Origin of the sequence: Bifidobacterium sp. ESL0798 (assembly GCF_029395415.1) — a bacterium.
GTDB lineage: Bacteria > Actinomycetota > Actinomycetes > Actinomycetales > Bifidobacteriaceae > Bifidobacterium.
In genome coordinates this window covers 1-57,671 of the sequence record NZ_CP113914.1, presented here as the reverse complement: position 1 = coordinate 57,671, position 57,671 = coordinate 1, and the positions used below count along the sequence as shown (strand labels likewise).

39 protein-coding genes, 2 tRNA genes and 2 pseudogenes are annotated in these 57,671 nt (G+C 55.3%); 18 read left to right on the top strand and 25 right to left on the bottom strand.

Annotation, left to right across the window (positions count from 1 at the left end; genetic code table 11):
- Positions 1-27: 27 nt before the first annotated feature.
- The 3 genes and pseudogenes from OZX74_RS00215 (at position 28) to OZX74_RS00205 (ending at position 2,121) form a co-directional block, all read left to right on the top strand.
- On the top strand, positions 28-744 hold the full coding sequence (locus OZX74_RS00215; protein WP_277157489.1) for a carbonic anhydrase: 717 nt from the start codon (positions 28-30) through the stop codon (positions 742-744).
- A gap of 362 nt (positions 745-1,106) precedes the next feature.
- Positions 1,107-1,424 (top strand): annotated as a pseudogene (locus tag OZX74_RS00210) (alcohol dehydrogenase catalytic domain-containing protein); the annotation flags it as partial.
- A gap of 94 nt (positions 1,425-1,518) precedes the next feature.
- Positions 1,519-2,121 carry a zinc-binding dehydrogenase gene (locus OZX74_RS00205; protein ID WP_277156612.1) on the top strand — a complete coding sequence of 201 codons (603 nt, stop codon included), beginning with the start codon at positions 1,519-1,521 and terminating at the stop codon, positions 2,119-2,121.
- 108 nt (positions 2,122-2,229) lie between these two features.
- Here OZX74_RS00205 and OZX74_RS00200 read toward each other — a convergent pair whose 3' ends face one another.
- Positions 2,230-4,920: a leucine-rich repeat domain-containing protein gene (locus OZX74_RS00200; protein ID WP_277156611.1), complete on the bottom strand. Its 2,691-nt coding sequence runs from the start codon at positions 4,918-4,920 to the stop codon at positions 2,230-2,232.
- A 332-nt stretch (positions 4,921-5,252) separates the two neighbouring features.
- On the opposite strand from OZX74_RS00200, the gene OZX74_RS00195 reads away from it, so the two are divergent.
- Positions 5,253-6,605, top strand: coding sequence for a hemolysin family protein (locus OZX74_RS00195; protein ID WP_277156610.1), 1,353 nt, complete (start codon positions 5,253-5,255; stop codon positions 6,603-6,605).
- 171 nt (positions 6,606-6,776) lie between these two features.
- Here OZX74_RS00195 and OZX74_RS00190 read toward each other — a convergent pair whose 3' ends face one another.
- On the bottom strand, positions 6,777-8,084 hold the full coding sequence (locus OZX74_RS00190) for a DUF4143 domain-containing protein (protein WP_277156609.1): 1,308 nt from the start codon (positions 8,082-8,084) through the stop codon (positions 6,777-6,779).
- Positions 8,085-8,462: 378 nt separating this feature from the next.
- Here OZX74_RS00190 and OZX74_RS00185 point away from each other — a divergent pair, with 378 nt between their 5' ends.
- Together OZX74_RS00185 and OZX74_RS00180 are read left to right on the top strand one after the other, a co-directional pair.
- Complete coding sequence (locus OZX74_RS00185) at positions 8,463-9,986, top strand: PadR family transcriptional regulator (RefSeq protein WP_277156608.1); 1,524 nt, start codon at positions 8,463-8,465, stop codon at positions 9,984-9,986.
- 430 nt (positions 9,987-10,416) lie between these two features.
- Entirely contained in the window at positions 10,417-10,914 is a 498-nt protein-coding gene (locus OZX74_RS00180) for a DNA starvation/stationary phase protection protein (protein WP_277156607.1), read from the top strand.
- Positions 10,915-11,234: 320 nt separating this feature from the next.
- Here OZX74_RS00180 and OZX74_RS00175 read toward each other — a convergent pair whose 3' ends face one another.
- A complete protein-coding gene (locus tag OZX74_RS00175) occupies positions 11,235-11,936 on the bottom strand; it encodes an SDR family oxidoreductase (protein WP_277156606.1) in 702 nt (233 codons plus the stop codon).
- A gap of 174 nt (positions 11,937-12,110) precedes the next feature.
- A complete protein-coding gene (locus OZX74_RS00170) occupies positions 12,111-12,707 on the bottom strand; it encodes a SprT-like domain-containing protein (protein ID WP_277157488.1) in 597 nt (198 codons plus the stop codon).
- 201 nt (positions 12,708-12,908) lie between these two features.
- Here OZX74_RS00170 and OZX74_RS00165 point away from each other — a divergent pair.
- The 3 genes from OZX74_RS00165 to OZX74_RS00155 all read left to right on the top strand — a co-directional run bounded on the left by OZX74_RS00165 (position 12,909) and on the right by OZX74_RS00155 (position 14,552).
- A tRNA-Ile gene (locus OZX74_RS00165) sits at positions 12,909-12,982 on the top strand.
- Positions 12,983-13,040: 58 nt separating this feature from the next.
- Positions 13,041-13,113, top strand: a tRNA-Ala gene (locus OZX74_RS00160).
- A gap of 161 nt (positions 13,114-13,274) precedes the next feature.
- Positions 13,275-14,552 carry a tyrosine-type recombinase/integrase gene (locus tag OZX74_RS00155; RefSeq protein WP_277156605.1) on the top strand — a complete coding sequence of 426 codons (1,278 nt, stop codon included), beginning with the start codon at positions 13,275-13,277 and terminating at the stop codon, positions 14,550-14,552.
- A 231-nt stretch (positions 14,553-14,783) separates the two neighbouring features.
- Here the strand turns inward: OZX74_RS00155 and OZX74_RS00150 are convergent, their stop codons facing one another.
- From OZX74_RS00150 to OZX74_RS00140, 3 genes are all read right to left on the bottom strand, one after another.
- Positions 14,784-15,698, bottom strand: a complete 915-nt coding sequence (locus OZX74_RS00150) for a hypothetical protein (RefSeq protein WP_277156604.1) — start codon at positions 15,696-15,698, stop codon at positions 14,784-14,786.
- A 112-nt stretch (positions 15,699-15,810) separates the two neighbouring features.
- Positions 15,811-16,602 (bottom strand): FtsK/SpoIIIE domain-containing protein, encoded by a 792-nt coding sequence (locus OZX74_RS00145; protein WP_277156603.1) that lies wholly within the window; start codon positions 16,600-16,602, stop codon positions 15,811-15,813.
- A gap of 1 nt (position 16,603) precedes the next feature.
- The gene (locus OZX74_RS00140) at positions 16,604-16,954 is read right to left on the bottom strand and encodes a hypothetical protein (RefSeq protein WP_277156602.1); all 351 of its coding nucleotides are present in this window, start codon (positions 16,952-16,954) and stop codon (positions 16,604-16,606) included.
- Positions 16,955-17,415: 461 nt separating this feature from the next.
- Between OZX74_RS00140 and OZX74_RS00135 the strand changes: the two genes are divergently transcribed.
- The gene (locus OZX74_RS00135) at positions 17,416-18,720 is read left to right on the top strand and encodes a helix-turn-helix transcriptional regulator (protein WP_277156601.1); all 1,305 of its coding nucleotides are present in this window, start codon (positions 17,416-17,418) and stop codon (positions 18,718-18,720) included.
- A gap of 154 nt (positions 18,721-18,874) precedes the next feature.
- On the top strand, positions 18,875-19,324 hold the full coding sequence (locus OZX74_RS00130) for a hypothetical protein (protein ID WP_277156600.1): 450 nt from the start codon (positions 18,875-18,877) through the stop codon (positions 19,322-19,324).
- A 50-nt stretch (positions 19,325-19,374) separates the two neighbouring features.
- Here the strand turns inward: OZX74_RS00130 and OZX74_RS00125 are convergent, their stop codons facing one another.
- On the bottom strand, positions 19,375-20,370 hold the full coding sequence (locus tag OZX74_RS00125) for a class I SAM-dependent methyltransferase (protein ID WP_277156599.1): 996 nt from the start codon (positions 20,368-20,370) through the stop codon (positions 19,375-19,377).
- A 138-nt stretch (positions 20,371-20,508) separates the two neighbouring features.
- Between OZX74_RS00125 and OZX74_RS00120 the strand changes: the two genes are divergently transcribed.
- From OZX74_RS00120 to OZX74_RS00105, 4 genes are all read left to right on the top strand, one after another.
- Positions 20,509-20,769 carry a ferrous iron transport protein A gene (locus OZX74_RS00120; protein WP_277156598.1) on the top strand — a complete coding sequence of 87 codons (261 nt, stop codon included), beginning with the start codon at positions 20,509-20,511 and terminating at the stop codon, positions 20,767-20,769.
- 42 nt (positions 20,770-20,811) lie between these two features.
- Positions 20,812-21,009 (top strand): hypothetical protein, encoded by a 198-nt coding sequence (locus OZX74_RS00115; protein WP_277156597.1) that lies wholly within the window; start codon positions 20,812-20,814, stop codon positions 21,007-21,009.
- Entirely contained in the window at positions 21,009-23,753 is a 2,745-nt protein-coding gene (gene feoB / locus OZX74_RS00110) for a ferrous iron transport protein B (RefSeq protein ID WP_348519551.1), read from the top strand. The genes OZX74_RS00115 and feoB overlap by 1 nt, the downstream gene beginning before the upstream one ends.
- Positions 23,754-23,965: 212 nt before the next feature.
- Complete coding sequence (locus tag OZX74_RS00105) at positions 23,966-24,199, top strand: hypothetical protein (protein ID WP_277156596.1); 234 nt, start codon at positions 23,966-23,968, stop codon at positions 24,197-24,199.
- A 96-nt stretch (positions 24,200-24,295) separates the two neighbouring features.
- Here the strand turns inward: OZX74_RS00105 and OZX74_RS00100 are convergent, their stop codons facing one another.
- The 7 genes from OZX74_RS00100 to mscL all read right to left on the bottom strand — a co-directional run bounded on the left by OZX74_RS00100 (position 24,296) and on the right by mscL (position 38,717).
- Complete coding sequence (locus OZX74_RS00100; RefSeq protein ID WP_277156595.1) at positions 24,296-24,541, bottom strand: hypothetical protein; 246 nt, start codon at positions 24,539-24,541, stop codon at positions 24,296-24,298.
- A 182-nt stretch (positions 24,542-24,723) separates the two neighbouring features.
- Positions 24,724-28,242 carry a CshA/CshB family fibrillar adhesin-related protein gene (locus tag OZX74_RS00095; RefSeq protein ID WP_277156594.1) on the bottom strand — a complete coding sequence of 1,173 codons (3,519 nt, stop codon included), beginning with the start codon at positions 28,240-28,242 and terminating at the stop codon, positions 24,724-24,726.
- Positions 28,243-28,668: 426 nt separating this feature from the next.
- Entirely contained in the window at positions 28,669-32,172 is a 3,504-nt protein-coding gene (locus OZX74_RS00090; RefSeq protein ID WP_277156593.1) for a CshA/CshB family fibrillar adhesin-related protein, read from the bottom strand.
- A gap of 551 nt (positions 32,173-32,723) precedes the next feature.
- Positions 32,724-36,698: a CshA/CshB family fibrillar adhesin-related protein gene (locus OZX74_RS00085; protein ID WP_277156592.1), complete on the bottom strand. Its 3,975-nt coding sequence runs from the start codon at positions 36,696-36,698 to the stop codon at positions 32,724-32,726.
- A 423-nt stretch (positions 36,699-37,121) separates the two neighbouring features.
- The gene (locus OZX74_RS00080) at positions 37,122-37,889 is read right to left on the bottom strand and encodes a helix-turn-helix domain-containing protein (RefSeq protein WP_277156591.1); all 768 of its coding nucleotides are present in this window, start codon (positions 37,887-37,889) and stop codon (positions 37,122-37,124) included.
- Positions 37,886-38,113: a hypothetical protein gene (locus OZX74_RS00075; protein WP_277156590.1), complete on the bottom strand. Its 228-nt coding sequence runs from the start codon at positions 38,111-38,113 to the stop codon at positions 37,886-37,888. Before OZX74_RS00075 ends, OZX74_RS00080 begins: the two co-directional genes overlap by 4 nt.
- A 130-nt stretch (positions 38,114-38,243) precedes the next feature.
- Positions 38,244-38,717, bottom strand: coding sequence for a large conductance mechanosensitive channel protein MscL (gene mscL, locus OZX74_RS00070; RefSeq protein ID WP_277156589.1), 474 nt, complete (start codon positions 38,715-38,717; stop codon positions 38,244-38,246).
- 319 nt (positions 38,718-39,036) lie between these two features.
- Between mscL and gdhA the strand changes: the two genes are divergently transcribed.
- Positions 39,037-40,383, top strand: a complete 1,347-nt coding sequence (gdhA, locus tag OZX74_RS00065; RefSeq protein ID WP_277156588.1) for an NADP-specific glutamate dehydrogenase — start codon at positions 39,037-39,039, stop codon at positions 40,381-40,383.
- Positions 40,384-40,824: 441 nt separating this feature from the next.
- Here gdhA and OZX74_RS00060 read toward each other — a convergent pair whose 3' ends face one another.
- On the bottom strand, positions 40,825-41,283 hold the full coding sequence (locus OZX74_RS00060) for a hypothetical protein (RefSeq protein WP_277156587.1): 459 nt from the start codon (positions 41,281-41,283) through the stop codon (positions 40,825-40,827).
- A gap of 289 nt (positions 41,284-41,572) precedes the next feature.
- On the opposite strand from OZX74_RS00060, the gene OZX74_RS00055 reads away from it, so the two are divergent.
- Positions 41,573-42,244, top strand: a complete 672-nt coding sequence (locus tag OZX74_RS00055) for a hypothetical protein (protein ID WP_277156586.1) — start codon at positions 41,573-41,575, stop codon at positions 42,242-42,244.
- A 544-nt stretch (positions 42,245-42,788) separates the two neighbouring features.
- On the top strand, positions 42,789-43,493 hold the full coding sequence (locus tag OZX74_RS00050; protein WP_277156585.1) for a hypothetical protein: 705 nt from the start codon (positions 42,789-42,791) through the stop codon (positions 43,491-43,493).
- 76 nt (positions 43,494-43,569) lie between these two features.
- Here OZX74_RS00050 and OZX74_RS00045 read toward each other — a convergent pair whose 3' ends face one another.
- The 9 genes and pseudogenes from OZX74_RS00045 to dnaA all read right to left on the bottom strand — a co-directional run.
- Entirely contained in the window at positions 43,570-44,667 is a 1,098-nt protein-coding gene (locus tag OZX74_RS00045; RefSeq protein ID WP_277156584.1) for a VanZ family protein, read from the bottom strand.
- Positions 44,668-44,709: 42 nt separating this feature from the next.
- Positions 44,710-45,321 (bottom strand): signal peptidase I, encoded by a 612-nt coding sequence (lepB, locus tag OZX74_RS00040; RefSeq protein WP_277156583.1) that lies wholly within the window; start codon positions 45,319-45,321, stop codon positions 44,710-44,712.
- 144 nt (positions 45,322-45,465) lie between these two features.
- Complete coding sequence (locus tag OZX74_RS00035; RefSeq protein ID WP_277156582.1) at positions 45,466-46,020, bottom strand: DUF3566 domain-containing protein; 555 nt, start codon at positions 46,018-46,020, stop codon at positions 45,466-45,468.
- 491 nt (positions 46,021-46,511) lie between these two features.
- Positions 46,512-49,238, bottom strand: a complete 2,727-nt coding sequence (gyrA, locus tag OZX74_RS00030) for a DNA gyrase subunit A (RefSeq protein ID WP_277156581.1) — start codon at positions 49,236-49,238, stop codon at positions 46,512-46,514.
- 187 nt (positions 49,239-49,425) lie between these two features.
- On the bottom strand, positions 49,426-51,531 hold the full coding sequence (gene gyrB / locus OZX74_RS00025) for a DNA topoisomerase (ATP-hydrolyzing) subunit B (protein ID WP_277157486.1): 2,106 nt from the start codon (positions 51,529-51,531) through the stop codon (positions 49,426-49,428).
- Positions 51,532-51,937: 406 nt separating this feature from the next.
- On the bottom strand, positions 51,938-52,441 hold the full coding sequence (locus OZX74_RS00020) for a DUF721 domain-containing protein (RefSeq protein ID WP_277156580.1): 504 nt from the start codon (positions 52,439-52,441) through the stop codon (positions 51,938-51,940).
- A complete protein-coding gene (gene recF / locus OZX74_RS00015) occupies positions 52,438-53,649 on the bottom strand; it encodes a DNA replication and repair protein RecF (protein ID WP_277156579.1) in 1,212 nt (403 codons plus the stop codon). The genes OZX74_RS00020 and recF overlap by 4 nt, the downstream gene beginning before the upstream one ends.
- A 111-nt stretch (positions 53,650-53,760) precedes the next feature.
- Positions 53,761-54,882 (bottom strand): DNA polymerase III subunit beta, encoded by a 1,122-nt coding sequence (gene dnaN / locus OZX74_RS00010; protein ID WP_277156578.1) that lies wholly within the window; start codon positions 54,880-54,882, stop codon positions 53,761-53,763.
- 715 nt (positions 54,883-55,597) lie between these two features.
- Positions 55,598-56,650: pseudogene (gene dnaA / locus OZX74_RS00005) on the bottom strand (chromosomal replication initiator protein DnaA); the annotation flags it as partial.
- Positions 56,651-57,671 lie beyond the last annotated feature (1,021 nt).

The following is a 57,671-nucleotide window of genomic DNA, read 5'->3' as shown; positions in this document are numbered from 1 at the left end:
TCCACTGCCAACGCCACTTGGAGCCGCATGCTGCAAGGCAATTCCCGTTTCGCTTCCGGGCAGGCCGAGCATCCTTGGCAAGATCGTGAAACCCGTGAATCGCTCATCGACGAGCAGCATCCGGATGCGGCCGTGCTGTCCTGCTCGGATTCGCGCGTGCCGCCGGAAATCATTTTCGACCAGGGCTTGGGCGATATGTTCACCGTGCGCACCGCCGGACAGACGCTGGACGATGCCGTCATCGCCTCGCTGGAATACGCCGTGACCCATCTGGGAGTAAGCGTTCTGGTGGTGCTCGGGCACCAGCATTGCGGGGCCGTGGCGAGTGCCGTCGCGGAACTTGACGGGCTCGCTGCCGGAGCGGGGATCGATCTGGGCGCAGCCTTCGCTGCAGAGGTGACGGATTCCGAAATGGTTGATCCGGCCGCCAATGATGCCGACGATGCCGGAGATTCACAGGCACGCACAGGCATCGATTCCGATGACGTCTTCGACAAGATGGAGGAGCTGGTCGCGGCCTCACAATCCGTGCTCGTGCGCTCGGTCGGCGCCTCCATTCTGGCCGCACAGGAAGCCGCATTGAACGATACCGACGATTTCGAGCGCGTTCACATCGCCCGCACCATCGAGGCTTTGGTCGACAGCTCGCCGGTCATCCAGCAAGCGCTGGCCGCGCAACGCCTCTCCATCGTCGGCGCCCGCTATCAGCTCGACACCGGCAAGGTCGAGGTGCTTTCGTTTTAAGACAGTCTTTGAAAAGACTCGCCATATAAAAACAAGCAGAAAATGACAAAGTAGGCCTTTTCTAGACAGTCTTTACGACACCAATGCCTTAATCGACTGACAGTTTTCCTTTTTTAGTGCAATCGTTTTCATATATTTTTAATCATTCAATATTGCCGGAAATTGATATTTTCCTGCCGCTATAACGATTTGCAAACAATAACGCTTTCATATAAAATAATAAAACGTATACTTTCCGGATAATGGCCGTTGTTTTACTCGAAAAGTTCTTGCTACTTTTAGTCAGTTGATATTGGTCAAGAATATAACGAATATCAGCGGAAAGGCACAACAATGAAGGCTGTGGTCCTTGAGAAAAAGGTATCATCAACGTCCGTGACGTTCCGGATACAGGTAAACCGGGGCCTAGCGAGCTGAAAATCGCCCCGCATAGCGTCGGCATCTGCGGCTCCGATGTCCATTACTACACGCACGGGCGCGTGGGCAAATACATCGTCGAGAAGCCAATGATCCTCGGGCACGAGGCCTCCGGCACCGTGCTGGAAGTCGGTCCCGGCGTCAAAGGCTTCAAGCCCGGCGACCGCATTGCGATGGAACCCGGCATCCCCGACATGAACTCGCGCGCCACCAAACTCGGCCTCTACAACATCGACCCGAGCGTCCGTTTCTTCGCCACTCCGCCGGTCGACGGTTGCCTGTGCGACGAGGTCATCCACCCGGCCGCCTTCACCTACAAGCTGCCCGACAACATGAGTTACGAAGAGGGCGCCCTGCTTGAAACCGCTCTCGGTAGGGCTCTGGGCCGCGACGAAAGCCGCCATCAAACCGGGAGACATCGGTGTGGTCACCGGCGCCGGCACCGTCGGCATGCTCACCGCGGCTTGTGCGCTTGCCGGAGGTTGCTCAAAGGTGCTGATTTCCGACACTTCCGCCGTCAAGCTCGATATCGCATCCAAGATTCCGGGGATTATTCCCGTCGACATCACCAAGGAGGACCTGCTTGAGCGCGTCAAGAAGGAGACCGACGGCTGGGGCGCGGACCGAGCATTTGAGGCGTCCGGCAACGTGCGTTCGTATGACAACTTCTGGAAGCTCGGAGCGCCGGGAAACACGTCCGTGATCATCGGCATTCCGGCCGACGGCCAGGTTCCGATGGACATCACCGAAGCGCAGGCCCGCGAGACGCGAATCGAAAACGTGTTCCGTTATGCCAATGTCTATCAGAAGGCGATCGACCTGGTCTCGGCCGGCAAGATCAACCTCAAGCCCTTCATCTCCAAGGTCTACCCGATGGATGAGGCGAAGGACGCGTTCGATCGCGTTGTCGAAGCCCATCCCGAGGACGTCAAGATCCAGATCCAGGTGCCTCAAAAGTAACCTTTCCGGCATTCTCGAGCATCTTTATAAGAAGGAAGCGTGCATTCGGTATTTCCGTTTGCACGCTTTCTGGTTACCGTCGAAAAATAACGGAGCGGAACATCAACCTCACCGTTGAGAAACCCGTCTTTTCATTGATCCACTGACCAAAACTAAACCAAAGGCGATGACGGCAAGCCCGGTACGCCACAAATCACTTCGGTATGAAGCACCGGTAAACGGAAGCGCTGCGGCCATGGCAATCCAACCCGCATGCAGCGTCGCGCCCTTGGTCACCGGCGTATTCGTGAAATCGAACGTGCTGCCAACCCCCGATCCCGACGGATTCACCTGAACGTACCAACCGGCGAAACGGTATCCAGCACGCGTCGGAGCAGCAGTCGGAGCCGCGATCTTGTAGCCGCTATGCACCTGTACTGACGACGGTTGCCCGGATGGCAAAGTGCCCGCGCCAGGATCGAACGTGACCGTGTGCCACGCGACTTTGTACGGCTCGGTGATGGTACCCGAAAAGTTTCCGATGGTGTTGGGCAATTGCGCGTCAGAGTCGAACGTCTGGGTCAGGTCTTTCGTCGAATCGTCATTGTTGTACTGCATCGGGCCGTCCCACGTCAACTGCCGGTGTTCGGCATCGAATCGGGCGCCAGGGGTGGTGGAGTGGATGGATGTCGAATCGACGGACGCGCCGGCAATCGATCCGTCGGCTGCTTTCTTCAGCGTCACCGCCGTCGACATCGACAGCCCCGGATCAGCGATTCCTTCCGGTAAGGTCACGCTCTGGTTGTCGGCACAGAAGCTGGAATTACCGACATTGCAACTGTTGCTGGTGCCGCCACTTAAGCCTGCCAGATTCTTCAGCGGCGAAATATCGAGGATATTATTGCTACCGATATAAAGCATGGTCAGATTCGTCAGCCCCGCCAACGGCGACACGTCCGAAATCTTATTATAATGCAACCACAATTTCGTGAGGGTGGTCATATCACGCAAAGAACTGACGTCACTGACCTGGTTGTTGGATAATCCGAGCACACCCAACCATTGAAAATTCGCATGATTGATGACGCTGATATCGCTAATCTGATTGTTGTCCAGATACAGCGCATATATTCCCGTAAATGACGTCCATGAATCAATGGACCGAATCCTGTTGTGCTGAAGCTGCAACTTATTCAAGGCGGTCAGATGCGCCAAAGCCGAAACATCGCCGAGCTTATCGTTGTTCAGAGACAGCCATTGAAGACTGGTCAACCCTACAGTGGGGGATGAAATCAGGCTTGAGAGATCGGGAATCGTGCTGCCGCGCGCGTTGTCGTCCAGATTCAGAGTCTGCAGCTTCGTCAACCCGGAAAGACCGGCCAAATTAGAAACATTGTTGTGGTTCAGGTTCAAGGTCTGCAAACTCGACAAACCGGAAAGTGCACTCACATCGGAAACGTTATTGTCGTCCAAATACAAGGTCTGCAAACTCGACAAACCGGAAAGTGCACTCACATCGGTTATCCCGTCGCCGTTCGCGAAGAAGTCGTTCATTTTGTCCAGATATTTCAGCTGGTGCAAATCACGGCTGTGCGCATTAAGCGTGTGTCCGTCAACATTGCTGATATGCAATTGCCCCAGACCCGTGAGCGTCTGCAAACCGTCCAGCTCACTGACACGCAGCGGAGTATCTTCCGTCTCGTTTCCTGAATTATAATTCAGACTTCCAAAGCTTAATGCGGCACTCAGCGACCACACATCCGTGACGTTATGGACGATGTTCGCCGGCTGCGCACCACCCACCAGCGGCGGGGGCGAACTGGCTACTTTCTGCGCCAACGTTGGGTCAGGGAAGCAAGTGGCAACCGTATCAATACCCAAGACGCACTTGTGGCCGGCCGCAGTGTCTTCATAACCCCACAACGTCCACACCGTCTCATTAGCAGTGATTGGCGCCGACTCATCGAACCAAGTCATCTTGCCTTCGCCATTACCAATACCATCTGCCGGAACGCCCCAACCCATGAACTTGATGCCCGGGTTATAGGAGGCCGGCGGTGAAGGTATCGAAGACGCGGGCAACGTAGCGCCAGGGGTCACCGTCACCGTCGTCAAAGCCGGTACTTCGGCAGCGATTCCAGCGGAATTCATCTGGGTTTTGAACGTCACCGTATAAGAAGTTGGGGTTTCCCCGTCCCTCACCCATACGGCATACACCGTTTGGGCATCTTTCGGCATGGTCAACATATCTACGACGTGGGCCTGAGCTTCCGAAAGCGAGTCGAACGGAGGTAGTTTCACTGTCGACCAGCCCACGAACTCCATACCGTCTCGGGTTGGGTCACTGCTCCGACAATCATCCGCGGCACTTGTCGGTAACGTAACCATCTCGCCGGGAATATGTTGGGACGGGCAAGTCGCGACCTCACGCGTGGCTTTAGCGCCGGTCGGCGATGCCTCCGTGCCGCCGTTCGTATCGTACGTCAACAGATAATCGGGGTTGAAACCGGTGCCATTGACGACATGGCCCTTAAGGCTGACGTCGCCGAACGGGGTGTGATTCCTTGTCCTTGTCCTCGTCCTCGTCCGAGGTGCCGGAACCCCGGAACGCCGGATATATGTCGCCAAAGAATCAGTCCCGAAGATGCCCTTGCTTTTCGGGGAGAACAGAACAGATGACGCATCCCCCGCAGCCGCAGCACCCGCATAACCATCGAAAGCGGCTTTCGGCCGAAAAACACTGATGAATACGCCAAAGCACAAAGCCAGCAACAACGCTCCCATGACGATCCACAGCCATATACGCATCCACGTCCGCACAATATCCCCCTTTCGGCGGCCTTGACGCATCGCGCCCCCAACCGTGTCCACTCGAACACGCGCTATACTCGCGATGTGGGCAATAGCTAAAATTACGAAATCATAAAATCGTTCTCAGCAAATAATCCCCCAATGGCAAATTATTGTAATATCTATCGACGCAATATTCAACATTCTTGTCTATTTTAAATAGAAAACTTATCATAAATTACTTGAATATCTCGTAATCAGTGCATGACATTCCTGTCCCAGGCGCTTTACTTTGAGCGTAATGCGGCACCCGGCCACCCAAGGACGCATCAATGACCCGCCGACCTTCTAGACTGATAGGCATGTCATTGGCACTGGATATCGTCTTCGTTTTCGTCTTCCTCGTTATCGGCGGTGTGTTTGCGTGCACCGAACTCGCGCTGGTGAGCCTGCGTGGCTCGCAGCTCGACGAAATGGAGCAAGAGGACGCACGCGGGGCGAAAGTGGCACGGATCGGGCGCGACCCGAACACGTTCCTTTCCACCGTGCAGATCGGCGTGACACTTTCGGGCTTCTTCTCGGCATCGTTCGGCGAATCCGCCATCGCGCCCTGGGTCGAGCCGGTCGTGGAAAGCTGGGGCGTTCCGCACCATATCGCCTCTCCAGGTACGACCATCGTATTGACACTAATCATCTCCTTCTGCGACATCGTCATCGCCGAAATGGTGCCGAAGCGCATCGCCATGCAGCGCACCGAGCAGATCGCGCGCGCCGCGGTGCCCGCCATCGATATCTTCGCGAAAATCTGCAAGCCGATCATCTGGCTCATCGCCAAAAGCACCAACGGACTCGTGCGGTTGCTGGGCTTCGACCCGAGCCAGACCGAAAGCGAGGTCAGCGATAAGGAGTTGCGCGTGTTGGTCAATTCCAACTCCAACCTGAGCAAGGACGAACGCACGATTTTGGACGACGTGTTCGACGCCTCGGAAACCATTGTGGCGGAAGTGATGCGGCCGCGCGCCGACGTGGTCTTTTTGGAGGGTTCGCAGCCGATTGAGGAGGCCGCGAAATACGTGCGCGATATGCCGTATTCCCGCTACCCGGTCACCGGACGCGATTTCGATGACGTGCTCGGCTTCGTCCACGTCCGCGATCTGCTCGACGTGCGCAATCCGAACGCCAAGACCGTCGCCGACGTCACCCGCGAGGGCATTTCGCTGCCCGGTACGTCGAAAATCCTGCCCAGCCTGGCCTTGCTGCGCAAACGCGGGATTCACTTGGCCGTCGTCATCGACGAATACGGCGGCACCGACGGCATCGTCACCCTTGAGGACATGACCGAGGAGCTGATCGGCGACATTCGCGACGAATACGACCTTCCTGACGACAAGAACGGCGCTGGCGCGGCCAACGGCGTAGGCGACGGGCGCAACGGTGAATCCGCGTTCGTCGACGGCGTGGCCACGGTCGACGGTGGCATGACCATCGAGGACTTCGCCGACTTGACGGGCATCGAGCTGGAAGATGGCCCCTACGAGACGGTCGCCGGCTACTTCCTCGCGCATACCGGCCGCATGGGCGAAGTGGGCGAGACCCTGCACTCCGACGACGGCTACGACATGGTGGTCACCAAGGTCGACGGTCGCCGCATCGAGACAATCGAGGTACGCAAAAGCGGTCTTGACGATGCTGCCTCAGCCGAAGAGAGCAAGTAGCTGAGAATTTAACTACCGCTTAATTACCTTTCCTGTGCAATTGTGCGTCGAATAGAGTTGGGTATTTTTTACCATTTTTAATGCCCTGCCTATCTTTTTCTGCCTCATTTCTATGAAAAGTGAGGCAGAAAACTCAAAATGAGGCAGTAAATGATGCAGATAATTCTCCGTTCACGGACGTAACGTCGCCAAAGGCACTACACGAACACCATCGGGACGATTGTAGGCGCGATTGAATGTGCCTACAATCACGCACTTGCAGCGCGGAGGTTCCTGACCGCCGGCGACCATTTTCGCTTCGACAGCATTCAGCGAAGCGGCTGCGGCATCAATCTTATCTGCGCTCAACTTCACCTCAAAGGCGCCCCAACCGCCATCCGGCAATTCGACAATTTCGTCGCATTCAAGGTCGGAATTGTCGATATAGTGCATAACGCGAGCATCAAAACTTGAAGCGTAAACGTCAAGGTCGTGATAAGTAAGCGATTCAAAAAGCAGTCCAAGTGTTTTGAAATCTAACTTGAGGCTACGTGGCGTCGCTCCGAGGGCAGCAGCCGCCAGCGAGGGATCGGTTAAATGAATCTTGGCAGCTCTCCGCAAGCGAACCGGCGAACGTAAGGCTGGAGCCCACGCAGGCTGCTCATCTACAAGATAAAGCCGACGCAAAATTCCGTAATAGCGCTCAAGTGTTCTATATGAAGTCTCAACACTGGCTTTTCCTGACGGACGATACGTTTCATCAGTGTCCTGTATCAGCGTCACCTTACGTACCGGTGACGCGACACTTCGCGCAATCGCGTTAAGCAGCGCACGCATACGATCAGGATCGAACCGCTCATCTGTAATTTCAGCATCCTCATCCGGAAGATTACAGACTTGATTGATGTATTCTCTCGGCGTGAGCACCGCTTTGTCGAAGGAACGTGAATGAATCGTCCCCGGCCAACCTCCACGGCATATCAAATCGACGAGATCATTGAGATTCGCCCCCTGAACTGCCGTACCAGACGCTCTATCACCGTTCATCAACCCTTGCAATGAGACCGTTGCCGACGAAACACCCATCTCAAAAAGCGTCATCGTGCGCATTTTAAGCCGTGCGATACGGCCAACACCACTATGCAACGCCTTCTTTTTCGGCCCAGCCGAACCGCACAGCAAGAATTTTCCCCGCGCTCCGGTTTCATCAACATCACGGCGCACCGCATCCCAGATTCCAGGAACAACCTGCCATTCATCCAATAAAATGGGTGGCGTTCCATCGAACAACTGGTAGGGGTCTAAACGCGCCAAGGCACGAATGGCATAATTGCCTTCAGGATCAGAAACCTCTACGCTCGTCCCCGCCTGGCTAAGGCAAGTCGTGGTCTTCCCGCACCATTTCGGTCCCTCCACCGACACTGCCCCGAAGGCCTGAAGATATTGATTCAATTGCCGGTCGATGACTCGGTCAAGATATCTAGACGCATCAAATCGCATCGACCCCTCCTAGGCCTTCTATCGGTTGTTATTACAATGAATCCTATACCTTATGTTCAAAAAAGCAAATGATTAACTACCAGGTTTGCAAATGCTTGATGTTCAAAAAAGCAAACGACCTACGTCTAAGTTTGCAAATACCGAACACTTAAAAAGCAAATGCAAAACTAGCAACCTGCGAATAATCATCCTTCGAGTCTGCACATCGTAACGGACCGAAACAGGCGTGGAACATGTCGAATCGTCTCCAAAAAGAAGAACCGGACTCCATATTAGGGACATCGACACTGATCGGTTTTGACATATAAAGACAACACGATACTATTTACTCTCAGTAAGAGTACTAATAGTTAGAGTAAATTAGAGTAGAGGTGCATCATGGCGCTGCCTTCCATCGAACTCATGACGCTCGGAGCGTTAAAAGATCATCCAATGAGCGCTTATGACATCAATAAATTCCTCGCCTTGCGCGGCGTGAGCAACTGGGTTCAGGTCAGCGAGCAATCCGTCTATCGAATCGCAATCAAGCTTTGCGATGACGGCTATACCTCAATTGATACAACCGATTCCGCAACTTCCTCGCAAAAGCGCATCTACTCCATAACGCCAAAAGGCGCGCAGCATTTCGACGAGCTCATGGATGAAATCGCCTCGGCACCACCCCATATCACCTTCGACTTCGTTGCAATGGTTACCAACCTCTATCAAACCGACGAAACAACCGGTCGTCGGCTGCTCACGACCCTCGAAACCAACCATCGCAGCGTGGCCGAGTGGATGCGCAGTTCCGTGGCTGACCTGCCGTTCAGTGAAGCGAGCGAAACCGTGCTGCTTTGCGCCGATACTTACGCTCTCATCGCACGCTGGGCGCATCATTTTCAAGAGAATTTCTATCATGACTCGGAATCTGCCGATACCAGCGAGCCTGATGACGAGAACGACAGCACTACGGAAAACACGAATTCCCAAAACGACTCAACCGATTTCGTCATCGTCAATTCGCAGCAAGCACAGTCCCAGAATGATTCGACAAGAGAAGAAACTGAAATATCGGGAGAAAACGAGCCGGCCAAAGAACCTAACAAAGCAACGACTTCCAGCCACAAACTCAATAATGACAAATCAGAAACAAACAACGGCTCAATCGCTTCGACGACTTCAGAGGCCTCGGCCAACCAAGCATCCAGCCAAGATCGGCCATACACTGGCGCAAGCGAAAACACCACACAAAACAGTCCAACCGTCATTGTGAAGAACCAGCGGTTTACTGGCTCACTGCCGATTACGAAACTAGATTTCCATTTGCACTCCATGGCCGGCCAGATCACTACCAAGCCAAGTAATTCCGGTGCGTTTGAAATCAAATTCCATCATTGCAAGGCCTCGGACTTCCAGATCGCAAACACCGCCGGGACATTACACATCGCCAATACCGGCACACCCTGGGACCATATGTCGTTGAAAGACATCTTCAATCCAGCTCAATGGAACGCATACGTCGAAGTCATTATCCCAGCCTCGCAACCATTGACGCAAACCAGTGCAGTCATCGAAAGCTCGGGCTTTGTCATCGCTGGGCTGGACAGCCGAAACCTCGACCTCAACCTGCACAGCAGCGGTGTCAAAATCTATGACATTTCCGTTGCTGACGCTTTCCTGACAACCCATAGCGGAAGCGTGAAATGGAATGGGACCGTACGCAATAGCCTTAATATCGAGTCTCACAGCAGTGGCTCTCGTATCATCGGCCTGCCGCGAACCTTCGGTTATTCCGCAGAAATCCACAGTGGCTCTCTTACAATCGACGGTCAGCCAATCACCGCAAACAAGCATTTTGCCAGCCCACCTGGAACGCCGATGGTGAATGTCAATTTGCATTCCGGCAGCATTTCGCTCGATTGATGGGGAGTAATAGTCATCGACACGATTATTCGACGAAATCAGGATGAAGTTATGCTGGAATGATTTTCAGCTGAACTGATGATAGTTATAAAGCAAAATAAAATCCTGTAACACATTCGACATAATCAGGTTGCAAAACCGCGCCGCGAGACCTTTCCTGCCATTCAGCGCAAACGAAAACCACTAAACGCAACGTAAATCTCGACGTTCGTCGATGTTTTGTCAGACAAAATTGCAGATGACGTGGCGAACCTTTCAATACACGCAAACTTTGGGTTCGATAACCGGCGGTAACCCTACTTTAATACTTCGAAAACCGCTACATTTCAAGGGTTTTAACAAGATTGGGCTAAAGACGAACCCCTGAGACGCACACCACAATTCACTAGAATAGTAATTAGCAATATTCACCAAAGGAAGGAAAATTACCATGGCAGATGAATTTTTGAGCCCTGGCATCGATCAGGCAGCATCCGACAAGGTCGTCTCGATCCTGCAGAACCGTTTGGCGCAGGAAGAAGAGGCCTCGCTGATCTTGAAGCACGCGCACTGGAACGTCGCGGGACCGAGCTTCATCGGCGTGCACGAAATGATTGATCCCGAGGTTGACGCCGTGCGCAACATGGCCGACGAGACCGCAGAACGTATCGCTACCCTCGGTGGCAGCGCCGAAGGCACCCCGGAGTCCATCATCAGCAACCGCACCTGGAGCGAATTCAAGCTCATGGGCCGCCAGAACACCCAGGATTATCTGAAGGCACTGGTCGACTACTACAGCGACTTCATTATCGCCGAGCGCAAGGCCTACGAGGAGCTCGACGATATTGACGTCATCAGCTCCAACATCATGCAGGACCATGTGCAGGAACTCGAGCACTTCAACTGGTTCATGAACAGCCACCTGATCGAAGAGACTCCGCACGCCTGAGCTCTAGGGCTGTTTGGTTTGAGACGAATCGATTCGTGAGTTCGCCTGAAACCACAAATCATCAATCAATGCTTTGCCATTCACTCTCATCCTGAATGGCAAAGCATTTTGCGTTGTACAGCACAACAAACATTGTGCCTTCACCCACTAATCTGGATGAAGGCACAATAGGTATCTGCGAAATTTTCGGAAAACTCAGCTTTCGCGATAGACCCGCTGGGCCGAGGCCTCCGCGCGTGGACGAACCACAAGCGAATCGATGTTGATATCGTCGGGAAGATCAAGCGCCCACTCGATGCACTCAGCGATATCGTCGGCGTTCAGGGGTTTGGCACACCTTTATACACGGCTTCCGCCTTGGCCTGGTCGCCGTGGAAGCGGTTAAGCGAGAATTCCTTGGTCTCAACCATGCCGGGGGAGACGTCGATGACGCGCAACGGCTGGCCGACCTGCTCGAAGCGCAACGTCTGGGCCAAAACCCGCTCGGCCGACTTCACGCCGCAATATCCGCCGCCACCCTCGTAAGGTTCGATGCCCGCAGTCGAGGAAACAACGACAACCGTGCCGCCGCCCGGGGCCTTCTTCAGCGCAGGAAGCAGCTTCTGGGTGATGCGCAACGTACCGAGCACATTGACGTCGTACATTTTGCGCCAGTCTTCGACGTTACAGCTCTCGATCGGATCCTGCCCGATGGCCCCACCGGCGCAGTTGACCAACGCCTTCACCGGCCCACCGCGCAAAATCCTCGCAACCGCGGCCTGCGTCGAAGCCTCGTCGGTGACATCGCACACCACGTATTCGCAGGCGTCGCCGAGCTGGTCGGAAAGCTCGATGAGCTTGTCCCGCCGCCGCGCGAGCGCCACCACCTTCCAGCCGGCCGAAGCCAGTTGCATCGCGGTCGCACGTCCGATCCCGCTGGAAGCGCCCGTAACCACCGCCCGCTTTGATGTGACCGTATTGCCTAGCCGAATCTCAGATTTTCCTTCATTTTCTGCTGTGTTGCCAGCCAACGTTCCCGTCATCGAAACCTCCTCGCCGCTCTTTCGAGCGCATTTCCATCGCGTCGCCCGCGTTGGCGATGCGGCGATAATTCATTACTAACGCTACCCCAAATTACGTCGCTTATCCCTCAGCAAGACATGCAAAAATGCACAGATACTACGAAAAAATCCCCTATTATCCACCCGTGATTCCGATCACCACACCATTTCGCGGTTCAAATCGCGCCGCAAGACCCGCCAATTCGGCAGATAAACATCCATCCGCCGCTGAAATTCGGCTCCGTGGCCGCTTGCCCACAGATGCGTCATCTCGTGGACCAACACATACTCCAAAAACCGCGAATCCATCAGCCCGAGCTGCAGATTGAGCCGAATGCGCCCCGTCGCCGGCGTGCAGGACCCCCAACGCGAGGTCATCAGACGCAGGGTGATATGCGTCGGCGTGCGCCCTATAACCGGCCCCCAGCGCTCCAACAGGGCCGGTAGCTGCGCGTTGATGCCGGCTTGCGCTGATTGTTTGCGTTCATCCGTCCACTCGAATGAAGGAGAAACGGCTTTCTCAACCATCGCTTTCCGCTGCCGTTCGATCCAGTCCCGACGTTCCCTGACGAACGCCGCGATTTTCGCATCACTCATTCTTGCCGGCGCGCTCACTTCGATTTTGCCGGTCGGCGGCTTGATGCGCAGGTACATATTACGCATGGTTTTGCGGGTCACACTGACATCGAGGCCGTCGACGCGCAACGTAGTGTTTGAAACGATTCTGGCTTTCGAACGGCGGCGATAAGGCATGTCTGCATTGTCTCGCGCCCGATTGACCGAAATCGCTTGGTGGAACTGCACATTGCGGCACGGGGTATCTTTGGCACGCAGCATACGAAATTTCTATCGTGCAATATCTTCAACAAACGTTCACGACACGCATGATTATCGGGTTGACTCTGAGCACTTGGATGGTAAACTGTTTCCTTGTACGTCTTAAACGTATTGATTGGGCCCGTAGCTCAGCTGGTTAGAGCGCATCCCTGATAAGGATGAGGTCGGAGGTTCAAGTCCTCCCGGGCCCACGCAAGATTCTCAAGTTCAAATCCCCAAAGGTTTCGGCTCAAGAATCGTTGTGTTTCTGGGGCTATGGCGCAGCTGGTAGCGCATCTGCTTTGCAAGCAGAGGGTCGCCGGTTCGAACCCGGCTAGCTCCACTTTGGTGTTTTTCCAGTCTTTAAAAATCATTTTAATTATTCGTAAACGTTGATATAAAGCCAAATACAGCGATTTTGCTCCAACTCTTAGTTGAGCAAAAGTTGGCAACCATTTCCTACTTATACGGGCAAGAATACGGGCACGCTTCTATACTGAGTTTATGGCAAGAACAGCAAATACTTGGGGAACGGTCCGTAAGAAAAGCTATAAGACCAAGAAGGGGACGCGGACGTTTTATCGTGCTGCATATCAGAATCCCAAAGCAACTCCCGGCCACGAAGTAAGCAAATCTTTCTCTATCAGACGCGACGCAGAAAGCTGGCTAAGCAGAGAACACGATTTAGTTCAACTTTACTGGAGAGGGCAAGCAGATTGGATTCCGCCACAAGATCGAGAAAAAGCCAGAAGAGCCGAGGCCGCTCGTAAGAAACTCTCTTTCGCGGAATACGCCAATAACTTTGTCGAAAATTATCGCACCAAAGATGGTCGCACGCTTGTACCTGACAGCAAGCGTAAGAAGGATGAAGCACTTGCCCATCTTCTAGACGGAAATCTGGCCGATAAACCCTTAGCCGATATTACTACGGAAGATGTAAACATATGGCTTAATACCCACAGCACCATAGGACAGCACGCCCTTAAACGCGCTTATCAGCTCTGCAAGACAATAATGACAAAAGCAGTAAATGAGGGAAAAATACTTAGAAATCCAGTGACTATGGCACCGCCAAAACTTCCGCCAAGCCGGCAGGCAATGATACCTACCGCGAAACCAGAAGAATTCAAAAAACTTGTAGAAGCGATGCCAGAGCGGACTCAAATCGCAATCTATCTTGCTACAGGTTGCGGCTTACGAATTAGTGAAGTCTGTGCATTACAGCGTAAAGATATCGATCTTACCAACAAAACTATCTTCATCCGTCATGGCATTATGCGTGGCGAAGGTGACGTGGGTTCTCTACGCCTTAAAGCCCCTAAGACGCCGACAAGTTACCGCACAATCGACATTCCCGACGTCTTTGTACCGGTTATCGCGTCCCATCTCAGAACACGCCCTAAAACACCTGAAACAACTGTCATAGAGGCAGTACATGGCGGAATCATGAACCCGAATACATTACGGGCGCAATTTGAACGTGCCCGAGTAAAAGCGGGACGGCCAGACCTGCACTTTCACACCCTCCGAGCAACCTTCAATAACGGCATCATCCACCAAGGCAATTCGACGCTCAAAGAGACCATGGAGCTTACCGGCCATACAAGCGCAACCGTCAACGCACTTTATCAGCGGGCAGACGAGCACAGGAAAAGAGAAGCCGTCAATCTATACGGTGATTATCTGGCAAACAAGCGGACTCGCGAGCAAGTAGAATACGAGATTAAACAAACAGAGGAGAAGCTAAACCAGCTCAGAAAAGAACTGCTGCGATTCAAATAGATGGGTTATACATTTACCGGTTTGAGAAGGCTTTCCACATCCTCTGCATAGATCAAAACCTTATAGGGTGTCGGACGTGCGTAGCGTAATCTGCCTATGTCGCAAAGATGGTTCACACTCTTACGGCTCATGTGAAGTAGTTTCATCACCTCCTTCACCGTCAATGTTTCGGGAATGACAATCATTATTTTTCCTTTACACTCGTGGATTTGTTGCACATCACGTTGCCCTTTAGACAACGACGTTGGATTGACGGCTAATAATCTTTCCGTTTTCTACCATGTGAAGAGATTCCGCAATACGTCTTGTTAAAGCTTTGCGGCGCTCTCCATGAACTGCGATGTATTGTTCGTCAAGCGGAAGATTACTGAGTAGCCAGACCGTTCTATAGCAGGCTTGACGGTTATGGTAGCGGGCAGGTAACATAAGCGGGTAACGGTCCAGATATACCAGCAGTTTCTCCCATTCGAATTGCGAATCGTATTCGTCAAGAACCAGAATCTTCTGACGCTCATACTCATCAAACGGATGACGATAATCCGTCACCCGATAGATATCACCAATCGGATAGCGTTCATACACATATCGTGTTTTCCCAACCCCAGGAGCACCCCACAGATAATGAACATCAACATCACGCATTTTCTGCCCATATTCACGCTGGTCACGGGCAGCAGCGAGTTCATTCAACCACTTGGTATATCTCGCCGCCTTGGAGCTTTCATCGTCCAATAGAACATCATTGACCGATTTCCCGGCAAGAACTTGCGCGCGCAAATCGCTGAGATCAGTCCGTTCACCTTGATGGTCGTTCATCTTGATATCACCGATATAGACAGGCTCATCCACACTAGTCTCATCTTTGGTACAGTAATTCACACAATCCGCCACAGAAGCAGCTCTAGGCTCGATATGTGCGTCATCATAACCAGCCTTCTTGAGATGACTTTTAAGCGTTGCCCATCTCATAGGTGACTCCAACTGCAAAAAGCACTGATAGTGAAGATAGCCAGTCTTTCCGCCTTCTTCTTTTTGGAAAACCGCGCCTTTACCGATTTCCTTGAAGAACTTCGCTAACTCATCCTTGCGATGCTCTTTCGCGGGAATAGTCAGCATCCAATCGCGGCTCTGCTTATTCTTGTCCATCAGAATCGCTTTCTGCTACAGAGGTGGGCTGTAACACTCAGCCCACCTTTAACGATCATTCTTATCTGCCGCCGCTACGCAACGGCAGGCGGTCTCATACGCTACGCTGAAGCTACGCGTCCGAGACCGCAGTCAATGCACGAAGCTCATCATCACTGATCCAGTCAGTCCGGAATAACTGGGCCTTCTTCGTGTCGGAATTCCAGAACCAGCCAGCACCAGGCGATGAAGCCGATATGGCCCACGGAGCGGCACCAGCACGGAGAGCAGCACTTGGAAGCATCAGCTTCGCCTCTGTCTCACCCATGCGAAGCGCAATCATCTGTCCGTTGAAGTCGTCCCTCACCGGCAACGACTCTTTTCGCGGGTTCTGAGAAAATCCCCACACGATGTTTCCGGTCGCGCGCCCCATACTCAGAAGAGATGTTAGGTTCTGCTGAAAATGTTTGGAGATCTTGCTGTCCTGTCTGAACAACTCCGCAAGCTCATCCACGATGATTACCCTTCGAGGGGAGGATACGCTTGGAACATGTTCTCTAGCTGTACCGGCAAGTTCACGTGCACGTTTCAACATGTCTTCACGCAAGGTGTCTGTCAAAGCCAACGCCGACTCAGCATCTGTCGCAACTGCATGGAAAACATTCTTACTCATGGAAAATTCCATTGCTTTCAAGTCAATGCCATATAGTTCAACCAACCCTTGTTGTACGAAAGGTTCTACTTCGCACAACAAGTTCGCAATTGTGTTGCTTTTTCCTGAGCCAGATTCACCGATACACAGCAAGCTGTGTGAACGCCAGTCGATGAAGACTGGCCAATCGGTTGTGTCGAGCGCGAGACAAACGCTGTTGAGACTAGAAGAGGGAAGATTGCCCCACCAGCGTCCTAAAAATCGTGTACCCATGTCATAGCCTCCTTGACCGTTGAATCCAACGTGAGTGCCGTTTTGAGTCAATCGGTTCAGCAGTCTCTTCCGGCCACAGCTCCATGACGGTTTTTGCGCCACGGTCTGCCGCCTGCTCCATGTCTGTCCATGTTGTAGGCCATGAAATCCAATGGTGGCCGAAACAGCCCCCGTAGCGTACTTGCTTAATGTCATCTGGAGTAACGTCCTGCTTGTTCTTGACCCGAGCGGCTATCACGCGCAGCTTGTTACGCCTACCCGTCGCTATCACGCCTATGGCAACTAGAGCAACGAGCACGACCACAATGGTGAGCCATACCGTCACCGGAATCGTCGCAATGAGGCCACTCATTCTTCTACCTCCTGCGAGCTTTCCGCCACTTCCTCGATGCTGTCGGCGATGAGCGAATACGCGATCCGAGGCCCTGCCTCCCCTTTCGTCGATCCATGGCGTCACGGTAGCTGATCCGACTGGCCTGATCATCCTTCCGCGTGAGATTTCGTACTGTGGTGGCTTGCGCACCCATACGTTTACTGTGGTGTCCCAGTCCGAACCAGTCTGATTAGCCAACACTCGGACGCGTATCAGTGGGTGGCCTTGTGCATCCGTCTTGCTGATAGTCCCGTCGCGGCCTGTACTTGGCTCAGCATCGCCGCTGATCGTCCTCGTTAGCTGCAGCTCGAACGCATCTTGGGGGAGAGGGAACTGTATCATGATTTTGCCTTTCTGTACTGTGTTTTTTGTTGACGAGCCAGTGATAACACATTGAGAAATGCATTGTCATTTATTTACAAACTTGATAAAATGAACGTATGGAAGTGAAAAAACGGAAAAGAAAAAGCTTAAAAGACCTTCCATATGAGGCCGTGCGTCTTCGTCTGCTACTTAAGGACAGTGGCATGACCCATGAACAGCTTTCCCAACGAACCGGAATCAAGCTGACTAGAATTGATACCTTGACTAGGGGAACCGCGCCCATGCAGTTCTCTGAAGCGGTGCAGCTAGCATCTGTATTCGGTCGTTCGCCTTATGTTTTTATAAAAGGCAAAAATAGCTTTTTCACTCAAATAAAGCTCTATGCAAATGTGCATAAGAGTGAAGTGGAGCTCTTTTCGCAGATCGTGCAAGCTTGTAATATGCTGTGGCGTAGTTTCCGCAAGAATCCATACAACGAGAGGGACTTTTCGGAACTTCCGAAAGATATATATGCTGATGGTACCGTAACGAATCACTCGGGAGATACCTCAATAAGCATGCTTGCAGCTACCGAGCTGAGGCTGTCAACGGTGGTCTTTGACAAAGTTGCTGAACTCCAATCGCGAAACAGCATCATGTTGGCTGGCGACACGGCTATTCCAGTATCTGCAGAACAGCACCCCACGATTCTCCAGATTATGACGGAATACATGCGACGTTGGTGGGATAGCCGAATCGCTCCGGTTCGAAAAGATCAGGCCTATTTCAAAGACGAAGAAGGTGAGCTGGAGAAAGAGAGACAGATAATCCGGTTGCGAGCTGAATTTAACAGTTATGAGTGTTTTGATTCTGAAAGCTGGAACCCTTATGCAAAAGAGCTGCGGAACATGTTGGAAGAATACGGCTGGGCCGATAAAATTCACACTGGACGAGAAGCGGCGAATTCTCATTACGAGATATTGACTAGGCTTAAAAAATATGAGTATTTTCATTTCTGTGGTTCGCTTCAAGATTTGAGTAAGAAAACGAATACTATTCTCGGCGATTCGGTCGCGCGGAGGATTCAATTGCTGAAAGAAATTAATGCGGCTGATTTTGATAACCTTTCTTTCAGCGAACAGGCTTTTGATGTCTGCCCTGTCGTTGCGGGGTACGCAGCGACATACGGCAAACCGACTGGTACGGAATTAGCTCGGATGCTCGTCGAAAATATGAAACTACCTTTCTTTTTCAAGTACTCCGGCGAGATTATTGACGCAACGACTTCACGTGAAATCGCCTCATCAATTCAAGACTTGACCTCCAAAATGGTGCAACTCGGATATTTTGCCAGCAGCGGACCAAGCTCCTTTGCCGGTTTTAACCCTCAGAGAATCCCTAATGACAAGGCTCAGATAATTCGACAGCTAATGGGATGTTGAGATATCGAGAAGAATCTTTCACGGGCAAAAATACGGTTAATTTCTTTTAACTATTTATGAGAATTCTTAAATAGCAACGGAAAAATACCTAATATATCGAACCCGGCTAGCTCCACTTCAGTCAGCAGCATTCGTAAATAGCAAAGAAGTTATTATGCACAACTGGGACAAAGTTACAACTACCGGAATTTTCACACTGCCAGCGCTTGATACGTTTGCCGGCACAACACAACGGGAATGCATAGAAAAATTAATTAAAGGTGGAGTTACAACGGGCTGGCCTATTTGGCCACAACAGCAAAATATTTCAACATATAACGTTAAATTTACTGTGCCTCAATCAATCAAACCGGAAGAGATTGTGTTCTTCACTGAGAGGAATCCCAATTCATGCGATTATTCCATCGCGGATTACACCTACTTCATAGAATATGACGTGCACAATAAATGGCCGCGCAATATCAATAATATTGGTCAAAGGCGCTATATTTTCTCTAAAGAAAATAAGAAAAATGACAATAACACCCCGCGTTACTTCCGAGGCTTATACGCAATCGTCGGTGTATCTCAAGACGGCAAAGTAACGATCTGGAAGCGGCAATAAGACCTCCTGCATTGAATTGTTCTCTTTTCGACGAATAATTCTTCAGCTGTTCAGCCCCTTGGCTTGCGGGCGACCAACGAGAAGGTGAGGGGGACACGCGGGTAGCCTTGCGGCATGTGCCACGACTGCGTCGCCTCGTCCAGCACCAGCATCGGCAGCGACTGCCAATCCGATTCGTCGTATTCGCCGAGCTGCTCGATCGCGAGCCCCGCGTCCAGCAGCACCTGCGTCATCTCACTGAAATCGTGGGCCCAGTTGTGATTATGGGTATGGGTGATATGCGGCTTCCCGGGCACGGAAGTCGCTTTCGATGGCTCAACGGGAGCAGCGGAATCAGGCAATTCCGCAGAGCCGGCGGCATTAGCCACATCCGCACTAACTGCCGCCCCCGCGCCGACTTCCAAATGATACGTTTGGTCGGTGTCGTAGGAGTCCTCGGTGCCGGAGAAATAGTCGTTGCCGAGCGTCAGCCCGGAGTCGTCGAGCGCGAAATGCAGCGGGTGGTCGTCGCGAATCATGAACACCCCGCCCGGGGCCAGCAAAGCGGCGATGGACCGCGCCCACTCATCCAATTTCGGCAGCCACGTCACGGTGCCGGCGCTGGTGACGATCACGTCGAACTGCTTGCCCGGCAACGCCTCCGCAGCCTTGCGCGCATCACCCTCGACATACGTGATGTGCTGACCGGCCCGCGCGGCGATGTCGCGAGCGTGCCGCAGGGAGACGGCTGAAAAATCGAGCCCGCACACGTCTTCGGCACCGAGCCGCGCCCAGCAGAGGGTATCCGTGCCGATATGGCATTGCAGGTGCAGCAGCCGTTGGCCCGCCAGCGAACCGTTCGGCAGGAACGGTTTCAGCACGCGCAGATCGCGCCTGACCACCGGCGTCAGGGCGCGCGGGTCGGCAATCAGCGCGTCGATGTCGCCATAGGCGCCGTTGAAATGCACCTCCGCACGGTCGTCCCAGTTCGCGCGGTTATCTTCGATGTCGGAATCGCCGGCCGCGCTTGCCGCGTTCGCCGCATTGTTACCAGTCTGTTCAGTCATAAGATTCAATCTTCTCGTCGTCGTTAACGTTTTTATTTATTATCAGCACGACTATGGTATCAAAAGCGCGACGAATCGCTTTCATGTATTTGTGAAAAATGCTTTACTCACAGCGGTGGGATGAGCTATTGTCCAAGTATGGCTGAAACGTTGCGAACCTGCCCACTCGGTGTTGAGGTGGAGATATGCAGGATGGATTTCGAGGCCCGCAGCCGCTTTAGGCTGAACGAGCTTGGGTTCCGCGTGCACGAACCGGTTCGCGTTATCCAAAAGGCGATGTTCGGCGGATGCGTGGTTGCCCACGGCGGTGAACGCATCGCCATCGACGGAGCCACTGCACGCCATATTTTCGTATCCCCTCGCACGCAGACACAGAAACCTACCGCAAATATCGGCTAGCTGGCAACAAGCAACAAAATAACTCCAATGAAACCGTGCAAAATGGCAATGACCAATATGCTTACATTTTTCACGGCGTTATCAGCCCGACCGGTCGATGCATCAGCGAGAAAATATCAAATTCATCCAGTCGGTTCATTTTCATTAATCTCGAAATTCATTACGTTGCTTGCAACGATTGCTGATCGTAACGCTATAGTGGTGAATGGTTTTATTCGCATGATTCGGCGGGCAGATTGATGAACAAAACGAATATGGGTGCATCACCCGCTCAGACTTCAAAGTTCGGCGACATATCGGCATCCGGAGAAACCACCGATGACCAGCAGGTCAAAGACCCCAACGACCCCGATCTGATGCCCGAACCGGCGGATTCCTGCGGCGCAAGCGGTTCCGTCAGCAGCCCCGAAGGCGGAAATGGCGCAGCTGACGGAAACGACGAGTGCCACGCAGGGCATGGCGGCCACGGCGGGCACCATCATCGTCGCGGACTCGCGGTGCTGCTACCTCAACGCCATGGTCACCAGCATCACAGCGTCGAAACCCACGATATAAGCGGCATGGAATCGACGGACAGCGGCACTGGCAAGCCCCAGCACACCAGCCCACGCATCGTTTTCGTCGGCAATCCGAACGTCGGCAAATCAACGCTGTTCAACGCGGTGCTCGGCGCCAGCGCGACCGTTATGAACGCACCCGGTACCACGGTTTTGGTGGAATCCGGCAGTTTGGAACGCAATGGCGAGCACTGGGATTTCATCGACACCCCCGGCACGGCCTCGCTCGATGCCTACAGTCCGGACGAACAGGTCGCGGGGGAAGCGGCGATGGGCCGTCGCAGCTATGCGAAGCCCGACATCATTGTCTTTACGTTCAACGCGGCTTCACCTTCAAAATCGTATTATCTTTTGAGCCAGCTGATGGACCTGGGATTCCCCATCATCATTGCGGTGACTATGCTCGATCTGGCGGAAAAGCAGGATTCTCCGATCACCCTGCAACGTCTCAAACGCACCCTTCCAGGTATTCCGATGATCCGTGTCGACGGCCGCACCGGCATCGGCAAGGCCGAGTTATTAGACACCCTCTCAGCGACTTTGACCGAAATCAAGGCGCAGGAGGCAGAACGAAGTTCAGAGCGCGCTGATTCATCGGAGAACCCTGTAGCCAACACAAATACAGACAACAATGGGAAATTACCGCAAAGTTCAGTGACAATAGAAGGTTCTCAGCGCAATCCTATTGAGACGAATCCAGACAATAATGCTCAAGCAGACTTGACCGGAACCGCGGATGTGCAAAAAGGCAGCGCGAAGAAACCAGACATTGCCCAGAATACACACCGTGTTGCCAATGAATCCGTCTCGCAAACCCTACCGGAAACAGCCAAAGAAGCAGTGAATGAGGCCGCTCACAAAGCCTCGGAAGCCGTGGAGACCGCTCTAGCCAAGGCGGATAATGCGGCATTTCTTCTGGACGATGGCGGAGCGGATGTTTCCCGCGAGATTCACGTCCAGCTGGCGCCGACGCCCGTCACCAGTATCCCCGCGCCGCCTGCCAGCGCCTCACAGGAGGAAGTCTCGCAGTGGGTGCGGGCAACTTCGGACGAACGTTTCGAATGGATTGCCAAAAAACTGCGCGAAATCAGCAAAGATCTGCCTCAAGGCGCCGCGACCACAGCGAACCGCGAGACGTTTTCGGACAAACTTGACCGCGTGCTGCTTCACCCGGCCATCGGCATTGTGGTCTTTTTGGTGACCATGTTCCTCGTTTTCGAGGCGACCACCACGCTGGCCGGCCCGCTGCAGGACTGGTTCGACGTCACGTTGCGCGGCTGGTGCACCAGCGGCATCGCCTGGATCTTCACCGCCATCGCCGGCAAGGGTGCGCTTGACGGGTGGCTGTATTCACTGGTGGTCGACGGGTTCCTGAACGGCGCGATTACGGTCTGCACGTTCATCCCGCCAATGGGCATCATGTTCATCATTCTCTCGCTCTTGGAGGATTCGGGCTACCTGGCCCGCGCCGCGTTCGTGATGGACCGCGCGATGCGTATGGTCGGCCTCGACGGGAGGGCCTTCCTGCCGCTGGTGGTCGGCTTCGGCTGCAATTTGCCGGCGCTGGCCTCCACACGCACCCTGCCGGATTCGCGCCAACGCTTGCTGACCGGCCTCTTGATTCCCTTCACCTCCTGTTCCGCGCGACTGAGCGTCTACGTGGTGCTCGCCTACGCCTTTTTCGGCAAGTTCGCCGGACTGGCCATTTTCCTGATGTATGTCAGCTCCATCGCCATCATCCTGGTCGTCGGCTTCGCGCTTCGCAAGACGCAGTTCAGGGACCTCAAAACCCAGCCGTTCGCCATGGAACTGCCGCCCTACCAGATGCCGCGTCTGCTGCAATTGCTGAAATCCGTGCTGCAGCGCCTCTGGTCGTTCATCACCGGCGCGAGCTCCGTCATCGTCTCCATGCTCATCGTCGTGTGGGTGCTTTCCGCCATCCCGATTTCCGCTGGCGCTGCGGGAGCGGCCAATCCCAACTCCTTCGGCCATGTCGACGAAGTCGAGAATTCCGTGTTCGGCGCAGCTTCCTCAGCCATCGCTCCCATCTTCAAGCCGGCCGGTTTCAACGATTGGCACGCCACCTCGGCACTGGTCACCGGATTCGTGGCCAAGGAGGTCGTGGTCGGCTCGCTTTCGCAGAGCTACGCCATCAACGATTCCGGCGACCAATCCGAGCAGGCGCAGGGCCAGGGGAGCCTCGGTCAGGCGGTGCATAAGAGTTTCGAAAAGTCCAGCAACGGGCATCCCAACGCTGCGGCCGCGGCCTTTATGATCTTCATCCTCGCCTACACGCCATGCCTGGCCACAGTGGCCGAAATGAAGCGGCAATACGGCATGAAGACCGCGCTGCAATCGGTGGCGACAGGGCTGGTGGTGGCCTATATCCTTGCCGTCATCGTCTTCCAAATCGGGCGATTGCTATGAATACGGCATCCGTCAACGGTGATGGGTTTCACAAAATCTCGAATCCGATAAATCCTGATACTTCAAAGCGAAATAAGCAAAACCAAACCATCGGGAGCAGCGCCGGTCTCAAAAATACTCGAACCACGTCTAAAAACAACGTTTCAAACAGCACTCAACCGACGGTAACCAAAAAGATTATCGATGGGCTCACCCAAGGCCAAACACCCCGCATGATCGCCAACGAACTTAGTCTGCCGCTGGATTTCGTCGATCTCGTCATCGAGCAGGAGCGCACCGCCGGCCGCCTCAACATCTACGACCTGCGTTCCTGCAACTCCACCACCGGCGAAGGCTGCGACCCCGACCCGGAATCCTTGGTCTGCGCCAGTTGCCCGATTCTTCCAAAGGCCATCCGCCAGCGCCAGTCCGTCTTCGGCCGGCTCAAAGCAGCATTACACAAATAACGGCACTTGGCCAAATCAGACACGAAAACCGGGGCAACAAGAGGATGCGCGTCTTGTTGCTCTAGTTTTATGAGCGCTTGCCTTTAGCAGCAGCTATCAGGCGTCATCTTTCGGACGACCGTAACCCTTGATGACGGCGGAGAGCGCCATGTCTAACAGCAGCGTGGCCACAGCGACTGCCACGACCTGCGTCACGCTGGAACCGGTTTCTGAGAGAACACCGCTGCCCTTTCGGACATTCGCCCCCTTAGTGTTTCGGCCATGAGAACCACTGGCATTAGGACCGCCGTTGCCGCCGCCGCGAAGCGTCACCTGAGCACCGGTGGAACCTTCCAGAAACATGGCCGACGACGGGCCGGTGCCGCCAAAGCACCGAAGACCCCTATTTTAGGGCATTGAATGGCAAGACCACCGGTGACAATTGATGCAACCTCAGATCCGCACCGGTGCAAAACGCATTCGGCCGGTTCCGTTTTATCGGAACCGGCCGAATGCATTCATCGCGTTGCCGCTATATCGCTCTTCTACTCCTCCCGACGACGCAGCTGCTTGAAAGCGACAGAGACAAGCGGCACCGCAAGTGTCAATGAGATGAAGGCGACCACTATGACAATGGTCACGTCGGAGCCTGAAGCAGGAAGTTGTTCGAGGGCAGGGTCGCGCGCAGGACCCGACGCGGAATCGGACGCGGACTTGGGCGCAGAATTCGACGTGGGATCGGACGCGGGCTTTGGTGTCGAGGCGGGTTTCTGTTCGGGGGACGGTGTGGGATTCGGATCTGGATCCGGGTTCGGATCCAGCACCGGTTCAGAAGACTTGCCATTCTGGAACTGGGTCTGCTTGAGCAATCCGTTCTCTCCTTCGGCAGGATTCAGCGTCAGAGGGACGGGCTCAGAAAGCTTATGCCCCGCTGGAGCCACGATCTCGGAGATCGTCCATGCTCCCCATTGGCGTCCGGTAACCCTGAATTTGCCCGGCGTAGGGTCCTGGTCGGCCCCGGTGCAGGCAACGGCGGTGCAATCCTCAACTTCAAGGCTTTGGTTTCCAGGGCCGGTCAGCCGCCACTTGGAACCGCGCAGCAGAGTCGTGCCGTCCTTATCGAAGCGCGACCATTTCAACACACCGGGTTTGTCCACATCCCTGATGGTGACGATGACGTCAGCATCCGCAGGCACTTGGAACGTACCGTCGGGATTGATGGTGATCGGCGTGCCATCGGCGAGCTCGACCTTGATGCTCTCCTGCCGGTAACCGTCGTTGAGCAGCTGACGCACGGAATAGGTGCCATCGTCGACATATTCGGGCTGATCGAGCGTCACGTCACGTTCCGCGCTACCTTGCGGGGTCAGCTTGACCCGAGAGCCGTCACCGGCCGCCGTGCCGCCATAACGGTAGTCACGTTCACGCTTCACGGTGAGCCTTGGCCGGTGGGTAGTGACCTTGCGGATGCCGGTCACGCTTTCGCCATCGCTCAATGCCGTCTTTGCCTGGGACAAGGTCAACGGGGTGGAATGGGTGTTATCAGTATCTTTGTAATACACAATGTTACCATCCTGCTCGTAACCGTCCTTGGAGGAACCGGTTACAGTGCTGATGTCACCTGCGGAAACCTGCGGCGCGCCTTCTGTATAGGTCGCAGGACCACCGCTGGTCGGGGTCACCGTGAAGTTGAAGTCGCCGGGCTGCGCGTCGCCGCGTTCCACCTGCGTCTTCAATGTCAACGTCGCATCCGTCTGCGGCGCTACCGTCTGCTCGCAAACCACGTCGTCGCCGTTGGTAAGCACCACAGTTGCATCCGTAACGGTCACCGGTGTCGAACCAATTCTGCAGGCCAACGGGCTCGTGACCCGGTAGCCCGGCTTGCTGCTCATATCGGTCGTAATCTTGTAGGAGCCCTCAGAGAGAGGTACGCCCACATTATCGGGCATCGTAGTCGCGCTTCCGCTTGGCGTCGGCGTCGCCGTCACCGGGAAGTCGGTAAGCGTCGCTGTTCCGCCTGGGGTGATATGCGTAATCACCTTCAATGTCGGGTTCGAACGTACCAGCTTCTTGAACGTGCACTGCACGTTGGAGTCGGCCGGCATGGTGAATTTGCCGTCGGAATCAACAGTCACGGCCGTGCCGCCGTGGGCCAAATCGATGCAGGACAGGCTCGTGGAATATCGGCTCTCCGTGCTGGCAGAGCCTCCCGCGAGCGGAGCGGAAATCGTGTAATCAGAGCCATGGGCAAGGTATTTGGGGCCGACATGGTCGATCTGGATACCTGTCGATGGACCAGCTGTAGTGGCGTTGGCGACCTCAGTGCTGGTAGAGTCCTTGGCAGACATCCTGAACTGATCGGAAGGATCATGCCGTCCGCCCGGCAAATTCACTTGGAGCTTGAGCATCGAGACATGCACGTCGACCGCATAATCCTCGACCTCGCCGCCCGTGGTCACACCGGTCGGGGTGAGCCGCATGATGGAAGTGCTCATGGGCGCTTTTTCATCGGTGATACGCACTCGTTCGAACGATTGCGTCTGTGTCGCCTCGCCCTTCACCGCTGGCACGGCATCCCCGGGCACAGTCCACGTCAACGTGGCCGAAGAGCCGGTGGACGAACCGGCGTCAGCAACGCAGCCCTGTTGGTTGCTGCCTTCGGTGGCATCGTCGAAATGACCGTCATGGTCCCAATCGATCCAGCCCTTGACTTCGGCGTCCGCAGTGGACTTGCAGGTCACTTTCTGCGTGAAGGTGCCGTCAGCGGTGGGATTGATCTGCACATTGGTATTCACGGCATGGGCCACGCCGTCTTCGTCGTTTTCGATGGAACCGGAGACCTCGTCACCACGGATATCATCGCCATCGGCGTTGGTAGAAAAATGAATATCTGCCTCAGTGTCCTCATGCGCCCCCAGACGCGGTGTCGGCTCGTCGGAATTGGCAAGCTTGGTGGAGTCGGTGGCGGAATCGATCTTGGCCTGAGAAAGGTTGAATAAAGCGGCACCTTCCATGCCTTCTGCAGGGTCCCCGAGATCGGGGTCAATCGCGTCGCCGGTATAGGTTCCGGTAGAAACGATGTCCGTTCCAAGCTCACCGCCGTTCCATTGCGGCTGGAACAGCGAACTCCCCACACCATAGCTTTCCGGCGCATCGCCGAAATCGGTGAGCGCGATACTGCCCAGCGCCACAGCGGTATTGCCACCACCCTTAAGCGTGACACGCGCACTCTGCGAACCTTGCAAAAACATCACCGAGGCCGGGCCAACACCACCTGAATTGGAGCACTGAGGCGCGTCAGACCGGAAACGCATGGTATTGTTCTTCAGTTCGGCCACCGAATTCGTGGAACAGCCTGCAGAACGGTAACCGTCAAGCAGGCGCCAGATGGGGGCCGCGCTGGAAATCTGGGTGTTCGGCTTCGCTTTGATATATTCCTGCTGATGCCTTGCAGGACCATCGTCATACCAGTTATTGGATTCGGCGTCAGCAAACACCAAGCCCTGCATGGGTACGTTGGTATACGAGGCAACGCTTGTGCTAGGAGTAAGCGAGGGAGAGCTTGCTGAATCGATCAGATACGTGGCACAGTCGAAATCAAACGTCACCTTTTCCGCATCATCCTTGTTTGCCAGACCAGTAATCATAGTGTTGCTGTGGCCGGTTCCACCTTGGTTATACATATCAGACAGTCCATCACCGCCCCAATCGCCCGATTTATAGGCCTTGAGCGGTTTTGCTCCCGAAAGCGCATTGCTTACGCCGCCGGGAGAAGTCACTGCACAACGTGTGGAGATCCAATGGCCGTCGCCAATCTTCGACGGAGTCGTCCACACAATTGTGTCACCGGTAATCTCATCCCCGTCGGTATTTCCCCATTGCACCCAATCAATGGCGTTGAGCATACGCCCGTTGCCGCCAGTCGCGATGATCTGCGGGCCGACGGAAGGATGGCCGCTCGGCGGGTTTGCAACCGCCGTACCCGACACAACAATGCCGGCCAGACCCACGGCAAGCGCTCCGACCATACCGGCCAGCCTTGCAAGACTCCTGCGCCCATCCATCTTCGGCTCCTCTCTTTGAACCGCGTAGAAAATACACCCGTCTCTGGATTCCTACTTGAATTACAAAGCTACTATCAATAATGTCACATTTTAAGAATATTTTTCTAATTAAGCAGTCGACGAATATGAAAATTCAATTGATGTGAATATAAAGAAATTAGATTAATCGTTTAATAATGGCCTGCAACTCAATGAATGCTTTATTCCTGAGCTCAAGCCGGAAAACGAAATACGCATTCCTGCTTATTCAAAAGTAAGAATTTGACAAACCAGACATTTCGTCTATAATTTCATATTAATTTTTGATAAATCCGAGACATCGTTCGTTATATACGATTCGGCCGGTTCCCATTCCGATTGTTCGGAAGGAAACCGGCCGAATGCGTTCAACCGCCTGTCACCGCGAGCGCGGTGTCATAGGCCGCCTCACTCCTCGCGGCGACTCAGCACCTTGGTCGCACCGGTTGCGAGCACAAGCCCAAGCGCCAATGTCGCGAAGGCAACCATCACCACGACGGCGATATCGGAGCCCGTGGCGGAAAGCCGCGGCCCTGGCTTCTTGACATTCTGCCCAGGTTCCTTTGCACTCTGCCCAAGCTCGGCGTTGAAATCAGGATCGAGCTTGACACCCGGCGTGACATTAGCGCACTTGCCGTCCTTGAATGCCCCCATCTTGAGCAGACCATACTGGCCTTCGGCCGGGTTCAAGGTCAACGCCAGCGGCTTGGAGAGCCTGTGACCGAGCGGTGCGATCGTTTCCGTAATCGTCCAATCGCCCCACTTGAGGCCGGTAACGCTGAACTTGCCAGGTGTCGGATCCTTGTCAAGGCCGGTGCAGACCTCGGCGGTGCAATCCTCGATGTCGAGCGACTGCCCGTCTGGGCCATTGAGCCTCCACTTCGAGCCGGAAAGCAACGTCTTGCCATCCTGATCGAAACGGGACCATTCCAGCGTGCCGGGCTCGTCCACGTTCTTGAGCGCAATCACCACATCGGCGTCATCGGGCACATTGAACGTACCGTCGGGGTTGATCGCGACCGACGTGCCGTCGGCGAGCGTCACCTTGATGTCGCTCTGCTTATAGCCTGCTTTCAGCAGCTGGAAGACCGAATAAGTGCCAGCGGCAACATACTCGGGTTGGTCGAGGGTCACATCCTGGCCGCTGCCGCCCTGCTGGTTCAGCGTGATCTTGGAGCCGTCGCCCGAGGCAGTGCCGCCGAACCGGTAATCGCGGTCGAGCTTGACGGTCAACTTCGGCTGGTGAGTGGTGACCTTGCGGATGCCGGTCACGCTCTCGCCGTTGTTGAGCGCGGTCTGCGCCTCGGCCAACGTCAGCGGGGTGGTATGGTTGACGTCGCTATCCTTGTAATACACAATCGCAGCGGATTCCACATAGTTGGCCTTCTCCGAGCCGACCACGCTGGCTATGCCACCGGCCGGCGGGGCTTGTGGCACGCCCTCTGCATACGTCACTGGGTCGCCCGTGGTCGGGTTGACGGTGAAGTTGAAGTCACCGGGCGTCGCGCTGCCGCGTTCCACTTCCGTCTTGAGGGTCAAGGTCGGGGTCTTGGGCGCCACGGTCTGCTCGCAGACGACGCTGTCGCCATTGGCCATGGCCACCGTCGCATCAGTGAGGCTGATCGGCGAGCCGCCCAAGGTGCAGGCCAGCGGGCTGGTCACTTCGTATCCGGGCTTGCTGCTCATGTCGGTGCTGATCTTGTAGGAACCTTCCGGAAGCGGCAAACCAGTGCCGTCCGGTAGACCAACCGCAGACCCGCCAGCCGTCGGGGTCGCCGTCACCGGGAAATCGGCCGTAGTTGCCGTGCCGCCACCGGCGATATGCGTGGTCACCGTCAGGGTCGGGTTGGAACGGATCAGCTTCTTATAGGTGCACTGGATATTGGAATCGTAGCTTGTCGGCGTGGTGATCTTGCCATCCGTCACCGTCACTGGCGTGGCCGGGTTGGTGGCCAGATCCTCGCAGGTAAGCTCTGTGGAATACCGGCTCTCGCCACTGGCCGAACCGGCATCGAGCGGAGCCGCAAGCGTATACTGCGAACCCGACTTGACGCTTGTAGGGGCAATCTGGTCGGTTTGCACACCAGGCAAGCCGCCTGTGGTCGTGGCGCTGCCGACGATGCCGTCCGTGGAATCCTTGACGGTCATTGCGAACTGGTCGCTGCCGGCATATCGTCCGTCAGGCAGATTCATCAGCACACTGAGCGTGGGGATATAGACGTCGACCGCGTAATCCTCAACCTCACCGTTGGTGGTGGTGATGCCGGAAGCGGCAAGCGTACCAACCGAAGCGGTGCCGAGAGGCCCAGTATCGCCAGTGATACGCACGCGCTCGAACGTCTGGCCACTCGCCGTCTCACCCTTCACAGAGCGCTTGGCATCGCTCGGAATCGTCCAAGTCAATGTGGCGGTGCCTTGAGAATAATTACCGCCAGACGGAACCGAACCCACGCATTGCACCTGATCACTGGCCTCGGTAGTCTCGTCAAAGACACCGTTGTGGTTCCAATCGATCCACCCTTTCACTCGCGCAGCAGCGGTATCCGTTGCGCAGCTTACCGCCTGAGTGAACGTGTTGCCAGTGGGCAGAATCTTGACGTTCTTATCGGTCGGGGTGTTGTTGTGCGGCGCGTCCTTCAACCCGTCCTCATCGCTCACTGCCTTGGTCGGGTCGGTCGGGTCGGCCTTGCCATTCAGGTCGTCCCAATCGGCGTTGGTGGAGAAGTGACGTCGGGATTCCGGATCCTCCCATACGCCAAGTCTGGGCACGGAAGCGGCCATATCGGCCACTTTGTTGGTGTCGCGAGCCTGGGAAAGGTTGTACGTGACCCATCCAGGGGCCAAAGGATAATCGGGGTCTTCGGTGTCACTCGGGGTGGGGACGGAGGATGAAATATCATCAGCGCCAGTGCCGCCGAGTTCGCCGCCCTCCCATTGCGGCTGCATGAGCGAGCTGCCGACCTTATAGTCGGCCGCGCCAGGCGAGGGGGTCACACCGGGATTGACACCGGGTGCATCACCGAAATCGGTAGCCGCCACGACACCGAGCGCGATGGCCGTCTTGCCGCCACCTTTAATCTCCACATCGGCTTGCTCGGAATTCTCGAGGAACATAACCGACGATGGTCCTTGCTGACCGTGATTGCCGCACTGCGAGCCATCCGAACGGAAACGCACAGTATCTCCATTACGATCCGCCACAGAATTGGTGGAGCATGAGGGCGTACGATAACTATCAATCAAACGCCACTTCGGAGTTTTGCCAGGTTCTGGCACAGGAGTGGCCTTGATGTACTCATGCTGCCCGCCGGTTTCCCAATTATTGGACTCCGCATCGGCAAAGACCATGCCTTGCAGCGGCACTTCCTGATATGAGGTAGTCGGCACTGTCTCGGTGGTGTAAACCGGCCTTGTAGGAGATTGAATGAGATAGGCCGTGCAGGAATACTTGAAGGTGATTTTCGCACCCTGGGTCTTATTGGCCAAGCCAATGGTCATAGTGTTCTCATCGGCAGGATTCGAGGACTTGTTGTTATATAGCTGCACCAAACCGTCGCCGAACCAATCACCTGGCAAGTACGACTGCATCTGATTGGTGCCACTCAGCGGATCACTGCCATCCGGAGTGATTTCGCAGCGGGTGTTGAGCCAATACCCGTCACCCGCATTGGTGGCATCCATCCATTTCGCCGTCGCGCCGTTGATATCGACACCATCAACATCGTTCCACTGCACCCAATTAATGGCCGCGCTCAAACGACCATCACCGCTGGTGGCCGAAATCTGAGGGCCGACCATGCTGCCGCTGGGCGGATCCGCGTTCGCGGTCCCGGTCACCAACATGCCTGTTAGCGCCATGGCAGATGCGCCGACGACACCGGCCAACTTTGCCAATCCTTTGTGTCTGAACATCTTCGTCTCCTTTCAAAAAGACCAGTAACGGTAGATGAGTAACCGCTGTACCAAAAACTCGCCTTTGAATTACAAAAGTACTAATTCAATAATGTCATAAATCAATAGCCGGCATCAGATTATGCAAATGAAGAAACTTTTATTGCGTAATTCGGATATCGCAGAATTCAACATCAAGCGATATAACATTGACGAAACGATGAGATCAAGCGAATTTGCGTAAAAGTATTAAAACGAAATACAAATACCTCATGTTGGCCATCATAGCAATCTGCGGGTGGACAGGGGAAAATATTGAAGCTATAATATTATGCCCTTATTTGCGAGGTCGGTCTTATTTGTCGCGTATTGACGAAATTCATCCCTGAATTTTCTTGACGCTCCCCAAAAATTAGGTGGGGCAACGAAAAACGACTTCCGTTGCCCCACCAGAATCGCGGGCCGGCCTTGCAATCAAACCGGCTTGCGAAATCCTTTAGCGCTCAGCGTTTCAGCGCCGTAACGCCGCAGCGAAACAGCCCCACGGCATCACAGCGCTTCAGCACCTCACCTCACTCATGACGTGCGTGACGTCCCTTTCGCGACACCTTGGCCGCCACGATACCGAATGCCAGCATCAATGCGGCCAGCGCGAACACGGCCATCATGGCGACCGCCGAGCCGGTTGACGAAAGCTTCGGCGTGGCAGCAGGCTGGGACCGTGGCTGGACCTGAACCGGCGGCTGCTGGGCGCCGGGAGTGACGACCGGCTTCTTGCCGTCCTGGAACTCGGTGTGCTGGAAAAGCCCGTCGGTCGGGTTCAGCGGCAGATGCGCCGGCTTGGTGAGCTCATGGCCGGCCGGGGCAGTGACCTCGGTGATCGTCCATTCGCCCCATGGGAGGTTCGGAACCTTGAATTTGCCGGGCGTCGGATCCTGATCGGCGCCGGTGCAAGGACCGGACGTGCAATCGGTGACGTCGATGCTCGCGCCGTTCGGTCCGTCCAGATGCCAGGTCGAACCGGGCAGGAGCGTCTTGCCGTCCTCGTCGAAGCGGGACCATTCCACCGTTCCCGGATCGTCCTCGTTCTTGATGGTGGCGATGACGTTCTTGTCTTGAGGCACAACGAATGTGCCGTCGCCGTTGACCGTGACCGGCGTGCCGCTATCGAGCTTGACCTCGATGGAGACCTGCTTGTAGCCCGCGCTCAGCAGCTGCTTGATGGAATACGTGCCGGAGGCGACGTGCTTGGCCGTGTCGAGCGTGACATCCTGTGCAGAACCGCTTTGCGGAACCAGGCTGATATGTGAGCCATCGCCCGTGGCGGTGCCACCATAACGGTAGTTGCGCACGAGCTTGACCGTCAGGACGGGCTGGTGGCTTTTCACGGTTCTCACGCCGGAAACACTCTCGCCATTCGCGATCGCGGCCTGCGCCTGGGCCAAGGTCAGCGTAACGCTGGGGTCGCTGTCCTTGTGGTAGACGATGTCACCGACCTGCTCGTAATCGGGCTTGTCGCTGCCGACGACGGTGAAGTTGCCGGTCGGGGCGTTCTGAGAAACGCCTTCCTTGAAGGTTTCCCCGGTGCCACCGGCAGGGGTGACCGTGAAGTCGAAATCGTTGGGAGTGGCGGTGCCGTCGCCCTGAACCACCGTCGAAAGGGTCAGGTGGGCCACGCCCGGTGTGACTTCCTGGGTGCAGACGACGTTCTGTCCGTAATTGAGCGGAACCTTGCCACTCGCCAAAGGCACCTGCACGGAGTTGTTGAGCACACAGCTCAGAGGGCTGCTGATGGTGTAACCGGGCCGTCCGCTCATATCCGTAGCGACCTCGTATTGATTGCCGGGGAAGTTATGGGAAACGCTGTCGGGCATCGAAACCGCGGAACCGCCGTTCGGGGTGACGGTCACGGGGAAGTCCGAAGGAACCGCGCTGCCGCCGCGTACCACGGTCTTAATCGTGAGGCTCGCCGGTTTGCTGGCCACCTTGCGCACGCCCGTCACCGACTGGCCGTTGGCGATGGCGATCTGAGCGGCGCTCGGGGTCAGCGGCAAATGGGTGATGTCATCGGTATACGTAATATCGCCCACTTGAGCATAGCCGGGAAGTGTGGAACCAACGACCGTGTACTTGGCCGCGGAGACCTCTTTCTGATCGCCCTCGTTATAGACGACCGTATCGGTTTCGTTGCCGCCGACGGGCGTCACGCCGAATTGGAAATCGTTGGGGGTGGCGGTGCCGCCGTTGGAATTGTCGACCTGCGTGACCAGCTTCAGCTTGCCGGGCATATCACGCACGATGCGCTTGCCGGTGACATGCTGGCCGGGGGCGAGGGTGATCTTTCCGGTCACCGGATCAGGGGTTATCGTATTTCCGTTGGAATCATCGGTATAGACCACATTGCCGACCTGCTCATAGCCCGCGGGAAGCGCGGAAGGCGTGACCAGATAATTGTCATCAACCAGCGAATGGGAATCGCTGCCGGTGCCGCCGGTGCTGTGGAAATCGTTGATCGTGCCGGGCGAGCGATCACCCACAACGCCGAAACTGAAATCGTCAGGGGTTTTCGTACCGCCGTGGCTGTTGCGCACCACCGTGGCCATCGTCAGCGACGGATCGCCGTTGCGCGTCAGAATATAGGTACATTGTACATTCGTGTCGAAATTGCTTGGCATAGTCAGGTTTCCGCTGGAATCTATCGGAACGTCGGCGCTGCCATTGTTCAGATCAACACATTTGACCGTCTTATTGTAATACGAAGGACCACTGCCGCTGCCATAAGTGACCGGCGCGGTGACGGTATAGTCATAGCTCGGCCGCACGCTGCGGGGCGCGATAATCGCCGGCTGCAAACCGCTGACATTGCCCGTCGTGGTCGCATTGCTGATCTCCGGACCGCCGCTGCCGCTGTTGCCGACATTGATGGCCATACGCACCTGGTCGTCCGGGCTCTTGCGGTCGCCGGCGATCTTGGTACGAACGCTCAGGGTGGGGACGTGCACATCGGCCTTGTAGTCCTCCACCTCGCCGGAGCTGCTGGTCATGCCGGTCGGCTGCATGTTCATGATACTGCTGCTTCCGGGAGCCTTTTGATTCGTAATACGCAAACGCATATAGGAAGGCTTGCCTTCCGCCGAAATCTGGCGCTTAGCGTCGCCGGGCAAATACCAATGCAACGTCGCCGAATAGCCAGTGGACGAACTGGAATCGGCAGAACAGGCCACCTGGCTGCTGGCCTCGGCCTTTCTTTCACCAGCCGCAGTCGCCTGTGCCGTTTCGAAAATTCCGTCGTGGTTCCAATCGATCCAGCCACGCACATCGCCGGAACCGTAGCAACGAACTTTCTGGGTGAATGTACCGTCCGCATCAGGCAATACTTTGATGGCGTGGGTGGAGGTCGGGATATCGACGCCATCCTCATCGTTGACCACGTCACCGGGGGCGACCGCAAAGGCGGAGTCAGCGTTGAAGTCATCCCAATCGGCATCGGCATCGAAATGCGGCCCGGCTTCGCCGTCCTCGTGAGCTCCAAGTCGGGGGCTCGGTGCCTCGGCCTGCGCAATCAGATTCGCGTTGCTTCCCATCCCGTCCCTGGCTGCGGAAAGGTTGAAAAGCTTGCCGCCAACCATGCTGGTGTCGGGATCGTGAGGATCCTGGGTGGTGTAATCGGTGCCGGGGATGTCGCCGTTGCCAAGCTCACCGCCCTGCCAAGAAGGCTGGAACATGGAACCAGCCACACCGAAACTTTCGGGAGCGTCGCCGAAATCGGAGGAGATGATGCTGCCCAAGGCCACGGCCGTCTTGCCGCCGCCCCTGAGCGTCACTGTCGCGTCGGTGGAACCCTGCAGGAACATCGTCGAGGACGGGCCTGTGCCGCCGGAATTGGAGCACTGGCCGCCGTCGGAGCGGAAGCGCATCGTGCTGCCCTTGAGTTCGGCCACAGAATTGGTGTCGCAGCCGGGAGTGCGGTAACTGTCGAGCAGGCGCCAAGCCGGGTTGGTACCGTTCTTCGGAGTGGCCTTGATGTATTCGCTTTGGTAATACGTCCAGTTATTGGACTCGGCATCGGCGAAAACCAGGCCCTGCAGCGGGATACTGAAGAAATCGCTGCCGCTGGTGTTGGTCGTATCGGTGAGGTTGCCGTTCGGGTCGGTGGAGGAGTCGATCAGATACGCGGAACAGCTGAAATCGAACGTCACCTTTTCGGCGTCGTTGGTGGTGGCCAGGCCGATTTTCATATTGTTGCCGTAACCGGGGGCACCGTCGAAGTACATCTGACCCAAGCCGTCGCCACTGTAGCTGCCCGGCTTGTAGACCGTCACCGTATTGGAAGACGAAAGCGCATCGCTTGCACCGGCGGTCGGCGCCAGGGAGCATCTGGTCGCCATCCACTTGCTCGGGCCTGCCTGAACGGGCTTGGTCCACGTCACCTTCGAGCCGGAAATGGAGTCGTGTTCCGCACCCCATTCGACCCAGTTGATGGCCGTGCCCATACGACCGTTACCACCGGTGGCAGGAATCGCGTTGGCAGTGTTGGTGAATGCCACAAATCCCGTCAGAAGCATGGCTATCGTACCGACAATAGCAGTGATTTTAATGAATAATTTATTGCTTATCTTGTGTGAAGTTAGTTGATTAGACACTTCTTCGTCTCCTGACGCTTTTACGAATTTCGTGAGAAGCAAGCTGTTTGAAGTATTTTCAGCTGTTTTTAACTTTGTCACAAGAACTCGTTCAGCATTACAATAAATAAATATTATACTCCTAGCGAAGTCATACATACAACAAATGTATAACAAAAGTATTTTTCAGTATTACATTGCGCAATACAATAGACAAATAAAAGATGTGATCTAAATTACATAAACAAAACGACACGCCGAGAGACGCAACGAGCACCAAAATAGCAAAACGATCAAAACGGCTCAATAGGCGACACACGCCCAAGAGACCAACGAAAAGGTCAGATATTACTCTTCGTCGTCCTCGTCTTCCATTTGCTCATACAACTTCAGCGCACGACGCAGCGAGGAAACCGAACCGAACCCGCAACGGTCCCCAATCTCCACCAGCGTCAGCGACGGCTGGCTCTTGCGCAGCTCAAGTGCCGCATCGGTGCGGGCACGACGCACAAGCGCGGTGAAATTGGTATCCGCCTCCTGCAGCGCCAGTTGAACGGTACGCACGGAAACATTCTCATGTTCGGCCGTTTTGGTGACGCTCAACGTCGGATCCGTATAGTTTTGAGAAATATACTTGCGCACCCGCTCAATCAGCGGCATCACGCTCATACCTTGTCCGAAACACGCGATCAGCAGCGAGCGCGCAACATTATTCGCCACGGTTTCCAACGTATCGACCATCTGAGAATGCGGGTTGTTGAGATTGCAGGCGCTGACCACGAAAGCGAGCAACGGCTGCAACGAAACAACATCGAGCTTCGAATTCTGCCCCATCATCAAAAAGGTCTTGTAATCAGGCAGAATCGTGGCGAACAGACGCGAGGAAAGGCTCACCCCGATAAGCTCATTGGCGGGCGCTGTGGTTTTGTAAACGACATCGCCGGTTTCCGGAGGAATAAGGTACACGCCCGGATGCCGCTTCAGGATCTTGTTGTCAGGCGTGCTGATTTCCACATGGCCATGGATCACGAAAGTCATCGTGGCCATTTCCGCAGTGGAGTTCTCACGTTTCCAATCCATCACCGTGGCCGGCAGATTGATGTGCGAAAAACTCACTTCGGGAAAACAGAGGAGCGGGCCGGGATCTTTCCGCGTTCGCCGGCGATGCGAATATGCCCGCTACCCACGGAATCAGCGGTGTCGCCGTAATTGGCAGCCTGACCTGAAGACGAGCAATCGGCGACATTCGCGGTATTGTTGCGCAACGCATCCGTACCTTGTCTCACGGAACGCACATTATCAGGCCTTCCGTTCATCAGCGAATCGTTACGAACAAACATACTTGAATCCTACCGTCCCTTACTCAATTACCGAATCACACCCGTGCAACCAAGCATAGTAACAAATCGGGCTAATGTAACCCCCTGCGGCCAAAGATTATCGTATTACAAACAATTTCGTATCGCAAACCTACTGTCTTTCGGTTTCGGCCGCATCGCCCTTCTCGATCTGGCCTGCGCCATTGTTGCCGGCCTTGATGTCCTTGAGCTCCGCGGAAATCTCCTTCAGCAGGTCGACAGTCTGTTGGTCGGTGCTGATTTCCTTCTTTTCGTCCTGCTCGTCCTCCTTCTTGAAAAGCTTTTCGGACATATCGCGGAATTTGTTGATCGGCACGAGAATGCAGAAGTAGACGGCGATGGCAATCAACAGGAAGTTGAGCAGCGCCCCGAGAATCGCGCCGATGGAGATGACGGCATGATGGTTCAAGGTAAAGGTGAGGACGTTATCGAGGTCAGGCTTGCCGAAGATCGCGGCGATCAGGGGATTGATGAGGTTTTTGACCAGCGAATTGACCACAGAGGTCACCGCGGCGCCCATAACCACACCGACGGCCATGTCGATCATGTTGCCACGCGAAATGAATTGCTTAAAGCCCTTGAACATGCTGCCCTCCCGGTATGTCATATCGTTCCCACTAAACAAACAACCGGCAAAGCGCTCCATACATTCCCGACGCCCGCCCCTTCGCCCGATGCCTCCGCCACGAATCCGCCATAGATAAGCCACTGAGCACGCATCAGTGGCTTATCTATGGCGGATTCCCCGTTTCACATCCGGATGGGCGGGTTGGCAATGGCCACATTATGTTTCCGTTTCGTTAACGGCACAAAAAAATATCCGATTTTTTTGAACCCGTCCTTTCGCCGAACCTTTGAGATTCTTAGAATAAAAACCGCAATATCAACACAACAATGGAGTACCAATGCTGACCAATGAGTATGTCAAGCGCGTCTATGCGCAGGTGGAAAAGCGTGACGGCGACCAGCCCGAGTTCCTGCAGGCCGTCCGCGAGGTCTTTGAGACTTTGGAACCGGTTGTCGAAAAGCATCCGGAGTACGAGAAGAACGGCATCCTCGAGCGCTTGGTCGAGCCCGAGCGTGCCATCAAGTTCCGCGTCGCCTGGGTCGACGACGAGGGCCACGTGCAGGTCAACCGCGGCTATCGCATCCAGTTCAACTCCGCCATCGGACCTTATAAGGGCGGCCTTCGCCTGCACCCGACGGTGACCGAATCCGTCATCAAGTTCCTCGGCTTCGAGCAGGTGCTAAAGAATTCGCTGACCGGCCTGCCCATGGGCGGCGCGAAGGGCGGCTCTGATTTCAACCCGAAGGGGCGTTCGGATGGCGAAGTCATGCGCTTCTGCCAGGCCTTCATGACCGAGCTGCAGCGCCATATCGGCCAGTTCACCGACGTGCCCGCCGGCGACATCAACGTGGGCGCGCGCGAGATCGGCTACCTCTTCGGCCAGTACAAGCGCATCCGCAACGAGTATTCCGGCGTGCTGACCGGCAAAGGCCTGGAATACGGCGGTTCGCTGGCCCGCACCGAGGCCACCGGCTACGGCCTCTGCTATTACACCGCCGCCGCGCTGCGCACGCTTCGCAACGACTCGTTCGAGGGCAAGACCGTCGTGATCTCCGGCTCCGGCAACGTCGCCATCTTCGCCATCGAAAAGGCGCAGGAGATGGGCGCGAAGGTCGTTACCTGCTCCGATTCCAACGGTTACGTCTACGATCCGGACGGCATCAAGCTCGACGTGGTCAAGGACATCAAGCTCACCCACCGCGGACGGATCCGCGAGTACGCCGACCGGGTGCCAGGTGCCGAATACCACGAAGGCAGCAAGGGCGTCTGGACCGTGAAGTGCGACATCGCACTGCCGTGCGCCACCCAGAACGAGGTCGACGGCGAATCCGCAGCCGCGCTGGTGGCTAATGGCTGCAAGGTCGTGTGCGAAGGCGCGAACATGCCGTCCACGCCCGAAGCCATCGAGACTTATCAGAAGGCCGGCCTGCTCTACGGGCCCGCCAAGGCCTCGAACGCCGGCGGTGTTGCCGTTTCCGGTCTCGAGATGAGCCAGAATTCGTACCGTTTGAGCTGGACCTTCGAAGAGGTCGACAGCAAGCTCAAGGACATCATGGAGAACATCGTCGCCACTTCGCTCGCCGCTGCGAAGGAATACGGCCACGAGGGCGACCTGATGCTCGGCGCCAATGCCGCCGGCTTCGTGAAGGTCGCCAACGCCATGGTTGCCCAAGGCGTCTGCTGAGCTCAACCGGGTGGATGCGTTCGATTACTGAGCACATCCGCGCGGCTGCAAACTACAACCCGCCACTAGCCTCACACCAGTTGGCGGGTTTCGCATCTCCGCCGTCAAAAAAGTGCACTTAAGCCTCAATAAATTGCATGTTTCCCACACTACCGTCAAAAAAGTGCACTTAAGCCTCAGTAAATTGCATGTTTCCCACACCACCGTCAAAAAAGCGCACTTTGTATAAATAATCATTAAGCAATATTTTCTATTTATATATGATATAAATATACCGAAGAGTTTCTTCTGGCGATTTAGTATCTGGAGCCGCGCTCATGGCATTACTTATTACATCTCTCATCGGAGCCGGGATACTCGGGCTGGCGAAATAAACACAAATTGATGTTCATTAGTATTCTGAAGCATATCTACTTCATTGATAGAAGACAGCGAATCTTGTTATATCCATCGTTCCGAACGAAATGCAATTAGGAAGAACGGCACCATGCATACAAAAACACGACTAGGATCAACCATCACCTTAATGATTACGGTTTTGTGCATATCTGTTTCTCTTGCCGGATGTGGCACCAGCACACCAAGTACAGAAAACCCGACCACACAATCACAGAACACAACACCCGGCGAAAACCAGACCGATAAGGAAAAACCAAGACCATCACCTACGACAAATTCTTTATCAAATACTATTTCTCTGACAAAGACGGTGATTCCCCCGAAAAAACAGCCCAAATACTTAAGGAACAACATGACAAATACACCGACGCATACGCCACACCCGACGGCGACATAATCGCCACCGCAACCGAAAAACAGCTGAAAAACAATATCAACGAAGGCCTCAAAGAACGAAAAGAATTCGAACAAGCATTTGACAAAGATGCCAAGGAAAAGCACAACGGCTATCGGTTCCAAATCAGTAAAGACGGCAAAACCCTCTCCCTATGGTGCGACAACCAAGTCAACGACAAAGAATACCTCACCACACTCGGTAGTATCCCAAAAATCAACGGCGACCTCTACTACCTGGAAGGCGGCACCGGACCATGGGACATGCAGATCAACCTCTACGACTGCCACACCGGCCAACCCACACGGCAATACCTCTGGTCGCAAGACCCCTACGGCAGAGGTAACGGCTGGCACAACCTATAACAACACAACACTCATAAAGAGAGCGACACAAATGAGCACTGAAACAGATAGTATTATCAGCACCGACACCATGACGACCATCCTCAACGGAGCCGTGGCGATACCGCTGTCGGACAACTATGAGCAGCGCCCGCCCATCCAGACCGGCAACGAGGGGATGGCCGATTACCTAGCGATATACGACAAACTGGAAGCCAGCGGAGTGCCAAGTGAACCAAACGGCAAACCCGATGGCAAGACCATCCGACTCATGCTCGACGCACTATCGAAAATCACCATCCTGCGCTGCAAGACGGATACGGCCTACGTCATCGCCCAGCCAAGCGAACGGACCTGGCAAAAAGACACCGACGCCAGACTCGCCGCCCTGCGCCAGACACTCATCGAAAAGAACCCGGACGCATCAATCATCCAGTACGCCACCAAACACTACAGCAATCTCACAGAAGACGGCACATACTACGGCAACGACATCGGCATGCTTGGTTACCTTACCAATCCCGAAACAACTGATTCTCAATACAACGTCACGATTATCCTGCCCGCACACGGCAAAGAGGCGATAATCTCCATGACCTCCTCCACCGAACACCTGCTCGCCCGAGCCATGGAATTCAACCACATCGCCGACTCCATACAGCTCATCGAACCAGACCCGCCAGCCAACCCCGAACCGGAACCATCCGAGGACACCACGAAATGACAAGCAGACACCTCCGTACGCTTCGAATTGTGATAACTCCCATCACGACCGCACTCGCCGCCACCCTGCCACTGGCCGCCTGCGGCAAAGAGAAACGGCTGGTACAACCTATAAACCACCACATCTTTGGCGACTAAACACCACCGTCACAAACAAGCGAAAACACCCGAAATTCACAGCCATTGATTGCATATCGGCGCGAAGAGAGGAACGCAACGTGTATAGAACACCGGAAACCGAAGACGTTGAACACCCAAATGAGCGCTACGGGAACGATCCAACCTCGTCTTATTTCGCATACTTAACTTCGATAACCAACAAAAAGGTCAACCGATTTCACAGTAACGCGGGGTGGATTCTACTCGTAGTCGGATGCCTCATATTCGTAACAAGTTTCTCTATATCGCTCACCGCAAGCCCCACTACCATTACAGAGCTTTTGGCTTTTCTGTGCATGTTGGAATCGATTCCCTTCGCATGCTTTGGAATTGTAGAGATAAGGCGGGCCAGGAAGAAAACTGAAAGAAACGCATTATGGTACTCAATGATGGCCAACCTTACCACCGCCCTCGCAGGCACATCATTTCTTTTATTGCCGTTGGTCATATTCGTTTCCCCTTTATATGGTTCGTGGCACTTTTTGGTCACGGTAATAGGATTGGTCCCTGCTCTTTTCGCGATTATCTCGCAACGCAAAGTCGACGATAAAGCCCAACGATTTTTAGACGAGAAAAAGGCGCTGCTGCAAAACAACGCATCGGCAATACCAAAATCACCAGCAACAACCCAACAGACTTGGGCAAGATTACGTTTCAAAGATGAATCCGCGGGCGTTGGCTTTAGGCCTGATGAGCTGGATTCCAAAACCCAACACAAACATTTCGGCCGCCGACGCTTGCTGCTTTACATCGTTATTTTTTCCTTATTGGCAATTTTTCTTGTGAGTGTTTGGGAAGCGATAGCGGAATTTCAAGCTCTCTCATCAGTATCATGGGTGGTGACAATCACACAATGTATACTTATCATATCAACTTTTGTCTGCTGTTATCGAATATATCTGCGCCCGGATTATAGATATCTTCGTAGCTTAAAAGGCACGATGTATCTCTCCGTCCTATTCGCTATCCTGTCCATTCTCGTAGCCATATTTCTGCGCAGGTTTGTGCCGCAAATAATATGCGCAACGGCATTGACACTATTTAGCATTTTTCTCTACGAATGGCTGGTAGCCAATACCGAACGGTACTAAAGCCAAGTACTAAAAACCACGGAATCCTGCCATGGCTGACCGAACCTGAGGCTCCCAACCAGAATCACGCTCACATTCACATTGGCATTTCGCGGTAATCGCCCTCATTCCACTCACGGCCGGGGATGAGATCATAGGGCATCTGGCGGGCGAAGACCCAGAAAACGACCAGCGCCACCAGAACGATGATGCCGAGCTGGCGGGTGGCAGATGCGAACAGCATCGTGGCGAGCATCAGCACCACCAAGCGCACCACGTAAAAGAGCACGCGCATCCAGCCGTGGCGTTCCTTAGTCTCACAGCTCATGTGCGTAAACATACCGCCAAGCGTCTGTCCACGGTGCGTCATCGGAATGAGCATCTCGAAGACGGCAAACGAAAGCAGGGTGAAGAACTGCGCCAGCCCGTCCGATACGCCAGTGCCGAAAGCGTGTCCAAGGAAGAGATACGTGCCATCGGGAAGGTATCTGGAGGATTTCTGGAAGAGATAAATCGAGCCGAGCGTCAACGACCCATCCACGACAGCGATAAATATCAGATCGATCACCAGCGCGACAGCGCGATGCAGCAGTCCCGGCTTTTCGATGACTTCGTTGCGATCCTCGACCTTGCGCACCGGCACCAGCGCCCCATATATCCACGCGATGAAACAGCCGATGATCGCGCCCAACGTATTGGTCAGCAGATCATCGACGTCAAACTGGCGGTAAGCGCAAGGGTAGATATGCCAAACGCCCGTAAGCTGAGAGGTTTCGATAAACAGGGACACCAGGAATCCGGCGGGAATCACCGCGTAGAACTTCCAGCGCGCCCAGCGGGAAAGCGCGAACCCAAGAGGAACGAAGAAGGCAATATTGAGCAACAGCTGCAACACCGCGGATTTGCCGCCAAACGCCAGATCACTCATAAAACGCATGATATTAAGCTGCGGATGATGCGCATGCGTCAGGCAGTATTTCGCCGGATCGTCGGGCATCGGGTAGAGCGTGAACGTGACCAGCCCAAGCGCGTACAGCACGCACAGATATGCCGCCAGCACCGCACTGGAACGCAGACGGTGGTAGCGGTGATACATCCCGGCAAGAATCGGCAGGGTCAGCACAGCCGAGAGGAACGGCCAAATCGCCATCGCGAGAATGAACGAGGTACTGAAGGTCCTGATATAGGCAATCACAACAGCCACTTTAGCGGACGCGGTTTACGAAATCCTTGAACATTACGAATGCGCGACGCCGCCGACCTTCGCAAACACATCATGGTGGGCATGGACCACACCGAACCTGCCGGCGGGCATGTAGGTGAGCATGGCGACGCCCTTGATACGGTCAAGCGGGACGAGGCCGCGGTTGCCGTCATTGGGGTGGTAACGGGAATCGGCCGAGTTGCCACGATTGTCGCCAAGCACGAACACATTACCCGGCGTGACCTTCACTTTGAAGGCGAATTTGCTTGGTTTTTCCCCGGCTTTCAGATACGAGGATTCGTCGATGGGCACACCATTGATCGTCACCGGTTCTCCGTAGCCCTTGCAGGCCACCACATCGCCGGGCAGCCCGATCAGTCTTTTGACCAAATCGTTGGAGGCGAAAGCATTTTCGGATTTCAGCCAATTCGCCGGATCCTTGAATACCACGACATCTCCGCGCCGCAGTTTCAAAATCGGTTTGGCGAGACGATTGGTGACGATGTGATCGCCGATATCAAGCGTCGTTTCCATGGAACGGGAAGGGACGACGTAGAAACCGACCACGAATATACGCAAAAAACTGACGATAATGACGGCAACCATGCAGTAGATAAGAGTGGAAATAATGTCCGCAACCCGCATTTGCCCCGAAACGTCTTTCGCGTGCTCGGGACCTTTTCTCTTTTTTTTCTTGGAAGACTTATTGTCTAAAGCATGTCGCTTTGATCTGCCCTTCGACCGTTTATTCTCCATTTATTTTCGTCCCATAATCGCCAATTGCGCCTGTCAGTCATCGCCGAGAGTGACGTGCACGCCCCCGACAAGCTGGCTGATTACATTATAAAGAGCCGCGATGATGACCGCGAACAACGTTGCCACAACGACTTCCACGATGGATAGAATCGTGACGGCGCTGAGTACGGTTCCCAGCGAGAAAATGCTTGCCAGGTTGAAGCCGCCGGTGTCAAGGCCGGTGGAAGAAACGATCTGCGTGACCTGGTCGAAAACGCCGACCACGTTCAACAGCGCCCAGATAAGCGCAACCGCAACGATTTGGATGATGCCGGCCGCCACCGAAAGCAGAAGCGTCACCTTGGCCACAGACCACGCGTCGACGCGGGTGAGCGAAAGGCTCATACGACGCGCACGAGGCGTACGCGGACGCGAACTTTTCTTGCCGGCGCCCTGATTGTTCAACGGCCACGAGGCGGATTCGGGTTTGGAGCCGGAGCTTTCCCCAAGAACGGAACGGGCGACACGGGGTGAGCGCTCGGATTCCGAAGCACCTGCAGCCGTGTTCTTGACCTGACGCGACTGATTACCGTCAACGTTTTCGTTCATTATTACTCCTTGACCCACCACACGGACCGCTCAAAATCGCTTATTCCCGCGCAAACAACCTGTTAAAAGGCTATCAGTCTTTGGGGACGAAAGATAATGCGCATTGCTGCAATTTCTGCGATGGATATTCGGCTATTCGACAGTCGGCATATGTTCGGGCTTGGCATTCCGGATTCGTTCAGTGGTCCAGTATTCGGGATCCGGATTTTCATTGCTGTGCTTGATCACAGCGTCAGAGGGGAAAGATCAGAACCATGCAATGGAATGGAATCCAAACAAATCGTCAGCCCCACGTCAACCAGGGCCAGACAGCCGATAAAGCCGGATATCGCCATCCGTATCTTTTTCATCGTTCACCTAGCCGACATCATCGTTGCGTATCTTTCACACGATTATCTCATAGAAACACTGCGGCCGCCTGTACCTCATTGGTACCAGCGGCCGCGGCGTTGTCTGTCGTTCAGTTGAACGACTCAGCTATCTATTGAGCATCACTCGGTTGTCTCGTCACTGTTGTCGGCGGACGAAGCCGAATCATCGTTCGCTGGGGTGGCGGTAGCGGAATCGGCGGAATCAGAAGCATCGGCGTTATCGGCGCCTTCGCTATTCTCCGCGTTGTCTTCGGCCTCGTCGTCATCGGTGTCGGTGTTGCGAGCGATGGAGAGGATCTCGTCGTTCTTGTCAGGCTTGGCGAGCGTCACACCTTGCGTATTACGGCCGGTGCGCTTGACCTCGCTGACATCGGAACGGATGACCTTGCCGGACTTCATGATGGCCATGATCTGGTCGGTGTCGGTGACGATGACCGCGCCCACCAGCTCACCGCGGTCTTCGTTCATCTGCAGCGCCTTGACACCAAAACCATTACGGCCCTGGAGACGATACTGGCTGATAGAGGTACGCTTGGCGAAGCCTTCGTTGGTGACCACGAGCAGGCTCAGATCGTCTTCCATGTCGGCGCGGACCACGTCCATCGCCAGCAGTTCGTCGCCTTCGCGGAACTTCATGCCCTGCACGCCTGCGGTCTGGCGGCCCATCGGACGCAGTTGCTCGTCATCGGCCTTGAACTTCAAGCTCATGCCGTGCTTGGAAACCAAGATGATGTCGTCTTCCGCGTTGCACAGCGTGGCGCCGATCAGTTCGTCGGCCGTCTCGCCGGTCTCCGGATCCTCCATCAGGCGCACGGCGATCAGCCCGCCCTGACGGGTGGAATCGTACTGCGCCAGCGGGGTCTTCTTGACCTTGCCGGAGCGGGTGGCGAGCACCAGGTACTTAGCGACTTCGTAGTTCGGGATGGACAGCACGGCCTGGATGGACTCGTCGGGGGAGAGCTGCAGCAGGTTGGCCACATGCTGACCCTTGGAATCGCGGGAACCTTCCGGCAGCTCATAGGCCTTCAAGCGGAAGACGCGACCACGGTTGGTGAAGAAGAGGATCCAGTTGTGCGTGGAGGTGAGGAAGAAGTGGTCGACCACGTCGTCCTGACGCAGCTTGGCACCCTTGATGCCCTTGCCGCCGCGGTGCTGGGCGCGGTATTCGTCGGCCTTGGTGCGCTTAACGAAGCCGGAGTGCGTCACGGTGACGACCACGTTTTCGTCGGCGATGAGGTCTTCGTCGCTCATCTCGCCGGAGAACGGCAAGATCTTAGTGCGACGTTCGTCGCCGTACTTGGCCACGATCTCGTCGAGCTCGTCGCCCACGATCTTGCGTTCGCGTTCAGGGCTGGCGAGAATGTCGTTGTAATCGGCGATCTTCTTCATCAGCTCGTTGTGCTCGTCCACGATCTTCTGGCGTTCCAGGGCGGCGAGACGACGCAGCTGCATGGCCAGAATCGCGTCGGCCTGCACATCGTCGACATCAAGCAGGTCTTCAAGACCGGTACGTGCGGTTTCGACATCCTTGGAGGCACGAATCAGGGCGATGACCTCTTCGATCATGTCCAGCGCCTTCAGGTAACCCTGCAGGATGTGGTCGCGGTCTTCGGCCTCACGCTTCAAGTAGCGGGTACGACGGTCGATGACTTCCATCTGGTGGTCGACCCAGTGGCTGACAAATGCGTCAAGCGACAGTGTGCGCGGCACATTGTCGACCAACGCGAGCATGTTCGCGCCGAACGTCTCCTGCAGCTGGGTGTGCTTGTAGAGGTTGTTCAGCACGACCTTCGGCACGGCGTCGCGCTTGAGGATGAGCACCAAACGCTGGCCGGTGCGGCCGGAGGTCTCGTCGCGCATGTCGGCGATGCCCTGGATCTTGCCGTCGCGCACCGCATCACGAATCGAAGCGGCGAGGCGATCGGGGTTGACCTGATACGGCAGCTCGGTGACCACCAGGCACATACGGCCCTTGATCTCCTCGGTGTTGACCACGGCGCGCATGGTGATGAGGCCACGGCCGGTGCGATAGGCCTTCTCGATGCCCTTGTGGCCGAGAATCGTGGCGCCGGTGGGGAAGTCCGGGCCCTTGATGCGCTGCAGCAGCGCCTCGAGCAGCTCTTCCTTGGTGGCGTCCGGGTGGTCCAGCGCCCAGTGCACGCCGTCGGCCACCTCGCGCATGTTGTGCGGCGGGATGTTGGTAGCCATGCCCACGGCGATGCCGGAGGAACCGTTGACCAGAAGGTTGGGGAAGCGGGCGGGAAGCACGGTCGGCTCCTGCGTCTTGCCGTCGTAGTTCGGCACGAAATCGACGGTGTCCTTATCGATGTCACGCACCATTTCCATCGCGAGCGGCGCCATACGGCACTCGGTGTAACGCATGGCGGCTGCGGGATCGTCGCCCGGGGAGCCGAAGTTGCCCTGGCCGTCGACCAGCATGTAGCGCATCGACCACGACTGGGCCATACGCACCAACGTGTCGTAGATGGCGGAATCGCCGTGCGGGTGGTACTTGCCCATAACATCGCCGACGACGCGGGAACACTTGTTGTAGCCGCGGTCGGGACGATAGCCGCCATCGTACATCGCGTAGATCACGCGGCGGTGCACGGGCTTCATGCCGTCGCGCACGTCGGGGAGCGCACGTTCGACGATTACGGAAAGTGAATACGCGAGGTAGGATTCGCGCATTTCCTGACCGATTTCAATCGGTTGGATGCGTTCGCCGGTCATCAGGCCGTAATCGGTGTTGTCGGCTTCCTGCGGGCTCAGCGGCTCAAGGGAGCCGTCGGGCAAAGGCTGTGCGCCCTCGCTGTCGTCGTTGTTATTGTTGTTTTCGTCTGCCACTGTAAATCCTTATGTTTATTGATTCACTAAGTCTGTTGTTCCATCGGTATCGTTGTATCGAATGCGGCTATAATCCATTCTTTAGTATCTATAACCACATTCGATATTCGATTATTTTCCGAGAATCTTGCTTACAGGTTCATCTCCGCACACTACGCGTCGATGGCTGTATCATTCGGTTCATCTCTTACGCGTCGATGAACTTCGCACTCGGGGCATTGCGCTGGATGAATTCGCGGCGCGGGCCTACCTCGTCGCCCATCAGCATGGAGAAGGTCTCATCGGCCTGAGCCGCGTCCTCGATCGTCACCTGCTTCAAAATGCGGTGCTCGGGGTCCATGGTGGTGCCCCACAGCTCCTGGTAGCTCATCTCGCCCAAGCCCTTGTAGCGCTGGATGCCTTCGCCCTTCGGCAGCTGGCGTCCAGCCTCACGGCCTTCCTTCAAGACACGGTCGCGTTCGGCGTCGGTGTAGACGAAGCTGTGCGCACCCTTGGTCCATTTGATGCGATACAGCGGCGGCATGGCGACGTAGACGTAGCCGGCGTAGATCATCGGGCGCATATAGCGGAAGAAGAGCGTCAGGTTGAGGGTGGCGATATGGGCGCCGTCGACATCTGCATCGGCCATGATGATGACCTTGTGGTAACGAACCTTGTTCAGGTCGAACTCCTCGCCGTAACCGCCGCCGACGGCCGTAATCAGCGCCTCGATGGTATCCGACTTCATGATGCGGTCGATGGAGGCACGCTCGGTGTTCAAAATCTTGCCACGAAGCGGCAGGATTGCCTGCGTGATCGGGTTGCGGCCCTGGATGGCGGAGCCGCCTGCGGAATCGCCCTCGACGATGAACAGCTCGCATTCCTCGGGGTTGTTGGACTGGCAGTCCTTCAGCTTGTCGGGCATGCCGGCGGTCTCGAAGACGGACTTGCGGCGCGTGTTCTCGCGGGCCTTCTTGGCGGCGATACGTGCATGCGAGGCTTCAAGCGCCTTCTGGATGATGTTCTTGGCATCGCTGGGGTGGGCGTCGAACCAATCGCCGAGGCGGTCGGTCATCACGCGCTGCACGAAGGTCTTGGCCTCGGAATTGCCGAGCTTGGTCTTGGTCTGGCCTTCGAACTGCGGGTTGGTGAGCTTGACGGAGACAACGGCAGTCAAACCCTCGCGCACATCGTCGCCTGAGAGGTTGTCATCCTTCTCCTTCAGCAAGTTCTTGTCGCGCGCGTAGCGATTGACCAAGCTGGTCAGCGCCGCGCGGAAGCCCTCTTCGTGAGCGCCGCCTTCCGTGGTGGAAATTGTGTTGGCGAAGGTGTGCACGGCCTCGGAATAGGCGGTGGTCCACTGCAGCGCGATTTCGGCAGAGATGCCGAGCTTCAGATCCTCGGCCTCAAGATCGATGACCTCGTCTTCGATCGGCGTGGTCTTGCGCGACTTCACCAGATAGGCGACATAATCCTTGATGCCGTTCTGATAGCAATAGGAGACGGTTTCCGGCTTTTCCTCGGTCACGTCGTCCTCGCCTGCGACCTCGTCTCCGGCGACGTTGTGCTTGCGCTCGTCGGTCAGTGTGATACGAAGTCCCTTGTTAAGGAACGCCATCTGCTGGAAGCGGGAGCGGAGGGTTTCAAAATCGTATTCGGTGGTTTCGAAGATCTTGGGATCGGCCCAGAACGTCACCGACGTGCCGGTGGACTCGCCCTCGGCCATCGGGGCACCCTGCTTCAACGGGGCTACCGCGTGCTGGTCGTGGAAGTTCTGCATCCAGTGATAGCCCTGACGGCGCACTTCCACGTCGATTTCGGTGGAGAGCGCGTTGACCACGGAGATGCCGACGCCGTGCAGACCGCCGGAAACCGCGTAACCGCCGCCGCCGAACTTGCCGCCGGCATGCAGCTTGGTCATCACCGTCTCGACGCCGGAAACACCCTCGCCGGGCACTTCGTCGACGGGGATGCCGCGGCCGTTGTCGACCACGCGCACGCCGTTGTCCGGCAAAATGGTGACTTCGATATGGGTCGCGTAGCCTGCGAGCGCTTCATCGACGGAGTTGTCAACGATTTCATAGACCAGATGGTGCAAACCTCGCGGACCTGTGGAACCGATGTACATACCAGGACGGATACGTACGGCCTCCAGACCTTCCAACACCCTCAGATCGCTGGCGTCATAGTGCTCAGGCGCGAGCGAATCATCAAGCTGTGCATCTTCCAAATCGTCGGTTTCCGCCTCAATCTGCGCTTCGGTTTTGAGTTCGTTGTCACCTTCATCGGCGGCATTGGTATTCTCGTTATTCATTGCTGAATCTGCCACAAGGTTCCTTCCTGCATGTTCCCTCGCACGAAAGGCTTCCTGCGGGGGCGATACACTCTAGAAAGCAAATAACGGGGGCTTCTAGAGGTTTAACCATATAACAGTCATTTTACTCGGATATGGGGACTTTCAAGGCATTACCCCCAAAAGATGAAATTTTTGTCACGCAATGGAATCAAACCGACGATTTCGTCCCTTTCGCCGCAATCAGGTGTTTCCAACGCGAATACCGCACCCGGTACGACCACTGCACCATCGATCATCCACATGGACATCATTCAGCACTATTGCCGAGTCGATGATTTTCAGCATTCCTTATTTGACATAATTTTGCAATAGCCAGAAAACAGTGACAATCGATGAGGCCGGATGGCTGATTTTTAAGAATATCCTACGAATAACGACGACCAGCGCCACCGAACCGACGGTTGAACCGACCTCCACGCCGGAAGTTATGCGATTGTGGGCCTGTGACGCGAATTTCGCGAATTTCCAAGCCGTTGAGACGCTGACGGATGGTCGCGGTGAGCTGGGGGATGAGATAGGTCAGCTGCGTGGCCCAGGTGTTGGATTCGGTGTTGATGGTGAGCACGCCGTCACGGAAATCGGTGACCACAGAATGACTGGCGATGGCAGGACCGACCACCTGATCCCAGTGGTTGCGCAGTTGCGCGAGCTTCAGATGCGGGGTCCAATCGCCGTCGGCGGCGATAACGGACATGACACCGCCGAGCTTGCCCGGGTCGCGTCCTGGCTTGCCGAAGTTGTTCCACGCGCTTTCCTCACGTTCTTTCCACTCTTTTCGTGCTCCGGCTCGTGAGGAAAGCCGGTTGAAAACTTCGGCCGGTAGCTTGCGCTGATCGAGATGCAGTTGTTCGGCAATCGGCGGCTTCATGATTGTGCTCCGTCACCGTCAGTGTTGTTTTCCCTCGCGGCCTGCAATTGCGCCACGAGATTCGCGTTCTCATCTTCTGCACCTGCCTTGAGTTCGGCGACGTCGATGATGCTGGTATCGCCACCACGAGTGGCATCCGGCGGAATATCGCCGGCCGCGGCCACAGTGATGAGCACTTGATCCTGCTGCATCGCAAAATCGAGGATCTGCCTGCGCCGGGTCTCGTCGAGCTGTGCGAAAACATCATCCAAGATGACAATCGGTTTGACCTGTTGAGCTTGTGCGATCTCGTTGAACAGCGCCATTTTCAAGGCGAGCGCCATGGTCCACATCTCGCCATTCGAGGCGAATTCGCGGGCCGGCATCCCGTCAAGCGTCAATACCATATCGTCGCGGTGCGGGCCGATCAGGTTGCGTCCGCGTGCGATTTCACCTGCATATAACCGCTGATAATGCTTGCTGATTTCCGGTTCGGGCTGATCGAAATCCAACACTTCCTCATATGAGGGCGCATATTCAAGGCCCGCATGCTGCGGCTTGCCGGCAAGCTCATCATAAATGCGTGAAAACGGCCCGGCCAGGCGTTCAATCAATCCGGCGCGTGCTCGGGTCAGTGCGACGCCGACGGCAATGAACTGTCCGGTCCATATTTCCAAGCCGTTAAGCGCGGCATTCTGAGCATCTGCGGGTTCGCTGCGTTGCCCAAGCTGCTTCAAAAGCGCGGCCCTTTGCTTGGCGATTTTGTTGGCATTGGAAAGATTGGCGGCATAACCGGGAATCAGCAGCGATCCAGCCTGGTCAAGAAATCCGCGCCTTCCCGCCGGATCGCCGGCCACCAATCGTTGGTCATCCGGCGTGAACGAAACACTCGGCACTTTGCCGACGATATTGCGCATATACAGCGAATTCCCGCCATTGATACGCCCACGGTTGGCTCCCCGAGCCGCGATGGTCACTTCATAGGTGGTCTCATCATCATCTTCATTGACGTTGGCACGAATGGTCGCCTTGGTCTCACCCCGTTCAATCAGCGGCAAAGAGCCAGAGACACGGTGACTGGATCCGGTGGACAGGACTTCGACGGCCTCCACGATGTTGGTTTTGCCCAACCCGTTCGCGCCTTTGAGGATAGTCACGCCTGGCGTGAAATCAACGACAAGGTGCGGCCACGACCGAAAATGGTCAAGCGCCAGTCGTGAGATATACACCCGAACCCCTTACTTTAAATATTCGGATAATAACAAACCGGAAAAGAAAAATATCTTACGGCGTCTGTCAAATTTAGTGAACACCGTAAGATAAATTTCGTTTCCCTTCAATCAGTTGAACCGCATTGGCACCAGCAGATAACGATAATCCAGTGATTCGTCGGAATCGGCTTCCTGCTGCCCGTTGAACTCGACTGGTTTCACTGCGGTGGTCATCTTCATGCGTACGAACGGTTCGGTAATCGCACTCAGACCCTCAATCAGATACGACGGGTTGAACGCGACCGTGATGTTTTCTCCGTCCATGTCGATATCGAGCACTTCCTTGGCCTGTGATTCATCGGCGGTTCCGGCCGAAAGTGTCAATGTCTGGCCTTCGAAAACCATGCGAATCGGCGCATTACGTTCTGCAACGAGCGCCACACGCTTGATGGCACCAAGCAGAGATTCCTTGGAAATCACGGCTTCAATCGGGTATTCATCTGCGAAAAGCCTGTCAACCGCGGGGAACTCGCCATCAATCAACTGCGAGGTCGAAACGCGACCGGCATTTTCAAAACCGAGCAATGACGGGCTTTCCGGGTTGAAATCGATGATGACGTTCTGGTGTTCGTCAACGGCACGAGCCACATCGCGCAGCAGAGAACCGCGAACCAACGTCTCGGTTTCAAGGTTGGCGTCCTGGGGAGTCCAAGTGAAGCTGGACCGGGAAAGACGGAAACGATCGGTCGAGGTCATCACGACTTTTTCGCCATTGAACTGGATGCGCACGCCGGTGAGGACCGGACGGTTTTCTTCGTGCGAAACCGCGACGGAAGCTTGGGAAACCGATTGGACAAAAGTCGGGGCATCGACCTGGCCCAGCAGGGCCGGGGCTTGAGGAAGATCAGGATATTCAGATTCCGGCATAAGCTGCAACGTGAATGTCGACTTTCCCGACGAAATCGTCAACGTGGTATCGGTAGTGGAAAGATACGCTTTTTCCTGGGGCAAAGCCTTGGTGATATCGGCCAAAAGCTTGCCTTGGACGAGTACTTTTCCTGCTTCATCGACGCCGGCTTCGATGTGGTGACGAGCGGAAATTTCGTAATTGAAGGCGGAAAGTTGCAATGTTCCGTCGGCGGCTTCAAGTTTGATTCCGGCAAGAATCGGGTTGGCTGGCCGTGTATCGATGACACGAGTGGTCCAGGCAACTGCGTCCGCAAGCGCGGTGGAGTTGATTTCGACTTTCATAATGCTCCTACTTTGGGTGATAACTGGCTTCTATTCTAGTTGCTTCTTTTAATCGTGAGATGCAGATTCAACTTGCTCGCTTTGCTTACCATGATGAAACGTAAGTTTGCTGTAGTAATCAGGGTAATAAGCACGGTGAATATGTGGATAACCTTCAAAATAGCTTAGGAACAGCGTTATCCACAGGTTGTTGCCATGTGGATAACTAAGAGGGAATTTGTGGATAAATCACTAAGTTATCCACCGCCGGAGCTTTGTCGATTTTTCATCCACACTTTTCGAAGACTCATCCACGACTTTTCCACCGCGTTTATCGTGAATATCCACGGCTTATCCGCCGACTTTCCCCACATTTGTGAATAACTATGTGGATAAGTTTTCCATATTTTTTTCCACAGCCGGTGTGTCGCAGGGTGAATAACTTGAAAAACCGGCAAAATCGTGTCTCAGAGCCAACGTGCTGAAAGGCGAATCGAGGCGCCGAAACCAACGCGGCCGTTCTCGAAAAGCGTTTTAAAAACACCAATCCGAATTTGAACTATCAGGTCTATCGACAAAACGAATGCATGCGAATCTTGTTCCGCGCGCATTGCGCACCAGCTACCGGTCTGGAATAATCACGCATGATGATGCCGATATGACAGGCGGGCGCAAGGGCGCCCAGCCAACGAAACATCTTGACAACGTCATCCCTAAACTACTCAATGACGAAAAACTAACCCTCGGGATGTTGCTTCAGCCGTACCGTCAGTTCCATGACGTAGTTGTAGATCTCCTGCTTTTCCTGCATTTCGTTGGAGATGCGGGTGTAGGCGTGCATCACGGTGGTGTGGTCGCGCCCGCCGAAGACCTCGCCGATGTCCACCAAGCTCATGCTGGTCATCTCACGGGCCAGATACATGGCGATCTGCCGTGCCAGGGCGACGTTCTTGGTGCGTGCCCGGCCCACGAGGTCGTCGAAGGTCAGGTGGAAGTACTTGGCCACCTGACCGATGATGTCGGTCGGCTTGATTTCGACGTCGGTGGTGAAGAAGTCCTGCAGGGTCTGCTCGGCCAAGGCACGCGAAACCGGCTGGTTGCTGAGCGACGCCACGGCGGTGACACGGGTCAACGCCCCTTCGAGTTCGCGGATGTTCTCGGTGAAGCGTTCGGCGATGAGGTCGAGCACGTCGTTGGGGATATTGGAGCGGTTCATCGAGGCCATCATGCGCAGGATGGCGATACGGGTCTCGAGGTCCGGCGGCTTGACGTCGACGGTCAGGCCCGATTCGAAGCGCGAGATCAGGCGGGCCTCGAAGCCCTTGAGATTCTTGGGCGCGACGTCGGAGGCGATGACGATGCGTTTGCCGGCCTGATAGAGCGCGTTGAAGGTGTGGAAGAACTGCTCGAGCGTGGCTTCCTTGCCGCCCAGGAACTGGATGTCGTCAATCAGCAGCACGTCGACCTCACGGTAACGGCGGTTGAACGCGGCGATCTGGCCCTGGCTCTGGTTCGGGGTCTGCAGCGCCTCGATGAACTCGTTGGTGAACTCCTCGCTGGTGACGTAACGGACCTTGAGGCTGCTGTCCTTGACCAGCGCGTAGTTGCCGATGGCGTTCAAGAGGTGGGTCTTGCCCAGTCCGGAACCGCCGTAGATACAGAGCGGGTTGAAGTCCTTGCCGCTGCCCTCGGCCACGGCCAGCGCCACCGTGCGGGCGAACCGGTTGGAATCGCCGGGCACGAACGTGTCGAAGGTCGCGTTCTTGTTCAAGTGCGTTTCGGGGTCACGCGTGGTTTTCTGGTCGTCCACCTCAAACGAGGAAACCGGTTGGGAAACGGGTTGCGTAACCGGTTGTGCCGTCGAAGGTTGGAGGCCAACGGTCTGGGGCGTCGGAAATGGTGAGGGCTGCGTGGCTGTCTTGGTCGCGCTCGCTCGATTAGCAGGGTTGCCGATGCCGCCGGTGAACTCCGGGTTGTTTTGAACGCCCCGAGATTCAGGCGCAGGCCGGGACGCGGGGAACCCGGTTTCGGCCGCGTAGGCCTTTTCATTGCTGAACGGCTGGCCTTGCGATTCGTTGTCGCGCTTTCCGTTGTCGGTGTGCTGCGCATTGAAATCATGATCCGGATATTGGTGCGGATAGGAAGGCTGTGCATACCGCTGTCCGGTCTCGCCGTTCGCCGCCCGCCCGGCCTGATTGGCGAAAGAACCGCCACCATGGTTCTCATTGCCACTGGAAGATTGGTGCCCTACAAGATCCGATTCATCAAATGAAAGCTGCGATGCCTGCGGAGTGTTGTTTTGGGCCTGCGGGGCACCGGTATTGGGGCGGTATTGAGAGTAGGAGCCGATTTGGTCGCCTTGCCCTGACGCTACGTTTTCGTAACCGTTTCCGCTGGTCGCATTGGCCTCGGGGCGGCTTACGTTTGCCTGATTGGGATCAGCGGATCCGTTCGTAAGGTTTTGCGGGGCGGAGTAAGCCGTATTCTGGGCGTTTTCCGGGTTTGCCGTCGAATCATTGATTTCGTCCTCCGGCTCCGCGATTTTGAACGCGGGGAACATCTCGTGACCTGTCGCGAGTTTCAGCGCCCCAAGCAGGGCATGGTTGAGTTCGCCTTGCAGGGCTTGCTGGGTGGCGCTATTGGCGACGCAAAGCACGATGGTCGGTCCGAACACGCCTTCAGGTCTGACTCCCTCGAGCCATCCTTTGCTGCGCGGGGTGATCGAAGTATCCTGACGCAAGACCGCAAGGGCGTCATCCCAAATCCGTATGGCCTGGGTTATCGGGTCATTCGACTCATCTGCCATGGTG

Excerpts from the sequence above, each read along its gene's own strand:
- OZX74_RS00215 (WP_277157489.1), top strand. The coding sequence starts at position 28 with ATGCTGCAAGGCAATTCCCGTTTCGCTTCCGGGCAGGCCGAGCATCCT.
- OZX74_RS00195 (WP_277156610.1), top strand. The coding sequence starts at position 5,253 with ATGTCATTGGCACTGGATATCGTCTTCGTTTTCGTCTTCCTCGTTATC.
- OZX74_RS00190 (WP_277156609.1), bottom strand. The coding sequence starts at position 8,084 with ATGCGATTTGATGCGTCTAGATATCTTGACCGAGTCATCGACCGGCAA.
- OZX74_RS00185 (WP_277156608.1), top strand. The coding sequence starts at position 8,463 with ATGGCGCTGCCTTCCATCGAACTCATGACGCTCGGAGCGTTAAAAGAT.
- OZX74_RS00180 (WP_277156607.1), top strand. The coding sequence starts at position 10,417 with ATGGCAGATGAATTTTTGAGCCCTGGCATCGATCAGGCAGCATCCGAC.
- OZX74_RS00175 (WP_277156606.1), bottom strand. The coding sequence starts at position 11,936 with ATGACGGGAACGTTGGCTGGCAACACAGCAGAAAATGAAGGAAAATCT.
- OZX74_RS00170 (WP_277157488.1), bottom strand. The coding sequence starts at position 12,707 with ATGCCTTATCGCCGCCGTTCGAAAGCCAGAATCGTTTCAAACACTACG.
- OZX74_RS00155 (WP_277156605.1), top strand. The coding sequence starts at position 13,275 with ATGGCAAGAACAGCAAATACTTGGGGAACGGTCCGTAAGAAAAGCTAT.
- OZX74_RS00150 (WP_277156604.1), bottom strand. The coding sequence starts at position 15,698 with ATGGACAAGAATAAGCAGAGCCGCGATTGGATGCTGACTATTCCCGCG.
- OZX74_RS00145 (WP_277156603.1), bottom strand. The coding sequence starts at position 16,602 with ATGGGTACACGATTTTTAGGACGCTGGTGGGGCAATCTTCCCTCTTCT.
- OZX74_RS00140 (WP_277156602.1), bottom strand. The coding sequence starts at position 16,954 with ATGAGTGGCCTCATTGCGACGATTCCGGTGACGGTATGGCTCACCATT.
- OZX74_RS00135 (WP_277156601.1), top strand. The coding sequence starts at position 17,416 with ATGGAAGTGAAAAAACGGAAAAGAAAAAGCTTAAAAGACCTTCCATAT.
- OZX74_RS00130 (WP_277156600.1), top strand. The coding sequence starts at position 18,875 with ATGCACAACTGGGACAAAGTTACAACTACCGGAATTTTCACACTGCCA.
- OZX74_RS00125 (WP_277156599.1), bottom strand. The coding sequence starts at position 20,370 with ATGACTGAACAGACTGGTAACAATGCGGCGAACGCGGCAAGCGCGGCC.
- OZX74_RS00120 (WP_277156598.1), top strand. The coding sequence starts at position 20,509 with ATGGCTGAAACGTTGCGAACCTGCCCACTCGGTGTTGAGGTGGAGATA.
- OZX74_RS00115 (WP_277156597.1), top strand. The coding sequence starts at position 20,812 with ATGGCAATGACCAATATGCTTACATTTTTCACGGCGTTATCAGCCCGA.
- feoB (WP_348519551.1), top strand. The coding sequence starts at position 21,009 with ATGAACAAAACGAATATGGGTGCATCACCCGCTCAGACTTCAAAGTTC.
- OZX74_RS00105 (WP_277156596.1), top strand. The coding sequence starts at position 23,966 with ATGATCGCCAACGAACTTAGTCTGCCGCTGGATTTCGTCGATCTCGTC.
- OZX74_RS00100 (WP_277156595.1), bottom strand. The coding sequence starts at position 24,541 with ATGTTTCTGGAAGGTTCCACCGGTGCTCAGGTGACGCTTCGCGGCGGC.
- OZX74_RS00095 (WP_277156594.1), bottom strand. The coding sequence starts at position 28,242 with ATGGATGGGCGCAGGAGTCTTGCAAGGCTGGCCGGTATGGTCGGAGCG.
- OZX74_RS00090 (WP_277156593.1), bottom strand. The coding sequence starts at position 32,172 with ATGTTCAGACACAAAGGATTGGCAAAGTTGGCCGGTGTCGTCGGCGCA.
- OZX74_RS00075 (WP_277156590.1), bottom strand. The coding sequence starts at position 38,113 with ATGTTTGTTCGTAACGATTCGCTGATGAACGGAAGGCCTGATAATGTG.
- mscL (WP_277156589.1), bottom strand. The coding sequence starts at position 38,717 with ATGTTCAAGGGCTTTAAGCAATTCATTTCGCGTGGCAACATGATCGAC.
- gdhA (WP_277156588.1), top strand. The coding sequence starts at position 39,037 with ATGCTGACCAATGAGTATGTCAAGCGCGTCTATGCGCAGGTGGAAAAG.
- OZX74_RS00055 (WP_277156586.1), top strand. The coding sequence starts at position 41,573 with ATGAGCACTGAAACAGATAGTATTATCAGCACCGACACCATGACGACC.
- OZX74_RS00050 (WP_277156585.1), top strand. The coding sequence starts at position 42,789 with ATGATGGCCAACCTTACCACCGCCCTCGCAGGCACATCATTTCTTTTA.
- lepB (WP_277156583.1), bottom strand. The coding sequence starts at position 45,321 with ATGCGGGTTGCGGACATTATTTCCACTCTTATCTACTGCATGGTTGCC.
- OZX74_RS00035 (WP_277156582.1), bottom strand. The coding sequence starts at position 46,020 with ATGAACGAAAACGTTGACGGTAATCAGTCGCGTCAGGTCAAGAACACG.
- gyrB (WP_277157486.1), bottom strand. The coding sequence starts at position 51,531 with ATGAATAACGAGAATACCAATGCCGCCGATGAAGGTGACAACGAACTC.
- OZX74_RS00020 (WP_277156580.1), bottom strand. The coding sequence starts at position 52,441 with ATGAAGCCGCCGATTGCCGAACAACTGCATCTCGATCAGCGCAAGCTA.
- dnaN (WP_277156578.1), bottom strand. The coding sequence starts at position 54,882 with ATGAAAGTCGAAATCAACTCCACCGCGCTTGCGGACGCAGTTGCCTGG.